This is a genomic window from Belnapia mucosa, from assembly GCF_016775475.1.
Classification (GTDB): domain Bacteria; phylum Pseudomonadota; class Alphaproteobacteria; order Acetobacterales; family Acetobacteraceae; genus Belnapia; species Belnapia mucosa.
This window is the reverse complement of the sequence record NZ_JAEUXJ010000001.1, coordinates 822896-877456: the sequence shown is the minus strand read 5'-3', so window position 1 is coordinate 877456 and position 54561 is coordinate 822896. Positions and strand designations below refer to the sequence as shown.

Here is a 54561-nt window from a genome sequence, read left to right as displayed (position 1 = left end):
CGTTCCGTCCGGCCCCTCCTCCGCCCACTCAATCTCAATATCGCGGAAGTGAGTTTCACCCGTCTCGTCGGCGTAGATGTTGTGGACGCGCATTACGCTTCCTTCCCCGGTGTTTTGATTTCCGCCGCGACTGCACCTGGGCGCAGTGACCTGCGCTCAGCCACTTTCAGGGTCTTTCCGGGGTTAAAGCCGAGCCTCAAGGATCATGTTAAATGGTGTCTCGGTGGCGCGGCGCACGCTGCCAAACCCGCCAGCGGTGATTGCCTCCCGCAGCTTGGCCTCGCCCGCCTGGGCGCCGAACGCGGCACCAACCTCCTGCGCAAGCGAGGTCGGCACGCAGAGCATGGTCGAGGCCGCGTAAAAAAGACGGCCAACCGGGTTCAGGTTGTCCTCAAGCCGGTCGCCTGCCATGGGCTCGACGACCATCCACGTACCGCCCGGCTTGAGCGAGCGGCGAACCTGTGACGCTACCCCCGCCGGGTCGCCCATGTCGTGCAAACAATCAAAGAAGGCCACGAGGTCAAAAGCCGCGTCTGGAATCTCCTTGGCGGTGGCAACCTCGAACCGGGTATTGCCCGCCACGCCATGTGCCTCGGCATGCTTCCGAGCATCTGCGATGGAACCTTCGTGGTAGTCGTAACCAACGAAGCGGGAGTTCGGGAACGCCTTGGCCATCAGGACGGTGGACCAACCGTGACCGCATCCCACGTCGGCCACATCAGCACCCGCTTCCAGCTTGGCGACCACCCCGTCGAGGGCGGGAAGCCACTGGGACAGTAGGTTGTTCTGATAGCCGGGACGGAAGAACCTCGCGGTGGCGCAGAACAGGCATGACGCCTGATCGCCCCACGCGAAGCCGCCACCCTTCTTGAATCTCTCCTGCACCTTCGGCTGTATCTCGGTCTGTGCCGCCATAAGGTCGAAGGCTCCCATCATGTAAACAGGGCTGTCCTCGACGGCGAACACCATGGCCTGCTCGGGTGGCAGACTGAACCGGCCGGTTCCGGGATCATAGGCGAGGTAGTCGGACGCGGCTTGGTGAGAGAGCCATTCGAGCAGGTAGCGCTCGTGGACCTTTGCTTGCTGGGCGAGTTCGGCGCAGGTCATGGGACCGCGTGTGTGCAAAATCCGATATAGACCTAAGGCGTCGCCCATCCGGACCAGCGGCACACTTGCTGCGCCCCCAAGGTCGCCAAGCATTTTGCCGATGAACTGCTGTAGCTTCGCGTTGTCGATCGCGCGTGGTGTTGGCGCCTGCGTTCCTTCCGACATAGCTGTCTCCACGGTACGTCACGAGAAACCATGTGGAGTTGCGCGACGTGCAGATCGCCCTGGCGAGGCGTCGGCCTCTTGACGCTGTTCCTCCGTAGCGAAACATTAGCGATGCATTCGCCACTGATGCACGCGGGAACTGCATCCGAAATGGCACACGCGAACGTTGTGGGCAGGGCGTTCAACGACTTCCGTTTAACACGGCGCTGTGTGCCCGCAGGCAGCCGCCCGAACTCCTCTGCTACACTCATGATCGTTGACCCGCGCGGCAAGCGGGGAGCAGCATTCCTTGCTCCTCGTGAGGACAGGTAGGGGCAACAATGCACATCATGATCAGCCGCTACGCTGGCGCTGCGGGAATGACAGCGGAAGCGGCGCCGAAGGCACAGCAGGGACTCGTCCCACTGCTGAGAGCCCAGCATGGCTTCCTGGGCTATGCTGTCTTGGGCAGTGAACAGGGTGATATTGTCTCGGTCTCCTTCTGGGAGAGTGCCACCGCGGCCGCGAACAGCCGCGAGAAACTCCGCGAATGGGTGATGGCCAACCTCTCCGGGCTCAGCGAACCGACCGAACGATTCATCGGCGATGTTGGGCCGCATGCGATGGTCGCGCCGCAGAGCGACAGACCGGATCAATCTCTCTACTGCATAGTGAGGAAGGCCGAGGGGCTGTCGGATAAAGCGTTACAAGACGAGGCCCGCAATGCCATGCTGGCAGCCGCCCAAAAGGCGCCGGGCTTCCTCGGCATTTACTACGTGCGCTCTGCCGAAAATCCCAGCCAGGGGGTCTCTGTCCTGCTCTGCGACACGCGCGAGCATGCCGCTGCCATCCACGAGGAGACGATGGAGATTTCGAAGCGGCAGCAGCCGCATGTCAACGTCAGGGTGGCAGCCTCGGGACAGACCGCCGTCTTGGCGATGGCCTAACCATCCCAACCGGAGGGTCAATAGCAATCCTAACGGGCTCAGACGACAGGGAAACGGAGATCATGGACACGCTCGGCTGGCGCATGAAGTTCGGCGTCCTCGTCCCCTCGACGAACACCTCCGTGCAACCCGAGTACGATGCCATGCGTCCACCCGGTGTCACCAACCACATGCGCGGCTTCCGCATCCCAAACGCGCCGACCCGGACCGATGCGGAGTTTGCGCAGCAGTTGGAGAACATGCGCGCCACCATGGTGGATGCCATGGACGAGGTGCTGACCCTCGATCCTGGCCATGTCATCCTCGCCACCGCAGCCGAGTCCGCAGGGGGAGTGGCCGGTGCCAAAATCCTTCGGGAGAGGCTTGAGGCCAAAAGCGCTGGGCGGGTCCGGGTGACGCTCGGAGCCGATGCCATTCTCGCCGCACTCGCCCACTACGGCGGCGTCAGCCGTATCGGGCTAGTCACTCCCTACATGCCGGTCGGCGACGAGCAGGCGCGGCGCTTCTTCGAGGACAGTGGCTTCAAGGTCGCGCGGGTCAAGGGGTTGCGGTGCGGCGGCCCAGTGCTGATCGCGCACACTTCGGAAGCCACACTGCGGGACGCTATCATCGAGGTGGACGGTCCCAACGTAGACGCGATCGTGCAGGTTGGCACCAACCTGCCAATGGCGCGGGTGGCGGCCATTGCGGAGTTCTGGCTGGGCAAGCCAGTCATTGCCCTCAACACGGCCACCTACTGGCATGCACTGCGCCAGTGCGGCATCGACGACAAGGTGCAGGGTTTCGGGCGGCTCCTGGCCAAGTTCTAAGCCCGTATGGGAACGGCGGTTTGCGTCATTGAGGGCATGTCAGTTCGACCGAGTTCTCTGCACCAAACGATTGAGGCCCGTTGCAAAGCGGGTTTCAGCGCGGCGCAGGCGAGGCCGAGACGTGGAGTTCCGCGAAGCGCCATTCTTCCCCATCGCGTAGAGCGGCGCCACTCACGCGCACTGCGGAGGTCCGATCCGGCCGAACGAGGCGGCAGACGGTTGCGAACAGGGCCACGTCCGGTGCAGGATGCTGGATGATGGCTGGGTCGCACGTCATCGTGCCACGCGCCGCGTTGGCCCACGCCTGTTCGAAGTACGTCCGAACCCCGCCCTGACCGCGTAGCAGGCCAGGAACAGTTGATCCGAAGAAGGCAGCATCCGGCCGGAACAGCGCCACCATGGCGCCCACGTCCAGGGTGGAGAAGTTAGCGGCAAACCTGTCGAGCGGTGCCTGTGGGCTCTCCGGCATCCGCACCCCTCCTCCAACCACCTGACTGTAGGAACTCTCCACCGTGGTGGGTCTCCGCCGTCTGGCGCGCTCCACTAGCTAGACGCCTGCGGCTACTCAGGCCGTCCGTGAGTGCCCACTCGCCAGCCGCCCGAACGCCTCCGTCACGGCCCGGAATGCGTCCGCGCTGCCTCCCGCATCCGAATGCGCTGTCTTGGCCGCGCGGCGATAACCCCTGCGGAGTTCGTCCCGTGTTGAAGGTATACGGTCGAGGCCGAGCACCAACAGGTCCGCCCTCCGAGGCGCAGAGGGCCAAGAGGTCCACACCGCTCCGGCGGCTAACAGCGGCCAACCCAAATCCACCGACCGTGCCGCCAGGGCTAGCAGGTCGGCGTTCAGGCGCGTGAGGATATCCAGCCCATCGATCATGCGACAGTAGCCCGTGCTCGAATGCGCCCCCTTGTCCAAGGAGGAGCAAGTTGTGCCCCGTCCAAGGAGCAGCTTACCGCGGTGAGCGACCCATCAACTCCCGCACGGCGGACACCAGCCGGGCGTTCCCGAAAGGCTTGGTCAGGAACCTCTCCTGCTCGCCAAAGGTGTGAGCCTGCACGCCCGCGGGGTTGCCGGTCATGATCACAACGCCAGCCTCGGGCCAGCGACGATGGACCTCCTCAGCCAGCGCAAGGCCGCTCATGCCTGTGCCGAGGTTCACATCCGTCACGACCACATCGGGTGCACCGGCCGTTTCGGTCATGGCGAGAGCTTGTTCCGCAGACGCGGCCTCTACCACCGCAAGCCCGTCGTCGTAGAGACCCTCTGCGACGATCTCCCGAACAAGAGCTTCGTCCTCGACGAGCAATACATCCATGTCTGGATATCCCCTGTGCTTTGTTCGTTTGGGTGAATTGTCAAGGCACCGGTTACAAGACGACATACATACGCGAAGTTCATAGCGGTTGCGTATGGAGGAGCAACTTCCGCTTAAAAGTTGGGAACGCAACGTTATTCCCTGCCTCCGGCTCGCCTGTAGGCTCGGTCCTACGGAGCTAGACCGGGCTTTCGTGCCGTCGCTCGACTGCGACCTGATCCGGTCCAGGGTTCTGGGTCTCAGCAGTAACTCGGCGTAGATGCGGCACTCTGAGTCGCTGCGCTGCGAGGCAGCGCCATTCCCACTACGTTTCGCGCATGAGGTATTGAGCCGAGACGCACTGGCAGACGCGTGCAGCCGAGTTTCGGACAGCCCACAGGCGATGAGAGGCTGGGCAGCCTACTGCACGCCTCTCTCAGTACTACAAGCGGTCGTAGCCGATCGCGGGCATGGGCGCGTCACCGGATGGCCGACGGCAGGTCACTCCGAGGTAGGATCGTAGCCGGGGACTGAGTCCCGCTGAACCTTGGCCTAGCCGCCGATAACTCGTTTCGCGTAACGGTTGAGCATCGCACGACCGACGGCCCAGGCGTCCTCCGCGGACCGATAATGGCGCGTCGAGCACCGGAAGGGCTCCGCCCCGCCCTCCTCGTAGATGGCCCATGTCCAGGGCGTTGGCGGGTTGGCCACGCGCTGGGCCTTGACTACCAGCCTCGGCACTGTCCCGCCTCCAAGCGGCGGGTCCACTTGCAGCTTGTTCATAACAACCTTGGTGCCACGTGCTTGGTCCTGCTGCGGTAGCGCCCGGCGGATCAAGAGGTTCTTGGACTACGGGCGGAACGGAAGGCGCTCAAGGTTGAGGTTCCGACCGGGTGGTAGTGTGCCGGAGTAGTGCATGGCCTCGACCGGCCAGATGTTCTACTTTTACCCCCACCATGGACCCGAGCTTCAACTTCACAGTCGGCGACCTTGCCTCGGACGAGGCTGTGCGACTCCGCTGCGACTGCCGGGTGCGGACCTATGGCCGGGCGGAACTCGCTGTTTTGGTCGGGCGAGATGCCCGGCTACACCTGATCGGATTGAGCCGGGACCTCTGGTGTCAGGAGTGCGGTGAGCCGCCGTTCATCGGGTGGGTCGTGTCGGCGGCTCGGAGCCGCTAGTGCACTGACGCGTTCAGAAGGTGCAGCCAGGGGGCCATCGCCTCGACTACCTTGGGTAAAACCTCGTAATCCTTGGACAGGCGTCGCTTGGAAGGCCAGCATCAAACCAGCCCTGTCGCCCCTTCGCAAAAAGGCATTTAGACCCCGCCCTTCCCCCCAAGAGGGTCGAACTTACCATCCCCTTTTTTCAGGGCGCGCCACGCTGCAACAAAGTCAGCCGACATTAGGCCCCGATTAGCCCGCAACTCAAATAACTCGACCACAGTCGCGGCACTCGCCATGTACCGCGCCTGCGCCTCAAAAGCAGGCCATCGGTAATCAGAGACAAGCCCTTGCTTCCGAAGGTGCCACGTCGCATGAATAAGGTTGAAATACTCTGTGAGCAAGAGCATGTGGCGAGCCCCCATCTTTTCGTAGAGTGGGCGCAAAGCAGGGTTGGTTGAAAGAAGCTCCTCAAGTAGGAGGGGGCTTTCCATTAATTCTCGCCAAAGTTCATTCAGTCGAGAGGCACTGGCTCCACCCTGCCAGTTGAGAGCCGCGAGAGCACCCTGCGCTTGCGTCAACGTCGCCCTTGCCTGTGCCCTCGCGTAGATCACTGAGCCAATGCTCAGGGCCACGCTGACAACGGCAATCAGAATAGAGGTATCGATCTGCACCGTCTCGTTCCTCTCTCTGCGCTGAGCCGAGGTCCACAGCATCGCATAACCACGTATTACAGCCTGCACCTTTCGTCTGTGTCGCTGCACTAGGTTCCGATGGAGGATGGTACAGGTAGGGCGCATGACGGCGGCCAAATGGCGCGAAGCCGATCCCGCAACCGTTCTTGCACCCCTTCACCGCGAAGTTCTAACCGGGCCTGCACGACAGGTTCGACTACAGCAGTGAAGGTGCCGCAGCGGACGAGGTGCTGTGTCTCCGCGAGACAACCCAGAGGTAGAAGATAGAACGGATCGTCATCCGGTTTCAGCCACTCGCCATCCATCGCCAGCGTCGGTAGAACGTTGAGGAAGCGGGCCTCGTCAGCCGCGGTCGGCAGATCGACGCCCAGCTTCGGTGCCATCGTGCAGATAACGTCCTCTGCGGCAAAACCCTGCCGCAGCACGTCATCGAACGCCTCAACATCCCTGGGCAGCATGACGAGCGCACATTCGATCCAGCCCCGGGTCATAGCTTCATCTCCGGGGCACCGTCGATCTTACCCTCGGCTCTGAGCAACCGCGCGAACGCGGCGGCTTGAAGGTCTACCTGCCCGAGTTCACCAAGCCTCTTGTAAAGGTTCAGCAGCACCGCAGCGCTGCATCCGCTGAATGCCCTGTCAGCAAGGTAGTTTGGCGCCCTGCCAAGAATGGCTCTGGAAAAGTGGCGCTTGGAGTGGGTGAGCCCACGCGTCCGCGCGGCTTCGTAGATGTCAGCAATGTTCATGGTCGGAGTCTCCACAGTGTTGTCCGACCTATTTATCCAGCGTGGTCGCTGCACCGACCACGAGCCAGTCTCCTCCCAGGCTCAACCCTACGCGGTCCTGCGGCCGAGCCTCAGTGCCCTTCCCGTCGGCCGGTCAGAGTACGATTGGCATGGGCTCCAAGCTCGATGCTGCGGAGGCGCTTGCAATGTGTTCGACAAACGAAGCTCGTTAAGGAAGCACAACGGTCCGTAGGGGCTCGACGCCGCGCTTCGCGTGAGCAATTTCCACCGCGTCCTCGATTGTCAGGTTCCATGTCAGCGAGATTGACCCGACAGCGCTAAGGGTCATGTCGGGCCAACGTCTTTCGAAAACGTCGAAAACTTCGGCTCGATCAATCTCCGCATGACGAACCAACAGCAGCAACTCGCTGTCGCCCGTCGCCATGCCCGCCAGCGCCATGCTGCGCCATGGCATCTTCTTCCTTGCAGTCCTGTCTCGCACATCTCGAACAGCACGGCGTAGACATATGACGGAAGCGCGTAGGCCACCAGGATGACGATCCAGCGGTAGGACGGCGAGGCTCACTAGACCACCATCTTGAACGATCCAACGTTGGAGACCCGACAGCCAACGTCGCCCAAGCGTAACCCGACACCATGTGCAGCCTGCTGAACGGCAGGTCCATGGCCGACCGTCATCGGAGCGCCGACCCACCCTCGCCGTCATGCAGCGGGCGAGCCGGTCGGCAATGCGTGCGTAGCCGCTGTTCCGCAATACTTCGATGACCTGCTGCTGCATAGCGGCCATTCCCGCCATTTGGCGTTGCGTCGTCATTTCCGTTGGGTCGGAGTGCGCCCGCGCTCTGCCTGCTTGCCGGTCATGCCAGCCAGCTTTTCTGAGACTTGCTCTATCTGCTGCTTTTGGTTTTGCTGAACCTGCTCCTTCCTCAACCCTGTGTTGGTTGACGTATCGCCTATTCCGACCGGGACGGACCGCCCGAAAATGAACTCCCTTGCGCGCATCGTCTCTCTCCTGCTGACCCGCGTATTTATATGTGGCGAGGAGTTCTGAGCCGGTGCGGCTGCAATCGCAGTGAGTTGCACCACTCACATGACGCGCGTGTTGCGGCTGAACGCCTGGGCGGTTGCCTCGCCCAGCGCCTAGGTCAATGCTGGCCATCGCATCGGTGGCAAACCGGAAGCAGGAGGAGAACGAGATGCCAATTTTTGGCCAGAAGCAACCTGATAGTTCCGCCGAAGCACCCGGCTCGCCGGACAGCCCGAAGCCACATGGCGACAAGTTGGCCGGGGCGGTGCAGGGCGCGAGCGGGGACGGGCGTCCCAACCAAGAAACCGGAGCTTCCGACAGTGCGCCGGGCGCGCCGGACAGCCCCAAGCCACACGGCGACAAGCTGGCTAGTACGGTGCAGTCGGCAGCGAAGGGAGGCTAGCCGCACCGCTGATCCGCATTCGGGGTTAGGAGGCGGCTCCCACGGGTAGCGCTCGCCTGCCCCGTCCCACGCATCTCTATCTTAAAGTGGCTTCTGCGGAGGAGCCGATGGGCAGCAAGCGGTATGGCAGCAAGGCCGAGTACGACCGGCTGCGCAAGGCAGCCAAGGCGTCGGACTGGATCGGCGCCAACCTGCGGAAGCGCGCCTGGGAGGCACTGGCCGTCGAGGTGTTCGGCCGCGAGCAGATCGAGCAGGCCAGGACCGCGCTGCGCGGTGAGGCGGACTTTGAGGATGCCGTAGACTTCGAAGGGGCGGAGTTCCGCTACAGAGTCGTGACCCAGCCCGGCGTCCGGCTCGCGGGCGACCCAACCGTCTACGACCCACCTCTCGCACCCGGCGAGATCGTGGAGGTTGAACTGGATTTCGACGGACCTGACGGGGCGCGGGTGGTGAACCGGCGCGTCCGCCTGTCCCGGCCGAACTTCCCGCCCGTCGCCCGCTGCACCCTGCTGGACGCACGTCGGCTCGATGACCCGCTGGGCCGCCTTGTCGCCGATCTCGTCTACAGCCCTGAGGAGTTGGAGGAGGCCCGGCGCGAGGCGGACGGACGGGAACCGGAGTATATCGAGTTCTCGGTCATCGTAGTGCCCGGCCAGCCGAACAACATCGATCTCGACCCGCCGCTGGCCGTCGGGGAGGTGATCGACGCCTTCCTGCTCGTGCCCTTCGCCGATGCGCAGCCAGCGGAAGCGCAGGACGAGATCGAGGCATATCTTGCACTCGGTGAGGTCGAATGCGAGCGCGTCGCCTACCGCCAGTTCCCCAGGAAGGCGCTGCCCGAGGGAGGGGTCGAGCGCTTCCAGGGTGCCGAGACCGAGGAGGTCTCCTCGGAGCGCGACGCCGCCATGGCGGGCTACACCATCATTTATGAGAAGGTGGTCGGCTCCGAGTGAGCCCAGTGGGCGGCAGGCGGGGATCGGCGGCTGGGTCATGGCCTCCCCCTACCCCACTGACCCGTGCCAACATGCCGGGATGAGCAGGAACACAGAATTGGACGGCGCGCGGACGGTGCGCATCCGCGCCTACCTGGGCGAGGTCCGAGATGTCGGACGCACGTTTCGCGTGACTGCCGACGCGGACCTCGCGGCCACTATGAAGCGTGCTGCACTTGCGGCCTTGCCCAAGACCGAAGGCTGGCACCTCGCTGTGTTCTCCGTCGAGCGAACCAGCGAGAGCGAGCGGATTGCGCCTTTTCTCGACCGACTGGCGCGCCGCCACATGGGCGAGCGCGACTTCGCTGCCGTGCTGGTGGCGACGCTCGACGGAGCGCGGGCGGTGCTCGCCGTTGCGGTGAAAGATACCGCGCTGATCAGGCGGCTACGAGCGGCACTCGTTGACCGAAGGCATTGACCCGGCGCGAGCGGCTGAGGAGGCCACCCCAGCGGCGAGTTATCCCGAAAGCCCGAGCCTGGGCTCAGACGCCGCCGTCCAGCCAGGGCTCGGCCTGTGACGACCTGCTGCGATCCACTTTCTCCTCGAAGGCCGCCGCATCGACGAGCATCGGCCCCATCAGCACCTCTGGCGGGTCGGGGATGATGTCGCGCATGTTGGCGGCCACCCACGCCTGCGCCCTCTCATTCGCCCGCAGGGCTGCGTCGCGGCTGTCGCAAACGCTAACGGCGATCGGTTGCCCGTCCTCGCTGACGAAGGCGTAGTAGGCCCGGAAGCCGGGCTGCTCCCTGAGCACCCGAATTAGGCCCTTGCCCACCCTGTGCGCGATCTCCTCAGGCTGCCCGCCCGAGGCGTATTTCCGGATCACAACGTACATGGCGCCCTCCGTGTCGCCGGAACCCGCCCGACATCGGCTGGCCCGACGCCCCTAGTCCGGACCTGCCGCGGCGTCTATGTCAAAGGAAACCGTGCCCAGCGCTCGGCAGCAGCGAAGTCCGGTCGGGCATCGCCCGTCCAGCGGATGCGGGTTTAGGTGGAGGCGCATGGCATACCTCTAAATGGCGCCCGGGGGCTCGGTGGCGACCATCTTGCCCCCGAACGAAGCCATCTATGCGTGCAGAGCGGCGGCGTCGCAGGATATCGCGTCGTGCCGCCCTGTGTCCCGCTGTGAGTGATGACTCTCGTCGAATGGAGGAAATCTGTCCGCTGCGTGTCAAGCGAAGCCATCGCTCGGCCCGCGACAGCAATTCTCGAACCCGCTTGCGTCCAGCGACCTGTTCGACGTGGCATGCATCACTGCACTACTGACTGCTCGACGAGAACACGGATGCGGAGCAAGCGACACGATGGGAACGGCGGACAAGGCGGAGCCCGCGACGCCTTGTTCGACGAGGGCCTTGGCCCGCTTCCTGTCGAGTCTGCTTGCGTCGGGCGGGAGCGCGCCTCGCGCGATCTCGCCCCGGTGCGGCCACTGAGTTCATGACTGAGTAATACGTCATCGCGGCTTGGTCCTACGCCGGATGTGCTGCCAGTCCGTTGGCTCATGGCGCCTCATCTGCCGTGTATTCCGCGCTGCTGATGCGCCAGCCGGTGGCATGCGTCGATGTCACATGGCGAGCGACACACGAACTACGAGGTCAGACCGAGTGCCGCCCGCATGGGGCTACGCCCCGCAGGCGTCACACGGCCTGCGCCTGACCTCGCGGCCAGCGGACGCCTTCGGCGCCCTCGCTCCTCCACGCGCCTACGCGCTTCGCGCGCAGTCGCGCATCGTCGCGTGCCCGGTCGGTCATGCGGTGTGGGTTCGTAGTGATTGAATGGTCGATTTTGCACATGTCGAGCAGGTATGATGCACCTGCGGCCGCGTAGCGGGCGCGCTCATGCACGGGCCTTCGGGATAAATACGTCACGAGCAATTCCTCTATAGACACGCGCCGGACGCATTATCCGGCGCCTATCCATTTGAGCCATTCACGACTCGCCGCCTTCGTGCGGCAACCACATTGGAGATGATACTTGATTCGAGTAGATGTGCTGGTCGGACCGCCGGGATGCGGCAAGACCAAAGAGTTGCTGGTCGAGATGACGAGCGTTCCGGGCCGTTACGTGTTCGCCTTGCCGACCACGGAGTTGATCGATGAGAAGCTGGGGGACCTTCACAACAAGGCGGCCAAGTCAGGCACTCGGCCGGTGATCCTTGCGATCCACAGCCGGGTGGCACGACGCCGCTCAGCGAGCATCAACCGCGAGATTGCCGAAGCTATCGAAGCATACTCTTTGCTGCCACATGTCATCCTCGTCGTCACCCACGAGGGCATGATGGCCACAGATTTCGCATGCGCGAGCAGCAGGCCGTGGCACGTTCGGATTGATGAGGTGCCGTCGGCGACGGTCGCTGGCGAATTCCGCATTCCATCGTCGTCGCGCTTCTTCGAAGCGTCCTACGATCTTTCGCCGGTTGAGGGGACGGAGTGGCATCTCGTCTCGCTGAGCGGCAATGCACCGTCGATGTCCGACATGATGGCCGACGATCTGGTCAAGGGAGTCTTGGCTTTCCACAAGCGGGCCAAATCCCCTCAGGGTATCTTCGTTGACGTGCCAGATTGGCGCGATGCCCGAGACCGCGACCGGACCGTGCGGTGGTGGTCGGCTTGGACGCCCGCTGAGTTGGCGCCCTTTGCCACGTCGATGATCGCGGGCGCGGGCTTCTTCCACAGCCTGACCCATCTAACGACCCGGAAGTGGTCCGGCGAGGAGGTGGAGTTCGTACGGAGGGAGGTTGAGGCCAACAACCGCGCAGGGAAGCCCAAGGTCCGCATCCGCTACTTCACGCATGGACATCGAGCCTCGACCGAGTGGTGGTTCCCCAAGGACCCGAAGAAGTCCCGAGAGGGCAAGCGCTGCCTTGCCGCCGTCTGCCGCCACCTCGAAGGCGTGCATGACCTTGGCTATTGGAGTGGAAACAACGAGGTGGTGAGCTACTTCGAACGACGCCTGGATGGCGAGCAGGTCCGCCCCAAGGTTGCGGGCTCCAATCTATACCGGCGCCACACCTCATGCGCGTTCATCTACAGCAGCAAGGTGCGGCCGGAGGACTCCATCCTGCTAAACGTGTTTGGACTGACGCGCGAGGAGGTAGAACGCGCCCGCGAGCAGGAGGACATCTGGCAGTTTGTCATGCGCGGTGCGATCCGCATGGCGGAGTTCGACAGCATCTACACCGTTTACCTCTATGACCGCGGACAGGCCGAGACGTTGGCTGAGATGCTTCGCAGCGAGGGCATCTCTGAGGATGTAACTTTGGAGCCCGTGCATGAGGCTGGCATCCTCGACGTGGAGCGGCCCAAGCCCGGGCCTCGGCCGGGCGCCAAGGCGGCTCAATCGGAGAAGTCGTTCGAGGAACGTGAGACGGAGCGCCGGGCAGCAGACCGGGAAAGGAAGCAGCGGCAGCGCGAGAAGGAGCGCGCAGCGAGGGAAGCTGCCGGGACGGTCAGGGGTCGCGGTCGCCCGACGAAGGACAGCGGCGCGGAGGCAAGCACGTGACGGCGGCGCGCCGCGCGACGTCGAGGAGGCCCAGCGCGTGTTGGCCGACTTCGCCGGACTGGCCCGAAAGGTGAACCCCATTCTGCTGCGGGCGGATTTGACCAACGTCAATCGCGTCCGCCGTGCTAGGAGCGTTCTCGCCTCCGCTCGGGACGCAAGCGACGGCCTTGGTGCCCTGATCGCTGGTATCCCGGCGGAGGGTGAAGCGTCCGGAGGTGCACAGTAAACCGATCGGCCTCGAACGTCGGCTCAGCCGCAGTAGCGCAGATGTTCGGAAGTCTCGGCTCTGGCTTCGGCGCTACATCGCCATCGTGTGGGTCCGCTTGCTCGGGCGGCTTGGGTCCTCCAACACCATGACAATGCAGAGGTCGGAAACCGCTGATGGACGATCTTCATCGGTCCCCGGTCATCATAGCGCAAATAGCCCTCGGTTGGGTGCCGCCAAGCGGCTGGGGGTGACGCACACCCTCCCGAGCGGCCTAGCACATCCGCTGTCTCGTCTACGAGGATTCGCAGGGGCGGTTTGGCCTCGGCCGCCCAGCACTCGACCGGCCTGCCGGGGCAGTGGAATACCGGGCCGAGCGCTGCGTCGAGGTAGAGGATGCCGTTCAGGCGCTCCGGAACCGTGGGACCTTCGTGACACTGACCTTGTACAAGATCAAAGTGGAGAACACGTAGGACTAGGACGCCGTGAATGACGACCGAACGGACGTGCACCACCCTACAAAAAACCGCCTGAAACAGAGGCTTAGCAGGCGTCCCTGCCACGAGACTGCACTCACAACAATCCCAGAAACCGTTATTCTTCTTGCACTTAGCAGGGCTGAGTTGAGATTGTGCCGCCCCAGCTACAACACGCAGCCTCCCTCGGCGGTCAGTGTTCCAGCAGCAGCAAGCGAGAGCAGCGATGATCATCAATGCGCTGCGATTTCAATCGACTAGAAGCCTATCGGAGCCCTCTCTCCTGTCGCAGTTCCGTGGGCGGCCGCCTTTGCCGGTCCGCTTTACGTCGAGCCAAGCCCGATCGTAGTCATGGTTCGCAAGCGCGTGTTGCAAACCGGCTGCTTGCGACGTCGAGAGGAGGCGAGAGCATGAGTCATCAACGGGACTTCGAAGTGGTGTTCGGGTATGTGCGGGGCGATCGCAAGAATAAGGTGATCATCTCCGGCTAGGAGTTGCTGGCGGCCGTCATCGAAACCGGAAAGGCCGTGCCCGTGAAATTCGTCTGGCGGCCGTTCGACAGCAAGGCTGAGTTGGAGCGCGCCGCGAAGGGCTCCGTCCATAACGCCGGAGACACCTGTGACGACCTGCCAGAAGTGAAATCTTAGAACGGTTCCGCAGCCCCGCCCGAAACCGCAACGGCATTGAGCAACCAAATCGATAGTGACCCGGCGCAGACGTGGCGCCGGAACGGGAGAGTATTTCCTTGCCGAATACAACACCGCCCGGCGCCGCCACTCGGCGGCTGCACCACTACACCTCCTATTCTCGCCTTGGCTCGATCGCCGCCCGCGGTCTTGCATTCGGCGAGGTTTCCTTAACGTTTCAGAGGGTGATGCAAGGGGTCTGGCTGACGGACGACACCGATCCCGCGGGGCACGGCTTGATCGAGGCGAAAAGAGAGGTACGCATCACGGTCGAACTCGATGCCGCCGACGGCAGCTTGCACCATTGGCCCGATTGGGGCCAGCGGCACCTCGACAGTCGTTTGTACCAGGCACTCGACCGTACGGGGAGCGGCAAGTCCGCTCGCTGGTGGGTCTACTTCGGCATCATCGCGCCAGAGCGCGTCGTCGGAGTCGTGGACCTGCGCCGTGCTAGGCGGCCTATTATCGTTTGGCGCACCACTCCCGCCGACCTGCTCGTCGAGCGATTGGTGATGATGAAGCAGGTCGTCGGGGCACTGCCCGGCTCGATTCCTATCCTCAATGTGTTGGCCGAAGGCAACGTTCTAGCGCGGTGGCTCGGCCCTTCGGAGGAATTTCAACTCTGGACCACCCGCATGTCGGGCGGCTCGCCTCGTTGCGACAGGCTGTCGCCGCGCTGCCCGGTCCGCGGCCAGAATTGGAGTTGCTGGACAATGGCGACGTACTAGCACGGTGGCGCGGATGAACGCCCCGAGCCGGGCGTGTGCCGTACGGAGAACCATTAAAGTTCGCATTGCGAAGCGCTTTTTGCGTCGGCCGCAGTCGGCGTTGCATCTCGCCTTGTGAGCCTCGACGACATCGAGCACGCCTCGATCCTGTTTTCCGCCAAGCTGTCGCCGCAGGAGGAGAAGGCCCTCATCGATAAGGAGGCGGTGCGCCGGTCGCGTGAGTTCGAAGCCATCCTGCAATTCTGCTACCGCTGCATTATCCGCAGTCCGGACTTCGGCGTCACGTGCTTCTGGAACGTCTATGACGGCGAGTAAGCCCGGTTCCTCAAAAGGTTCGTGGAGGAGCACGGGCTGGCCGAAGTGGAGTTGCAGTACGTTGACGTGGGTATCGGCCACATCGTTCGCCCGCAGAAGCACCAGAAGCTCGACGGCGAGGCCGCCGCTGTACGGGACGCAAAGTGGCGCAAATCCAACCCCGAGCGCATGCGGGCTCATCGAGAGCGCGAGAGGCCGAGAAGATAGCGAGCGGCACGTACCGTGGGCGCGGTCGCCCCAAGGAGGACAGCGGCGCGGAGGCGAGCCCATGACGGTGTAGCGGCGCGCGCGGGACCGGCACGATGACGGCCAGTACATCTCCCTCCCGATCTCGCGGCGCGACCTCGACAAGGTACAGGCACCTCCCGGGTCTCAGATTGCTGGCTCGCGGTCGCCGTCGGCCGCGCAGTCGTCCCTCGTCCGGAACACAAAGCGGAACCGGCGACAGAATGAGTTGACCGGCCGAAGGCTGGCGCCCGATAATCGAAGTGTATCGGTCGTCAGGGGCGCGGATGGGCGGAACTTCGTCGGGACTGGATCGGTGTCAGGCTACCGATGACCCGACGATCCCGGCACTAGCCGATGCCTTCGACGCAGCACGGACGGCATCGCCGGAGGCGTTGATCGCCTGGGCTCGGGCCGAGGATTACGCCCGGGCCTCGCGCGCCACCGCCACCCGCCGCGCCTACCGCTCCGATTGGGTGCACTTCGAAGCGTGGTGCCGGACAGACGGTCTCGCCTCCCTCCCGGCCACGCCACAGATCGTCGGCGCCTACCTCGCCGCCCACGCCGCTGCGCTCGCCCCGACGACGCTCAGCCGTCGCATGTCGTCGATCGCCGTCGCGCATCGTCTGGCCGGGCACCAACTCGATACCCGACACCCCACAGTGCGCGACGTGATGGCGGGCATTCGCCGCGAGCGCGGGACGGCGCCGTTCCGCGCCGCCCCCGCGACGACGGACATCATCCGTCGCATGACCGCCGCCTGTGACGTAGAGACGCTAATCGGGTTGCGCGACCGCGCCCTCCTTCTCGTTGGCTTTGCGGGCGCGTTCCGCCGCTCCGAACTCGTCGGCCTCGACCGCCGCGACCTCGCCTTCGGCCCTGAGGGCGTGCGGATCACGTTGCATCGCTCGAAGGAGGATCAGGAGGGTGCGGGCGAGGTGGTAGGGGTTGCGCGGGTTGACGGCTCGCCGACGTGCCCGGTGGCGGCACTGGAAGCGTGGCTGATCGCCGGGAGCGTCCCTGAGGGAGCAGTGTTCCGATCTGTCGATCGGCACGGCCGGGTCGCTCCGACCGCGCTGGATGACCGCGCGGTCGCTCGGGTCGTGCAGAAGCTCGCCGCAGCGGTTGGGCTCAACCCAACGATCTACAGCGGCCACAGCCTCAGGGCCGGGTTCGCTACGAGCGCCGCCGCGCACGGTATTGAGGAGCGCCGCATCGCCAAGCAGACGCGCCACAAGTCGGTGGTCGTGCGCACGTACATCCGGGACGGCGAGGTGTTCGTGCACAACGCTTCGTCCGAAGTCGGCCTATGAACGCGGCCGAAAAAACCGAGAACACCAGAGGCAGGTCCGGTGGAGAACTCCATTTCACCACGATTGGGGCCGTGCTCAGGAATCCAGTACACATGCTCTAGGGATTTGAGGGCGGTGCTGGGCAAGGAAAGCCCAAGGGTCGGCACTTTGGGGTCTGGACAGCCCTGCGTGGGAAGCGCGGTCAGGTATAGCGGCGGGTGAAAGTGGCCCGGCGGTCAGGGAACCGCCGTCCTAGGGCGAGGGAGTAGCGTTCGAGCAGCGGGTCGGCGGAGTGCTGTGTTAGGCGGCCATCAGCGTGCTGCCAGAGCCATTTGCCGCACAGGTCTGCGTAACCCGAGAACGTCCCGTCCTCGGCCGAGATCACCGTGACCTTCGTACCGCCGCCGATCCAGATCATCGTCTCGCCCGGCGCCAGGGCGATGCTGTCGATGATGGCCCGCAGGGCTCCGTTGATGTCGGCCCTTGCCTCGGCGCGCTCCTGCCCCTCGCCAAGGCTGGTCGCCATTGTGCAAAGGCGCCGCACCGCCAGGATATGCTCCCCCGCCCCGGTAACGTTGGCCTCGGCGCGCTGGCGCTCCTGGGCAGCGAGGAGATCACGGTTCAGCGTGGCCTTCTCCGTGCGCCACTCGGCCAATTTGAAAGCGATGTCCTCCTCCGTAACATCGTCGCGGTCCATCAGCGCCGAGGACCGCTTGGAGATGAATTTAAGCCGGGCGGTGATCCGCTCAATTTCGTCCGCAATGGTCGGTTGGCTCGATTTGGGGGCGAGACTGCCGGGCTCGAACAGCACACCTGTGCAGGCGTCGAGCACCTGACGCTCGATCTCCAAGTAGCGGATCGCCGCCTTCTGGACGCACCCGGTGCCGTTATGGGCGGACCGGCACCGGAGCCATTGATAAACAGTCTCCCGGCCGGTCGGCCGGTACCGCCGGAACACCATCGGACCGCCACAGGCGGCACAATGGACGAGAGACGAGAGCATGTTCGGGAACCCGTCGCCCCGCCGCCCGCCATGACCGGCTCGCCGCCCGCCGCCGAACTGCCCGCGCCGTGTTGCGATGGCCTGCTGGGCGGCCTGGAAGCGCTTCTCAGTCATGCCGGGGACGACGGGGTAGACGACATGTGTCTCGCCCTGCCGCTCCACCAAGGCGCCGGTTTCGCCATCGACCTCTGTCCATGTCAATTCGCCGAGCAGCCGCCGGTCGTGCAGCAGCGATGCCACGGTGGCGACGGACCATCCGCTGGACCCCCGCTCAGTCCTGAGGCCCCAGGGCGCGCACCGCTCGTCACCCGTGAGCCAGTCGCGGTTCAAACCATTCACGATTGACCAGACGCCCTGCCGGTGAATTTCCCGAAACACCCGCTCGATCACGTATAAAGGGCCAGGGAGGAAGTCGTAGGTGCGCTTCGGATCGCGCTTGTCGCCGACCGTTACAAGCCAGCCCGGCGTGTTGGCCGTCGCGGGCCTGCCAGTCTCAATCGCGAGCTTCTGTTTCTCGCGTTTGGCGAACCGGACGTTGCGCGACTTGGTGGCCGACTCCTCATGACCGATGCCCAACTGGATCAGAGCGAAGGCCAGGATGATCGACCCGCCCGGTCCGTCGATGACGGCGGCATTGATAAGCTGGTTCGACTTCTTGATAAAGAAGCCGATCCCCGCGTGGATCAGGTCGCTGAACAGCCGCTCGGCCCTGGAATTCTTCATACGGGTCAGACGGGTCCATTCGTCGAGGATGATGACCACGCCGCGCGGCACTTGATCGAGGGCGATCCGCCTGAGCAGCTTGCCCATCTCGCCTCGAAAGACATTCTCGCCACTGTAGCCGGACAGGCCGTGGTCCACCAAGGGATGGGGATGCAGGGGCAGACCGACCTGCTGGGCGATGTCGGCATCCGACCGGGAACGCTCCTGCCGGTCGAGGCCAGTACCCTCGATCTGGGTGACGGTGCTGACTCGGCGGTAAGGCTGAGCGTAGGGACGGCTAGGATCGAATGTCACAGCATCAGCAGGCATACGGCACGTCATAACGATCGCCGCTGGCTTTCACAATCGTCGCTGGCTTGTTGAAACAGCCGAAGGTGACCGCCCCGGCCGCGAGCGCCGGCAGCGGCCCGACCGGCGGGGCATAGGGCGGCGCCAAGGCGCAGACATAACCATCCGGCAGGCGCAGCAGCCGCTCGGTGTAGAAGACCTCATGCCCCGGCGGCGTCTCCCGGTCATCGGTCAGCATCCCGTTGCATTCGGCCAGGCCGAGCGTGCCGAATTGTGCGCCCACCCATTTCACCTGCACCGGCGCCGGCCGGTGCCGCAGGACGAAGGGCCGGCCGCCCTCGCCATAGCCGCCCATCTCGATCAAGATATCGACGCCATCCGCTGCGATCTGCGCCGCGATCGCCGCATCCTCCAGCGCGCCGACTTCCCGCCATAGGGCACAACGGGCGCGGAAGCGGGCTGCGAGCGGGTCGCTACGCGGCTTGAGGGAGTAGGCAGCGAGTTCGAATTCCGTCTCCGGCAGCGCCTCCAGCCCCGCCAGGGTCAGCCACCCGACCGGATGCTGGCCGAGTCCGCCCGAGAGCAGCCCGACCCGCAGCCTGCCGCCCTCCGGCCGGCGCCGCGTGACCAGGGCCGGGACCGGCGGCAGTGCCGCCTCGATCGCCTTGGCCGCCGCGCGCAGCCCGGCGGCCGTGCCGGCGACGGGGTGGTAGGGCAGCACCGCGATGCGGTTGACCAGGGCTGCGACCCCTCCCCCCGGCAACGCCGCCTCGGCCGCGGCCAGCGCCGCCTCCTGCTCGCCGAGGGCGTTGAGCGCCAGGGCGCGGTTCTGCAGCAGCGTCGGATGCGGACCGAAATCCGCGATGGCGGCGGCCAGCACCGCCTCCATGGCCGCCGGCCGGTTGGCTCGCCAGAGCACCGTTGCCAACCGGTTCCTCAGATCGAGGTCGCTCGGCCGGCCCGCGATGGCGGCACGCAGCACCGCTTCCGCCTCGGCGGTGCGCTCGGCCCCGGCAAGCGCATGGCCGAGCGCGGCCTGCACCTCCGGCTGTTCCGGCGCCAGCATGGCAGCGACGCGCAGTTCCGCCAGCGCCGCCTCCGGCTGCAGCGCCAGCTCATGCAGCCGGGCCGTGGCCAGAGGCCAGCCGGCGGCGAAGGGATCCGCCGCCGCCCGTGCCGCGAGTTCGGCCAACGCTGCCTCCGGCCCGCGCGCCGCCAGCGCTGCCTCGGCGAAGAGACGCGCCGCCGCAGCATGGGCTGGTCGCAGAGTGAGCACTCGCGCCGCCCCCTCCAGTGCCGCCTCGGCCGCCCCTTCAGTCAGATCGAGCCGCGCCAGGGCCAGTTCCAACTCCGGCTCGGCCGGGTCGTGCTGCCGCGCCGCCACCAGCAGCCGGCGTGCCTCCATCCGGTCGCCTGCTTCCTCCTCCAGCGCCGCCAGCGCGGCGAGCGCCGGCACATGGCCCGGATCACAAGCCAGGGCACGCCGGAGCAGCTGAGCGGCCCCCGCCGCATCACCCCGCAGCCCGGCGATGCTGCCAAGGCGAAAGGCTGGCTCGGCAAGATCCGGCAAAGCCTCCATCGCCGCCTCCAGATGCGGCACCGCCTCGGCAAGGCGGCCGAGCGCTTGAAGCGCCAGGCCGAGATTGAGCCGGGCGAGGCTTCCCCGGTCGGGATCCTCCAGCGCTTCGGTGAGCAGCGGCAGCGCGGCCTCCGGGCTGCCGTCCCGGAGCGCCTCGATGCCCGCCTGATAGGGGCCGGCCAGCATCAGTGCGGCGCCGGCCGGGCCAGCACCAGCAGCCCCGGCACCGGCCCATCCTGTTCCAAGCGGAGATCCTCCTCCCGCTGCTCGAGGACGGAGAGGCCAGCCGCGGCGAGGCAGCGGGCGAGATAGCCCGGCGCATGGGCATAGCGGCCGGCGGGACCAAGCCGCCAGTCGGGACCTCCCCCCGGCAGGCGCTCGACGCTGAAGGCCAGCAGTCCGTCCGGCGCCAGGGCCTGGCGGCAGAGGCACAGCACCTCCTCCAGCCGGCCGAGATAGATGAAGACATCGGCGGCAATGATCACCGCCTGGGGCGGCAGGCCCGCGCGCAGCGCCTCGCTGATCTCGGCATGATGCAGCGCGGCATAGAGATGCTTGACCGCCGCCTGTTCCAGCATGCCGGGCGAGATATCGATGCCGGTCAGCGGCCCACCCAGAAGGTCCGCAAGCGCCACCCCGACCAGACCCGTGCCGCAGCCAAGATCGAGCACCGGGCCGAGCTTCGCCTCGCCGCTGGCGACGTCGGGCAGGTGCCGCTCCAGCAGGCGCCGCATCAGGCCAGGCACCCGATATCCGAGGGCCAGCAGCGATTGCTCGAAGCGGGGCGCATAGCCGTCGAAGACGGCGGTGAGGTAGGCATCGGTGGCACGCTCCGGCTCCATCCCCTCTGCCGCTGCGGCCAGATGGGCGAGATAGCCATTGCCCGGCGCCAGCCGCGCCGCGGCGGCGAAATGCGGCGCCGCCTCCGTCATGCGGCCCATGGCCACCAGCGCATGGGCCAGCACGCTGTGCAGCGAGGGATCGGCGCCGCAGGCCGCTAGCGCCTCCCGCGCCAGCGCCGCCGCCGCCGCCGCATCGCCGGTGAGCAGGGTGTTCTGCGCCCGGAGCGCGGCATGACCGGGATGGGCCGGCTCGGCGGCACAGCAAGCGGCCAGCAATTCGGCCGCAGCCTCGTGCCGTCCGGCCCGCATGAAGGCTTGGCCGAGTCGCGCGCGGATGCCGGGATTGCCGGGATCGCTCGCCATCGCCTCGCCGAGGAACCAGATCGCCTCGTCGAAGCTGCGGCGTTCCAGCAGGGCGGTGCCGAGCAGGGCCTTGGCCGCCGGGTCCCAGGGCGCGGCCATCACCGCTGCCGCCGCATCCTCGACCGCACCATCGCCCTGGCCCCCGGCCAGGCGGATACGGGCGCGGAGCTGCCGGGCCATCGGGCATTCGGGATCCTGGGCCAGCGCCAGATCGGCGGCGGCCTCGGCCTCCTCCAGGCGGCCGAGCGCGGCCAGCGCCTCGCCGCGCAGCAACGTCGCCGGGCGCTCCAGCCCTGGCAGCCGGGCCAAGCGGTCGAGCATCGGCAGCGCCTCACCGGGCCGCCGGTCGCGGAGGAGCTGTCGGGCGCCGGCATGCAGCCGGACCGCCAGGGCGGAATTGGCTTGCTGGGTCATGGCCATCTCCTCAGCGCCAGAGGGCGGCGGCGAAGTGGTCGTTCATCTCGGCGATGAAGCCGAGATCGGGCTGCTCGGCCGCGCATTCGCGGACAACCGCCATCGCCACACCGGCGATGCTGGCGCGCAGCTCAGTGGGCAGGCCGTTGCCGGGATCCAGCACGGCGGCCTGGACGGCATCCCAGAGGCGGCGGTTGTCGGCGATGGCGCGGGCATGGGCGAGCGGCCCGCCCGTGGCGCTTTCACGGATGGAGCGGTTGGCGCGGGCGAAGACCTCGGCCTCCATCTGCTTCTGCGAGAGGCGGCGGCGATAGGCGGCGGCACCCTGGCTGGGCGGAGGGGTGTATTGGGGTTCGGGATGCATGCGCAGCAATCCTTGCTGGAGGGGTGCGCGGGGCGAGGTGCCCGCCGGCCTCCTGCCGGCTTCACCGCGGCGCGCCCGCGGGCGGGCGGCGGGACGGCACGGTCAGGGAATCAGCGGAAGAGGCTGAGGAGCGTCTGCGGCGCCTGGTTGGCGATGGAGAGCGCCTGGGTGCCGAGCTGCTGGCGGATCTGCAGCGATTGCAGCTTGGCGGATTCCTTCGCCAGATCGGCATCGACCAGGGCGCCAATGCCGCTCTGCTGCGCGTCGATCTTTGACTTGTTGTAGTTGATCTGGCTGTCGATGAAGTTCGAGTAGCTACCGAAGTTGTTGAGCTGGCTGAGCGTGTTGGTGATCGCCTTCGAGATCGCGCCGGTCTTGGTCAGCGCCGAGGAGGCGTCGCCGCGCGTCCAGGTATTCGCCTGGGACACGGTGTTGAAGATGTTGGTGATCGCCTTGTAGCCGCTGAAGGTATAGGTCTCCCCGCCGCCGTTGCGCACCACCTGGTTGGCAAGGTTGGCCGGATCCTTCAGCACGTTGGTGCCGTTATAGCTGGCGTCGTTGATGAAGGACTGGATGTTGTTCGTCAGCTCCTTCGCCTGGGACTGGTACTGCGTCCGCTGCTCGGTGGAGATCGTGCCGTCGGCCAGCTTCACCGCCACCGTCTGCAGTTTTTGCAAGGTGTTGGAGACGTTCTGCAGGCTGGCCGAGGTGACGTCGATCAGCCCCTTGGCGCCACCGAGCTGTTCATTGGCCGAGGTATTGGCTGCCACTTCACCGCGCACCCTCTCGGCGACGGCATAGGCCGCGCCGTCATCCTTGGCATCGGCGACGCGATAGCCGGTGGAGATGCGCTTCTGGGTGGCGGTCAGCTCCTCGGCGGTGCGGTTGAAGGAGGCGAGCGCCACCTGGGCGCCAGCATTGGTGATGACGGAGTTCAGCGGCATGCGGGTTTTCCCTCTGGTCGCAGGCCCGGGTCGTCCGGACCATGCGAGCACTCTCCAGGGGCGAGGTGAAAACCCGGTTAAGGCGCCGGCGGGTGCCTAGGCCGGGTCGAAGCCATGCGCCGCGAGATCGGCGGCCAGCATCGCGGCATCGAGCGGCCGGCGCGGCGCCAGCAGCGCCAGCGTGCCGGCACTGCCCGCGAGGTCATAGTGCCGCAGCAGCGGCGCGTGATAGGCGACGCGGGGCCAGAAGTCGTGCACCAGCAGCGCCGCGCCGGGGGCAAGGCGCGGCGCGCCGGCCAGCGCCGCGGCGACTCGGAACCGGCCATCGACCAGCACCAGATCGACCTCCCCCGCCGCATCCCATGGGTCGCGCCAATAGGCCGGCCAGCGTGGCAGGTGGGAGGCATCGGCCGGCCAACCCCAGGCGCCGGTCGGGCCGATATCCACATGCAGCAGGCGCAGCCGGCCGGCGGTCAGCGCCTCGGCGCAGGCAGCGTCCTGCCCCAGCCGTTCCAGCCAGGCGCGGTCGCTATCCACCGAGAGCAGCCGCGGCAGCCCGGCCCTGAGCAGCAGGCCTGTGCTGCCGCCGCAGCCGAATTCGAGGCCCGCGCGGCGGTCAGCAGCGGCGGCGGCGAGCAAGGCCTGCTCGGCCGGGGTCATGGCGGGCGGGAGGGGATCCATCCGCCCAGCCTGCCCGCGCCCGGGTTAGCGAAGCCTCAAGGGTGGAGCGCGATCCGGTAGTTTTCGGACAAATGTGCCTGCGGCGCCTCCCCGGGCGCCGCGAGCAGTTCCGCAAGGCCCCAGGACAGGGCAAGCGCGAGGAAGCCGGCCAAACAGGCCTCCTGAACCGGGCCGAGCCCGGCGATGGTGATGCGCAGGCCGCCGGGCACCGGACGCGGCGCCGGGCGCGGCGGGATGTGGTTCGGGTCGAGGGAGGCGATCATCGGCATGGGCCGATGAGAACAAAGACCGAACTCCGAATCAAGGGTTAATGTTCATGCCATGTTCTGTATCTCATCCCTCCCCGGGCAGGGCAATCCCGGTCAGCGCCTGATAGGCCCGGATGACGAAGGCATCGTCCTTGCCGCCATGCCCCTGGGCGCTGGCCGAGACGAAGAGCTGCAACGCCTGGGCCGCCAGCGGCGCCGGGAAGGCGACCGAGCGTGCCAGGTCGCCGACCAGGCCGAGATCCTTGACGAAGATGTCCACCGCCGAGCGCGGCGCCTCATCGGCCTCGAGCACATGCGGCATCCGGTTCTCGAACATCCAGGAATTGCCGGCGGCGCCGATGACGATCTCGAACAGGGTGCGCGGGTCGAGACCGGATTTGATGCCGAGCGCCATCGCCTCGGCCGCCGTCGCGATATGCACCCCGGCGAGGAGCTGGTGGACCACCTTCATGGTGCTGCCGAGGCCGGGCGCGTCGCCCAGCGTCCAGACCTTCTTCGAGACCGCGGCGAGGATCGGCCCCGCCTTCGCCATGGCCTCCGGGCTGCCCGAGGCCATGACCGTCATCGCCCCGGCCCGCGCCCCAACGGCGCCGCCCGAGACCGGCGCATCGACATAGAGGAAGCCCCGCGCCTCGGCGATTCCGGCCAGGCGCCGCGCATCCTCGGGCGCCATGGTGGAGGAGACGATGACGACCGCGCCGGGGGCGAGGCGCGGCGCCGCGCCCTCCGGCCCGAACAGCGCCGCCTCGGCCTGGGCAGCGTTCACCACCAAGACCAGCACGCCCTCGGTGCCCTCCGGCAGCGCCGAGGCGCTGGCCGCGGGGGTGCCGCCGGCCGCGGCGAATTCGGCCCGCGCCGTCTCCCGCGGATCGACCCCCGCGACCTCCATCCCGCCCGCCTTCAGCAGGTTGAGGGCGGCGCCCATCCCCATATTGCCGAGCCCGATCACCGCGACGCGCATGCGCTGCCCCTCCCTGATGAGGTCGAGGCTCCGGCGGTGGCGTGGTGGCGTCAAGCAGTGGCCGCGGTCGCAACGCTGCTCTAGCCTTTCCCGCCAGAGAGGGAAGGAATGGCCATGAACCTGCACGCCATGCTGCGCCGCCGCGCGGCCGAGGGCCGTCCCGTCACCGTCGGGATGATCGGCGCCGGCAAATTCGGCTCCATGTTCCTCGCCATGGCGGCGCGCAGCCCGGGGCTCCAGGTGGCCGGCATCGCCGATCTCTCCATCCCCCGCGCGCGGGACGCGCTGGCGCGGGTCGGCTGGGAGGCGGAGCGCTATGCCGCCGCCTCGCTGGATGCGGCGCTGGCCTCCGGCGGCACGCATCTGACCGAGGATGCGATGGCGCTGATGGCGGAGCCGCGCGTCGAGGTCATCGTCGAATGCACCGGCAACCCGGCCGCCGGCATCCGCCATGCGCTGGCGGCGATCGAGGCCGGTAAGCATATCGTCATGGTCAATGTGGAGGCCGATGTGCTGGCTGGGCCGCTGCTGGCGGCGCGGGCCCGGGCCGCGGGGGTGGTCTACTCGCTCGCCTATGGGGACCAGCCGGCCCTGGTCTGCGAGCTGGTCGATACCATCCGCGCCATGGGCCTGCCGGTGACCGCCGCTGGCAAGGGCACCAAATACCTCCCCGCCTATCACGAGAGCACGCCGGAGACGGTCTGGGGCCATTACGGGCTGACCGAGGACCAGGCACGCCTGGGTGGCATGAACCCGCAGATGTTCAACTCATTTCTCGATGGGACCAAGTCGGGGATCGAAATGGCGGCGATCGCCAATGCCACCGGCCTCGCCCCGCCGCGCGACGGGCTGCTCTTCCCGCCCTGCGGCACCCAGGACCTGCCGCGCGTCTTCGCCGGCGCTGGTGGGGTGGTGGAGGTGATCTCCTCGCTGGAGCGGGACGGACGCCAGGTGGTCGGCGACCTGCGCTGGGGCGTCTATGCCGTCTTCGAGGGGGAGACCGATTATATCCGCCGCTGCTTCTCGGAATACGGCGTGCATACCGACGCCTCCGGCCACTATGCAGCGCTGTGGCGGCCCTATCACCTGATCGGGCTGGAACTCGCCGTCTCGGTCGCCTCGGTCGCGCTGCGGCGGGAGCCGACCGGGGCGCCGGAGGCCTGGCGCGGCGATGTGGCGGCGACGGCGAAGCGCGACCTCGCGGCGGGCGAGGTGCTGGATGGCGAGGGTGGCGCCATGGTCTGGGGCAAGTGCATCCCCGCGGAGCGGTCGCTGGCGCTCGGCGCCCTGCCGATCGGCCTCGCCCATGGGGTGCGGCTGACCCGGGCGGTGCCACGCGGGGCCACGGTCGGCTGGGCCGATGTGGCGGTGGACGAGACGAGCGAGGCCGTGCGCATCCGCCGAGCCATGGAGGCCGAGGCGGCGCCGGCGCGGGCGGCGGAATAGGCCGGGCTCAGACGAGGCGCAGCGCCATGAGGAATTCGTCGTGGTCGTGGCCCGCGACGCGGAGCGCCCGTGGCTCCCGCCCATAGGCGCGGAAGCCGAGCCGTTCATAGAGGCGGAGCGCCGCCGCATTCCCGGCGGTGACCGAGAGCCGGACCTCCTCCGCCCCCGCCTCGCGCGCTTCCGTCAAGGCCGCCCCCAGCAACGCGGTGCCGAGGCCGGCGCTGCGTGCATCCGCACGCACATAGAAGCCCCAGATGATCGCCTTGTGGTGCAGCTTCGCCATGCCCGGCCGCATCAGCCCCACCATGCCGGCGAGCGCCGCATCCTCTCCCGCGCCCCAGACCGCATTCGTCGCCAGCCGCTCGGTGAACCAGTCGAGCGGGCGGGCTGCCTCCTCCGCCCAATCGGCGGCGAAGGCCTCCGGATGCAGGCGGAGCGCCTCCAGCCGCAGCGCGCGATAGGCGGCGGCATCGGCGGGGCCAAGCCGGCTCGGCGCAGTCATGGGCGGAAGGCGTCGAAGAGCTCCGCGGTGGAAGCGAGGCGGTCCGGGTGGCGCGCCATGTCCCACATCCGCTCCCAGCGGTCGCCATGAGTCGGCTCCACGCTGCGGCGGAATTTGTCGCGCAGCGCCGATTCGGGTAGCGGCCGGTCGGGGTCGCCGGGGGTGCCGCAGACCACCCGTTGCCGCAGGCCGCCATCGGCCAGGCGCAGCGTGAGCCGGCATAGCCGCTCCGCCGGCTGCCGCGCCGTATAGGCCGGGTCCTCGACCACGGCAATCTTGGCAGCCAGCGCCCGCGTCGCCGGATCGGCGATCGCGGCCTCGGAGAAGGCCTCGATCCAGGCATGGCCGCAGATGATGCGCGTCGCCACGGTGAAGGGGATGGAAAAGCGGCCGGCGATGGGCGCCACGGGCGCGCGTTCGGAGAGGGTGGCAGCGGAGGCGAAGGTGGCGACCTCAATGGCCTCGACCTGGTCGGGAGCGATGGGGGAGTCGGCCAGCAACAGCTCGATCGCCTCCAGCGCGCCCTGGGTCTCGCGGCAGCAGCTCGCCTGCTTGAGGAAGCTCTCCAGGATGAACCAGCGGCTCGCGCCAGCCTCATAGGCGGCTGCGTCGAAACCCGAGCCGATGACGCCGCCGAAGACCACCGGGATGCCGCCCGGCTCGCCCGTTACCCCCGCTTCCAGCAGATCGACGGCCAGCAGCCCATTCTGCGCCGCCGCCCCGGCATAGACATTGCGGACGGAGCCGCCGCGCAGCGAGGCGGTGGCGCTGGTGGCGAGGCCGAGGCTGGCGGCGAGATCCAGCGCCGCCCCGGTCCGCGCCGCATCATGGCCGCGCAGGCTGGCGACCGCGGCCGCGGCGCCGATCACGCCCCAGGTGCCGTGCGGATGCGCCGCCGGCCGGAGGCGCATGGCATGGCCGACGCGCGAGCCAGCCTCATAGCCGGCGATGACGGCGGTCAGCAGCGCCTCGCCCGTGATCGGGCGCCCCGCCGCCTCGGTCAAAGCGGGGGCGACGGCATGGATCGCGGGATGGCCACCCGCGGGATAATTCCCCTCATCCAGCTCCACCGCCGTGCCGGCGAGGCCGGTGAGGAAGGCGGCCATCGGCGGCGGCGCGGCCCCGGCGGCGCCGAGCAGCGGCACGCCGCCCGTCGCATGGCGCGCGGCAATGGCCCGGACCTCCGGCTGCGCATGGCCGGCGACGATGGCGCCGAGCGTATCGGCGAGGATCAGCCCGGCATGGGCGCGGACATGGTCAGGGATCGGCATCGGCAGACCTATTCGAGGCGCGCCAGCTTGCCCTGCTGGACCAGGCCGTGCCAGCGCTCGACATCGGCGGCGAACCAGCGGCCGAATTCCGCCCCGCTCGGTGGCAGCGGCACGGTGGAAGATTGCCGCAGCTTCTCCTGCACCGCGGGCAGCGAAAGGGCGTGCAGCACCGCCGCCTCCAGCCGGGCCCGCACCGGCTCCGGCGTGCCGGAGCGGGTGAAGAAGCCGAGCCAGATGAGAAACTCGAAGCCGGGCACGCCCGATTCCGCCAGGGTCGGGACATCGGGGAATTGCGCCGAGCGCTCGCGCGCGGTGATGCCGAGGGCGCGGACGGCACCGGCCGTCACCTGTCCGGCCGAGCTGCCCATGCCATCCAGCAGAAAGGCGATACGCTGGGCGATCAGGTCGGGATAGACGGCGCCGGAGCCGCGATAGGGAACATGCGTCATCTCGACACCGGCCTGGGCCGCCAGCAGCGCGCCGGCCAGGTGGCTGCCGGTGCCGGGGCCGGAGGAGCCGAAGGTCACCTCCCCCGGCCGCGCTCGCGCCGCGGCGATCACGTCGTGCACGCTGCGGAAGGGGCTCTCGGGCGAGACCACCATCAGGCTCGGCACGGCGCCGAGGCTGGCGACGGCGGTGAGGTCGCGCAGTGGATCGAAGGGGATGACCTGCAACGCGGGCGCGGTGGCCAGCGAGATGGAGCCGAGCAGGATGGTATAGCCATCGGCCCTGGTGCCGTTCGCCACATGGGCCGCGCCGATATTCCCGCCGGCGCCGGGGCGGAGTTCCACCACCACGGACTGGCCAAGGAATTCGCCCATTGGCCCGGCTATCACCCGCCCCAGCACATCGGCCGAGCCGCCGGGTGCATAGGGCACGACCATGGTGATCGGGCGGTCGGGAAACGTCTGGGCGCGCGCGATGGCGGGCGCGGCAGCGGCGAGCGCGAGCAAGCTGCGTCGGTACATGGTCGTCATCCTCCCGGCTGGAGCGACGGCCGTTTCCTACCCTGTCCGGAGCGCGATCGCCGGTGGTGGAACCGCAGCGTCGATCACGCAATTGGACGACAATCTAGGGCGGCTTATGCAGAGGTCAATTCACGCGGTAAAACGACAGAACACAATACCTTATAGCACGATTCCAAACCGGATTTTACGCCGATCCCTCCCTCGCCCAGGCAGCGAGTTGGGCCTTGTCGATCTTGTTGGTTCCCATCAGCGGCAGCGCATCCACGAACCAGATCCGGCGCGGATGCATATAGGCGGGGGCATGGGCCAGGGCATGGGCCTTCAGCTCCGCCTCCTCCACCGCGGCGCCGGTGCGGCGGACGACGAAGGCGACCGGCTTGGTACCCTTGATATCGTCCGGCACCGGGATGACCGCCGATTGCTCCACCCCCGGATGGGTCTCGAGCACCTTCTCCACCTCGCTCGGGAAGATGTTCTCGCCGCCGGAGATGAACATGTCGTCCACCCGGCCGACCACGGTGAAGAACCCATTCTCATCCACCGCAAAGACGTCGCCGGTGACGTAGAATCCGTCCGGCGTGATCGGCGGCTTGAGGTCCGGCCGGTTCCAGTAGCCGTTCATCATGCCGGGGCATTTCTGCTCCAGCACGTTCTGGGCGTTGAGCCGGAGCTCGACCGCCGGATGCGGGGTGCCGACCGAGAGCGGCGGCGTTGGCAACCCCTTCGGATGCGGCCCGAAGACGACCGGCCCGCATTCGGTGGTGCCATAGCCGTTGACAAACTTTGCCTGCGGAAATGCCGCCTTGATCGCGGCGAGCAGCGCCGGCGAGGTCGGGGCGGAGCCGCAGCGAACATGGCGGACCGAGGAGGTGTCGGTCGTCGCCATCAGCTCCCGCTCCTGCAGCAGCATCGCCATCATCGGCGGCACGCCGGTAATCCAGGTGGCGCGGTGCTCGCCGATCGCGCGGATATAGGCGCGGGCCTCAAATTGCGGCAGCAGCACCACGGTGATGTGGGCAGCGCTGGCAAGCTGGGCCAAGGCGAGGCCGTTCATGTGATAGAGCGGCGCCGCGATCAGCGCCCTCTCCTGCCGCATATCGGCACCCTGAAGGCGCTGATCCACCACCCAGAGATGCGACTGGTGCGAGAGGACGACACCCTTCGGCCGCCCGGTCGAGCCGGAGGTATAGAGGAAAAGCGCCGGCTCGGCGGGCTCGGGCGTCACCGCCTCGAAGGGGCCGGGATCGAGCAGCGCATCCCACTCCGCGCTGCCCATGGCGATGGCCGGAATGCCTTCCGGCACGGCGCCGAGGCGGGCGGCATCGGTGAAGACCAGGCTGGCGCCGCTGTTGCGCAGCACATAGTCGACCGTCGCCGGCGGGAAGCGCCAGTTCACCGGCACCGCCACCAGCCCGGCGCGCATGGCGCCGTTCAGCGCCGCCAGGAACTCGACTGAATTGGCGGCGAGGATGCCGATGCGGTCGCCGCGCTTCAGCCCCCGCCGCAGCAACCCGCGCGCCACGGCATTGCTCAGCGCATCCAGCGCGCCGTAGGAGACGTGGCGCGCCTCGCCGGTCGAGAGGTCGATGAACGCCGTCTTCTCCGCATCCGCGGCGGGATCGATCAGAGCGCCGAGATTGCGGAAGGGAATCACTTCGGCGACGCGGTGAGATAGACGCCGCGGCCGGAGGCGCAGAGCTTGCCGTCGAGGTCGAAGATCGAGGCCTCGGCGACCGAGAACATGCCGCCCTGGCGCACGATCTTGCCCTTGCAGATCAGGTCGCCCGGCATGGCCGGCCGATGGTAGTCGACGCGCATATCGACGGTCGGGATGCCGCGCCCAAGCGCCGCACCCAGCGCCCAATCGGCGGCGAGGTCGACCAGCGCGGCGAGGATTCCGCCATGGGTGTAGCGACGGTCCGGGTTCACCACCCATTCCTCGCGCCAGGTGGCGCGGATCTCGATCTCGCCCTCGCCGAAAGAGACCACCTTCAGCCCGAGCCACTGGTGATAGGGCGCGCGGGTGACCAGCGCCTGGAGTTCCTCGAGCGTCATGGCGTCACCACCACCTTGCCCATGACCTTGCGGTCGCGGATCAGCGCCAGCCCCTCCGCCGCCTGTTCCAGCGGCAGGACCTTGTCGATGACCGGCTTCATCTGCCCCTTCTGGATCATGTCCATCAGCGAGGAGAAATCCTCGTTGTAGAAGCTGTTGCTGCCGATGACCTGCAGTTCGAAGGTCCAGATGAAGCGCAGATCCTCCTTCGGGTCGAAACCCGCCGTCGCGCCGCAGACAAGGATCTTGCCGCCGCGCTTCACGCAGCGGAGGCCAGGGCCCCAGGTCTCGCCGCCGGTGTAATTGATGAGGACATCGACGCCGCCCTCATAGCTCCGGCGCTGCGGCTTGCCGAAGCGCTCCACCGCCCATTTGGAGAAATCGACCTTCTGGTAGTCGATCGCCTCATCGGCGCCGATCTCCAGCATGCGCTGGCACTTCTCCGGCCCGCCGGCCGCGGCCACCACATGGGCGCCGAGATGCTTGGCCAGCAGCACGCAGCCCGTGCCGACGCCGCCCGAGGCACCGAGGATCAGCACATTGTCGCCGGCCTTGATCGTCTTGTGGGTGACGATCATCCGATGCGCGGTGCCATAGGCGACCGGCAGCGCCGCGGCCTGTTCGAAGCTGACGCCTTCCGGCAGGCGGATGAGCTGGTCGGCGGAGACAAGGCAGTATTCCGCCATGCCGCCATCCAGCATCTCACCCATCAACCCCTTCTTCTTGTTGATCGGGTTGACGAGGACGCGGTCGCCCGGCGCCCAGCCCGCGACATCGGCGCCGACCTCGGTGACCTCGCCGGCCATGTCGAGGCCGATGACGACCGGCATCGGCACCTTGATGCCCGGCATGCCCTTCACGGTGAAGACGTCGTGGTAGTTGAAAGAGGAGGCGCGGACGCGGATCACCACATGCCCCGGCACCGCCTGCGGCGTCGGGTAATCGGTTTCCAGCGCCAGCACGTCGAGATCGCCATGCTGGCGGAGTACGAGGGCTCGCATCGTCCCGGGCCATCCTTTCTTCCAATTGGCCGTAGCCTGCGACGGCTCCGGCCTGGAATCAAGGCGGGGGGTCAGAAGGCGAGTTGCACCTTCATCGCCCGGCTGCGGTCGGCGGCCAGGTCGAAGGCCGCCACTGCCTCCGCCATGGGCAGCGTCGCGGTCAGCAGCGGAGTCGGGTCGATATCGCCACGGCCCAGCACCTCGACCGCCAGGGCGAATTCCTCATGGAAGCGGAAGGTGCCGCGCAGAGAGACCTCCTTCGCCACCAGCGCCGAGAGCGGCAGCCCCACATCGCCGCCGAGGCCGAGCTGGACGATCACCGCTCCCGGCCGCGCCACATGGATCGCCGAGGCCAGCGCTGCGCCGCTGCCCGAGGCCTCGAAGACCAGGTCGAAATGGCCCTTGTCGAGGGCATAGGGCAGCAGCCCGTCCGGATCCTCGCTCATCGACAGGGTCCGGTCGGCGCCCATGCGGCGGGCGGTCATCAGCGGCGTCGAATGCAGATCCGTCACCACCACCTCCCGCGCGCCCGCATGGCGGGCGACCGCGATGGCGAGGTTGCCGATCGGCCCGGCCCCCGTCACCAGCACCCGCGCGCCCAGCATCGGCCCGGCCTGGCGGCCGGCATGCAGGCAGACCGCCAGCGGCTCGGCGAAGGCGGCGAGCTCGGGCGCCATCCCCTCCGGCAGCGGCACGGCGCGTTCCGCCTCGCAGACCAGCAGTTCGGAGAAGCCGCCCTGGACATGCGGCATGCGCATCGCGCTGCCGTAGAAGCGCATCTCCAGGCAGTGGTTCGGCCGCCCGGCGAGGCAGTGCCGGCAGGCGCCGCAGGGCAGGCTGGGATTGACCGCGACCGCTTGGCCGGGCGCGAGGCCGGTGACCCCTTGCCCCAGCGCCTCGATCGTGCCGGCGATCTCATGGCCGAGCACCATCGGCTCCCGCAACCGGACGGCGCCGAAGCCGCCATGCAGGTAGTAATGCAGGTCGGAGCCGCAGATGCCGCCCGCGCGGATGCGGATGGCGACCTGGCCTGGTCCGGGCGCCTCGGCCGGACGCTCCTCGACGCGGAGATCGCGCGGCGCGTGGATGACGACGGATTTCATGGCTTGATCTCCGTCGGCAGGGGCTGGCCGGCGAAATGCGCGGCCAGGTTTTCCTGCATCAGCGCGCCCATGGCGCGGCGCGTCTCCACCGTGCCGCTCGCGGCATGCGGGGCGAGCACGACATGCGGAAAGCTGGCGAATTCCGGGTCGATATCGGGCTCGTTCCAGAATACGTCGAGCCCGGCCGCGGCGATGCGGCGGCTGCGCAGCGCTTCCAGCAGCGCCGCCTCATCCACCACCGAGCCGCGGCTGACATTGACGAAGATGGCGCCCGGCCGCAGCGCCTCGATCGCGGCGCGGTCGATCAGCCCCTGGGTGGTCGGTCCGCCCATGGCGCAGCAGACCATGATGTCCACCTCCGGCGCCAGCGCCGCCGGACTAGGGTAGAAGGGATAGGGGCAGCCCTGCTTCGGCGCGCGGCCGCTATAGCTGACCACCATCCCGAAGCCCTCGGCCCGCCGTGCCACGGCCGAGCCGATGCGCCCAAGGCCGACGATGCCCATCCGCTTGCCCCAGACCCGCGTCGTCAGCGGCATCGAGCCTTCGCGCACCCAGCTCCCATCCCGCACCCAGGCATCGGCGGCCGGGATGCGGCGGGCGGCGGCGAGCAGCAGGGCGATGCCGAGATCGGCCACATCCTCGGTCAGCACATCCGGCGTGTTGGTGACGGGGAGGCCGCGCTTCGCGCAATAGGCCCGGTCGATGGCATCCACCCCGACGCCATAGCAGGCGACGATCTCGAGCCGCGGTAACTGGTCCATCAGCGCCGCCGAGGCGCCGATCTCCCCCTTGGTGACGATGGCGCGGATCGCCGGCCCATGCTCGGCGATGAAGGCCGCCTCGTCCGGCGCCTCATAGAGCAGGCGGAGGGTGTAGCGCTCCGCCATGGGCTCCAGGTCCCAGTCCGGCAGCACGCCCATCACCAGAACCTCCGGCTTGTCCACGGCCGCCTCCCCTGCTTGTCTCCGGGCGGGAGTTAAGGGAAGCCGCCATGTCGCTCAAGCTCTTCGACCTCACCGGCCGCAGGGCCCTCGTCACCGGCTCCAGCCAGGGGATCGGCCTGGCCCTGGCCCGGGGTGTGGCGGAAGCCGGCGCCGCGGTGGTGCTGAACGGCCGCGATGCCGCCAAGCTGGACCGCGCCGCCGCCAGCCTGCGCGAGGCCGGGCTGCAGGCCGAGATCGCCGGCTTCGACGTGACCGACCCGGCGGCGGTCGAGGCGGGCGTCGCCCGGATCGAGGCCGAGCTCGGCCCGATCGACATCCTCTTCAACAATGCCGGGGTCAATCTGCGCGGGCCGCTGGACGAGATGCCGGACGAGACCTGGCGGGCGGTGATGTCCACCAATCTTGACAGCGCATTCTATTGCGCCCGTTCGGTGGCGCGGCGGATGATCCCGCGTGGCCGGGGCAAGATCATCAATACCTGCTCGGTGATGAGCATGCTCGGGCGGCCGGGAACGGGCCCCTATACCGCGACCAAGGGGGCGCTCGGGATGCTGACCAAGGCCATGTGCGCCGATTGGGCAAAGCACGGGATCCAGGCCAATGGCATCGCGCCTGGCTATTTCAGCACCGAGCTGACGGCCCCGCTGCGGGCGAACCGTGAATTCGACGAATGGCTCTGCAAGCGCACCCCGGCCGGGCGCTGGGGGGAGCTGCCGGAGCTGGTGGGGGCGGCGATCTTCCTCGCTTCCGACGCCTCGGCCTATGTGAACGGCCATCTTCTCTATGTGGATGGTGGCCTCACCAGCGTGGTGTGACCGGGCCCGCCCCCGCTTGACGCGGCGGCCGCTTCGGAGAACGGTAAGCCAGCTATCGATCGACACAGGGAGGGCGCCGCGCCCATGAGCATCAACGGCAAGGCCTATATCGTCGGGGCCTTCGAGCACCCGACCCGCAAGGCGGACAACCAGTCCGTCGCGCAGCTCCATGCCGAGGTCGCCTATGGCGCCCTGCAGGATGCCGGCCTGACCAAGGACGACATCGACGGCTTCTTCTGCACCGGTGCCGCGCCCGGCCTCGGCCCGCTGAACATGGCCGACTATCTCGGCCTGACCAAGCTGCGCCACTTCGACAGCACGGATGTCGGCGGCAGCTCCTATGTCATGCATGTCGGCCATGCGGCCGAGGCCATCTCCATGGGCCTCTGTGACATCGCGCTCGTCACCCTGGCTGGCCGTCCGCGTGCCGAGGCGATGGCGACCGGCACCGCGCCGCGCACCTGGGGCGCCAATGTGCCCGACGACCCCTTCGAGATGGTCTATGGCCGCACCGTCGCCAACGTCTACGCGATGTGCGCCATGCGCCACATGCACGAGTTCGGCACGACCTCGGAGCAGCTCGCCTGGATCAAGGTGGCGGCCAGCCACCATGCCCAGTGGAACGAGCATGCGATGCTGCGGAAGGTCGTCACCGTTGAGGACGTCGTCAACTCCCCGATGGTCGCCGACCCGCTGCACCGGCTCGACTGCTGCGTCATCTCCGACGGCGGCGGCGCGCTGATCCTGGCCAAGCCGGAGATCGCCAGGTCGCTCAAGCGGCCGCTGGTCAAGGTGAAGGGCCATGGCGAGGCGACCAAGAACCAGAATGCCGGCTACACCGACGTCACCTTCTCCGGCGCCCGCTGGTCCGGCCCGCGCGCCTTCGAGGAGGCGGGCGTCACGCCGAAGGACATCCAATACGCCTCGATCTATGACAGCTTCACCATCACCGTGCTGATGCAGCTGGAAGACCTCGGCTTTTGCGAGAAGGGCCAGGGCGGGAAGTTCGTCGCCGATGGCAACCTCATCTCCGGCGTCGGCAAACTGCCCTTCAACACCGATGGCGGCGGGCTCTGCAACAACCACCCGGCCAATCGCGGCGGCATGACCAAGGTGATCGAGGCGGTGCGCCAGCTCCGCGGCGAGGCGCATCCGAAAGTCCAGGTCCCCGGCTGCACCCTGGCGCTCGCGCATGGCACGGGCGGCCTGCTCGGCACCCGCCATGGCAGCGCCACCGTCATCCTCGAGCGGGAGTAATCAAGATGGCAACGCCTGCTTCCAACCGCGCCCTCCCCGCCATCGCGGTGGACCCGACCAACAAGCCCTATTTCGACGCCGCCCGCGAGGGCCGCATGTTGATCGGGCTGTGCAAGGATACCGGCAAGCATTTCTGGTATCCGCGCGGCTGCTCGCCCTTCACCCTCTCGAACAATGTCGAGCTGGTGGAGGCCAAGGGCACTGGCACCGTCTACACCTTCTCCGTCATGCGGACGAAGGAGCCGTACTGCGTCGCCTATGTCGAGCTGGATGAGGGCATCCGCGTCTTCACCAATATCGTCGATTGCGACCTGGACCAGGTGAAGATCGGCCAGAAGGTGAAGGTGGTCTTCAAGCCGACCACGGGCGACAGCCCGCCGGCGACCATGTTCACCCCGGTCTGACCCAGATCTAGCCCGGGCTTGCCGGCCCGGCCTTCCCTGGCAATATGTTGCGTATTGTCCAGGGAGGCAGAGGGCGATGACAGGCGAGAATACGCCCCCGGTGACGCGCCGGGACGAGGGCGCGGTCGCGGTCCTCACCCTGGACCGGCCGGCCGCGCGCAACAGCCTCTCCCGCGCCATGCTGGCCGCCCTGCAGGCGGCGCTGGACGGGGTGGCGGCCGATCCCGGCATTCGCGCCGTGGTCCTGGCCGCCGAGGGCCCCGCCTTCTGCGCCGGGCATGACCTGAAGGAGATCACCGCCCGCCGGGCCGATCTGGATGGCGGCGCGGCTTTCTTCACCGAGACCATGGCGGCCTGCTCCACGGTGATGCAGGCGGTCGTCGCCCTGCCCCAGCCCGTCATCGCCGCCGTCCAGGGCATCGCCACCGCCGCCGGCTGCCAGCTCGCCGCCAGCTGCGACCTGGTGGTGGCGGCCGAGAGCGCGAAATTCTGCACCCCCGGCGTCGATATCGGCCTGTTCTGCACCACGCCTGGCGTCGCCCTGGCCCGCGCCGTGCCGCGCAAATCCGCCATGGAGATGCTGCTGCTGGGTGAGATGGTCCCGGCCGAGGAGGCGCGGCGCATGGGCCTCGTCAACCGCGTGGTCCCGGCCGACGCCGTGTTGCCGACCGCGCTCGATCTGGCGGGGCGCATCGCCTCACGGTCGGCGGTCGCGGTGCAGATGGGCAAGCGCGGCTTCAACCGGCAGGCGGCGCTGCCGCTGGCCGAGGCCTATGACGCCGCCGGCCGGGTGATGGTCGAGAACCTGCTCGCCGAGGATGCGGCCGAGGGCATCGGCGCCTTCGTCGCCAAGCGCCGGCCGGAATGGCGGCATCGCTGAGGAGGCACCCATGGCCGCACAGGATTACCAGGCGAGGCTGGAGCGGAACGCCGCCAACCACCAGCCTCTCACGCCGCTGCTCTTCCTCGAACGCGCGGCGGCGGTCTTCCCGGACCATGTTGCGGTGGTGCATGGCACGCTGCGCCGGCCTTATCGCGCGCTGCGCGACCGCTGCGTGCGCCTCGCCTCGGCGCTGGCGCGGCGGGGGATCGGCCGGGGCGATACGGTGGCGGCGCTGCTGCCGAACATCCCGGCGATGCTGGAGTGCCATTACGGCGTGCCGATGGCGGGCGCCGTGCTGAACACCATCAACACCCGGCTGGATGCCGATACCATCGGCTATATCCTGAACCATGGCGAGGCGAAGGCGGTGATCGTGGACCGGGAATTCATCCCCGTCCTGCGCGCCGCCCTCGCCATCAGCGGCGCCACGCCGCTGGTGGTCGAGGTGGATGACCCGGAGGCGCCGGACTCGGCGCGGGCCCAGACCATGGGCGGCCTCGACTACGAGGCGCTGCTGGAGGAAGGCGATCCTGCCTTCGCCTGGGCAATGCCTGGCGACGAGTGGGACGCGATCACGCTCAACTACACGTCCGGCACCACGGGGCGGCCGAAGGGGGTGGTTTATCATCACCGCGGGGCACAGCTGCTGGCGACGGGCAATGTGCTCTCGGCCAGCATGGCGCGGCATCCGGTCTATCTCTGGACCTTGCCGATGTTCCATTGCAATGGCTGGTGCTTCCCCTGGACGGTCTGCGCCGTCGCCGGCACCCATGTCTGCCTACGCGCGGTGCGCGGACCGACGATGTGGCAGCTCATGGCCGAACATGGCGTGACCCATATGTGCGGCGCGCCGGTCGTCATGGCGACGCTGCTCGACACGCCGGAGGCGGAGACGCGGCCCCTGCCCCATCAGGTGCAATTCGTCACCGCCGGCGCGCCGCCGCCCGAAGCGGTGCTCGGCCGCATGCGGGAGGCGGGCTTCGCCGTTCTGCATGTCTATGGCCTGACCGAATGCTACGGCCCCTCGGTGGTGAATGAGTGGAACCGCGCCTGGGACGCGCTGCCGGCGCCCGACCAGGCGCGGCTGATGGCGCGGCAGGGCGTGCGCTACCTGGCGCTGGAAGCGCTGGATGTCATGGACCCGGCGACGATGCAGCCCGTCCCAGCCGATGGCACGACCATGGGCGAGGTGATGATGCGCGGCAACGTCGTCATGAAGGGCTATTTTAAGGACCGCGCCGCGACCGAGGCGGCCTTCGCCGGCGGCTGGTTCCATACCGGCGACCTCGCGGTGCGCTACCCGGACGGGTATATCCAGCTCCGCGACCGCTCGAAGGACATCATCATCTCGGGCGGGGAGAACATCTCCTCGATCGAGGTGGAGGATGCGCTCTACAAGCACCCGGCCGTGGCGCTGGCGGCGGTGGTGGCAAAGCCCGACGACAAGTGGGGCGAGGTGCCCTGCGCCTTCGTCGAGCTGAAGCCCGGTGCCGAAGCGACCGAGGCGGCGCTGATTGCCCATTGCCGCGAGCGGATGGCTGGCTTCAAGGCGCCGAAGCAGGTGATCTTCACCGAGCTGCCGCGCACCAGCACCGGGAAGATCCAGAAGCATATCCTGCGCGGCCAGGCGCGAGGCGGCTGAACCGCCCCGTCAGCGCACCAGCAGCAACCGGCTGGCCAGGCCGGCGATGCCGGAGACGGCAATGACCGCCGCCATCGGCAGCGCCGTGCCGTCGTAGAAAGCGCCGACCAGCGCGCCGCTGATAGCCCCGCCACCGAATTGCAGCGTGCCGATCAGCGCCGAGGCGCTGCCCGCCGCCCGCCCCTGGGAGGACATCGCCAGCGCCGCGGCGATCGGCATCACCATCCCGATGCTGGCGACGAAGACGAAGAGCGGCAGCGCGACCAGCCAGACATGATCGCTGCGCGAGAACAGCGCCAGCAGCACCCCCGCCGTCGCCATCGACAGCAGGCCCCAGAGCAGCACCCGCTCCGGCGGATGCCGCTGCGACAGCATCGCATTCAACTGCGAAACGGCCATGATGCCGACCGCATTCGCCCCGAACAGCAATCCGTACCAGCCCGGCGCGACGCCATGCAGCTCCATGAAGACGAAGGGCGAACCGGCGATATAGGCGAACATCCCCGCCATCGGCAGCACGCCCGAGAGCACCAGCCCCATGAAGCGCCGCGTCCCGAGCATCCGTCCGTAAACCATGAGCACGCCGGCCAAGCCCTCGCGCCGCCGCCGCTCGGGCGGCAGCGTCTCGGGCAGGACCAGCCCCACCACCAGGGCCAGCCCGGCGCCATAGATGACCAGTGCCCAGAAGATCGCCCGCCAGCCACCCCAACCCAGCAGCAGCCCGCCGATCGAAGGCGCGAGGATCGGCGCCAGCGTCACCACCAGCATCAGCCGCGACATCAACCGGATCGTCGCCGTGCCTTCGGAGACGTCGCGGACGATGGCGCGGGCCGTCACCATGCCGGCACAGCCGCCGAGGCCCTGTACGAAGCGCCAGAGGCTCAGCCAGCCGATCTCCTCGGTCAGGCCGCAACCGACCGAGCCGAGGACGAAGATGGCAAGCCCGGCCAGCAGCGGCGGCCGGCGGCCAAAGCGGTCGGTCAGCGGCCCGAAGACGAGTTGTGCCAGGGACATGCCGGCGAAGAAGGTGGCGAGCGTCGCCTGCACCCGGGCCGCATCGGTGCCGAGCCCGGCGGCGATGGCCGGAAAGGCCGGCAGATACATATCCGTCGCCAGCGGCCCGAAGGCCGACATCGCGGCGAGGACGGGGAGCAGGTAGAAGGGAAGGCCCGGCATGGTTCAGGGTTAGCACCCCATATTGCACCGCACCATGCCCCTGCCCGCCTGCCATATTTCTGGGCGCCCGCACCCGGTCTGCCTGCCGCTGCAGCCAAACCCGCCCCGATGCGCCGTTTTCCGCGCCAAGCCCCACCTCCCCGCCCCTGTCCCGGTGGGTAGGATGCCGGCTCGCGGAACCGGAGCGGGCCCATGGATGTCGGCGTCTTTCTTCCCATCGGCAATAATGGCTGGCTGATCTCCAGCACCTCGCCGCAATACATGCCGAGCTTCGACCTGAACCGGGAGGTGACGGAGAAGGCGGAGCGCTACGGCTTCGACTTTGCCCTCTCGATGATCAAGCTGCGCGGCTTTGGCGGGCCGAGCCAATATTGGGACCACAATCTCGAAAGCTTCAGCCTGATGGCCGGGCTGGCGGCGGTGACGACGCGGATCAGGCTCTTCGCCTCGGTCGCGGTGCTGACCATCCCGCCCGCGGTGCTGGCGCGCATGGCGGTCACGATCGACAGCATCAGCCATGGCCGCTTCGGGGTGAACATCGTCTCAGGCTGGCAGAAGGCGGAGTATGAGCAGATGGGAATCTGGCCCGGCGAGGCGCATTTCGCCCGGCGTTACGAATACTGCTCGGAGTATGTGACGGTGATGCGGGAGCTCTGGGCGACCGGCCGCTCCGACTTCAAGAGCGAGTTCTTCCGGATGGAGGATTGCCGGGTCAGCCCGTTGCCGACCCGCCCCATCGGGATCATCTCGGCCGGCCAGTCGAATCGCGGCATGCAATTCGCCGCCGAACATGCGGACTATAATTTCATCAGCGCCGGCGGCATCAACGACGTCTCCCAGGTACGGCCGCATACCGAAAGGCTCCTGGCCGCCAACGCCGCCGCCGGCCGCCGGTGCGGCGCCATGCTGCTGATGATGGTCATCGCCGATGAGACGGATGAGGCCGCGATGGCGAAGTGGCACCACTATGTTGCCGGCACCGACCTGGAAGCTCTGGCCTGGCGCGACGCCCAGGCGGCGGCCGATGTGAAGGCCGAGGCGCATAGCACGGTCGGCCGCATGGTCCGCTCCGACCGGGTGCCGACCAATATGCTGCGCCTGATCGGCTCCTATGAGACGGTGGCACGGCAGCTCGACGCACTGGCGGAGACACCGGGTCTGCAGGGCGTGATGCTGACCTTCGACGACTTCCTCATCGGCATGGAGCAATTCGGCACCCGCATCCAGCCCTTGATGCGCTGCCGCCGCCACGTTGCGCAGGCCGCGTGACGGCTCCCGCCACCCACGCTAAGACAAGGCAACGAAGGAGACCCCCCGATGCCCGACCAGGCCGCCATCGACACGCTGTTCCTCAACGCCCGGACCCAGAACAAGTGGACCGAGGAGCCGGTCACCGAGGCGCAGCTGCGCCAGATCTACGACATCCTGAAATTCGGCTCGACCTCGGCCAATTCCTCCCCGGCGCGCTTCGTCTTCGTCACGACGCAGGCGGGGAAGGAGCGGCTGGCGCCGGCGCTCTCCTCCGGCAACCTGGCCAAGACCATGAGCGCACCGGTCTGCGCCATCGTCGCGCAGGACATGGAATTCTACGAGAAGCTGCCGCACCTCTTCCCGCATGCGGATGCGCGGTCCTGGTTCACCTCCAGCCCCGAGCTGGCGGCGGAGACGGCCTTCCGCAATGCGACCCTGCAGGGCGCCTATCTGATGATGGCGGCGAAGCTGGTCGGGCTCGATGTCGGCGCCATGTCCGGCTTCGACAAGGCGAAGGTCGATGAGGTCTTCTTCGCCGGCACCAAGGTGAAGTCGAATTTCCTGGTAAATATCGGCCATGGCGACCCGAGCGGCGTCTTCGACCGCTTGCCGCGGTTGAGCTTCGAGGAAGCCTGCACCATCGCCTGACCGGCAGACGGGGCCCCTGGCGGGGCCTCGTCACCCCGCGTCGATCACCGGCGCCACCAGGGCCGCCACATCCAGCAGCGCCGCATCGCCGAAGCGCGGCCCGACGATCTGCACCCCGACCGGCATGTTATGCGGCCCCCGCATGCAGGGGATGCCGATGCAGGGCACGTGCAGCAGCGTCCACATGCTGTTGAAGACCGGGTTGCCGGTATCCTGCCGGCCGAGCGGCGCCTCGCCCACCGCCGCCGGCGTCAGCACCGCATCGAGGCGCGGGAAGAGCGCATCGAACAGCTTCCGGCACTCCGCCGCCAGGTTATAGGCACCGGCCAGCTGCGGCCCGCTGATATCGGCGGCATTCTCGACGCGGTCGCGGAAATCGGCATGCAGCTTGGCATGGGCGGCGACATATTCCTGCAGGAAGGCGCCGCGCCCCTCGCCCAGCAGGACCACGCGCTGCGCCTCGGTGATGCCCTCGAAGGGCTGGGGCAGCGCCAGCACCTCCACCATCGCCCCGGCCGCTTCCAGCCGCCGCCCGGCCAGGTCCAAGGCCTGGCGGGTCTCCGCCGAGGCCAGATGCCAATTGGGCCCGCCGCAGAGGCCGATGCGCAGCTCGCGCAGTCCTTTCCCCAGCGGCCGGTCGAGATCGAACAGGCGGAAGGCCTCCGCCACCAGCCGCAGATCGGCCGGCTCCCGCCCATACCAGCCGATGGTGTCGAGGCTATGGGCGTAGCGCTTGGCGCCTTCGCTATTCACCACCCCATGCGTCGGCTTCATCGCATAGACGCCGCAGAAGGAAGCGGGGCGGATGGTGCTGCCACCGGTCTGGGTGCCGAAGGCCAGCGGCACCATCCCATCGGCCACGGCCGCGGCCGAGCCGGAGGAGGATCCGCCCGGCGTCCGCGCCGGGTCATGCGGGTTGCGCGTCAGGGCACGGCGGCCGGCGGCGGCGAATTCCACAGTATCGGTTTTGCCGAGGATGACCGCCCCCTCGCCCCGCGCCACGCCGACGCAGGCGGCATCCCGCCCCTGCCGCAGGCCCTGATAGATCGGGGAATTGTAGGTGGTCGGCATGTCGGCGGTGTCGATCATGTCCTTCACGCCGATCGGCAGGCCATGAAGCACGCCCATCTCGCTGGCCTTGTCCACCTCCCGCGCGCTCGCGATGGCAAGCTGCGGGTCGAGGAAGCTCCAGGCCTTCACCACCGGCTCGCGCTCGGCGATGCGCTCAAGGCAGGACCGGGTCAGCGCCTCGGCGGTCAGGCTGCCCTCGCGCAGTCGGAGGGAGGCGGCACTCGCGGTGAGCTGCCAGGGTTCCATGGGGTCGACTCCTCTGCACAATCCAAAAGCCCTGCCGGGCCCGGTACGGTCAATCCCCTGCGGTCGAAGGGCGGCGGCCAGGCGGCGGCGATGCAGCAGGCAGAAGAGAAGCCGAGAATACGCGCCGGCCGTGCCGCCTCGGCTGGCAAGCCCGCCAGCCGCAGCCCGGCGACCGCCAGCAGCGAGCCGATCAGCCAGGGCAAGGGCAGGTGAAGGGCGGCCAACAGCCCGCCCCCCAGCCCGCCCGCCATGGCCCCGAGCAGCAGCCGCCCAGCGCGCGCCGCCGTCATCGGTCCAGTCCGGCCTCGCCCGTGCCTGCCATGCATCCCCGCTCCATCGGACGCGGGGATGCATGCACCGGGCGTGCCGGCAAGTCGTCAGCCGCCCGTTCAACCCGCCTGGAGCGGCAGGGCGAGGAAGGCGCGGCCGCCTTCGCGCTCGATCTGCAGCGCGATGGCCGGGCGCTTCGCCCGCCGGGCCGCCTCCACCGCTTCCGCCACGTCGCGCGGGCCGGCAACGGCACGGTCGCCGGCGCGGAGGATCACGTCGCCCGGCTGCAAGCCCTGGCTCGCGGCGACGCTGTCCGGCCGCACCTCGGCCACCACGGCACCGCGGCCATGGTCCCGCGGGGCGAGCGCGATGCCCAGATTGGCCTGGGCCGGCGCCCCGTTGCCGCCGCCGCGCGCCTCGCGGCTGTCCGGGGTATTGGCGAGGGTCGCCTGCTGCTCCAGCCGCTTGCCGTCGCGCATCACCTCGACCGCCACCGTGGCGCCGGGCTTCTGGGTGCCGACCGCCTCGGCCAGGTCGCGCGGCGCAGCGACGGGGCGGCCGTTGAAGCCGGTGACGATGTCGCCCGGCTGCAGCCCGGCCTTGGCCGCCGGCCCATCCGGCTCCACCCCGCCGATCAGCGCGCCCTTGCTATCTGCCGCGCCGAGCGCGCTGGCCAGGGTCGGGTCGATCGACTGCATCGAGACGCCGAGCCAGCCGCGATCCACCCGCCCGGTCTCCTTCAGCTGGGCGATCACCGATTGCGCCAGGGAGGAGGGCACGGCGAAGCCGATGCCGATATTGCCGCCGGAAGGGGAGAAGATCGCGGCATTCACGCCGACTACCTCGCCAGCCGCATTGAAGAGCGGGCCGCCGGAATTGCCAGGATTGATCGAGGCATCGGTCTGGATGAAGTCGTCATAAGGCCCGGCGCCGATCTGCCGCCCACGGGCGGAGACGATGCCGGCCGTCGCCGTGCCGCCCAGGCCGAAGGGGTTGCCCATGGCCAGCACCCATTCGCCGACGCGCAGGCTGTCGCTATTGCCGAAAGCGACGGTCGGCAGGTTGCTGCCGGCATCGATCTTCAGCAGGGCGAGGTCGGTCTTCGGATCAGTGCCGACGACCTTGGCGGGAAGCTGGCGACCATCGGCCAGCTCGACCTTCACCGAGTCGGCCTGGCCGACCACATGGTTGTTGGTCACGACATAGCCGGCCGGGTCGATGATGAAGCCGCTGCCCTGGCCCATGACGCGGCGTTCTCCGCCACCGCCGCCCCCGCGCTGCTGGAAGAAGCGCTCGAAGGGCGTGCCGCGCAGCTCGGGCGGGAGCTGCACCGGGGTCGCCTCGGTATGGCCGGTGATGCTGATGCGGACCACGGCGGGGGCGACGCGAGCGGCGAGGTCGGCGAAATCGGGGCCGACCGGGCGCGGCAGGGCGACGGCGGTGGCCGGGGCGGGCTGCGCCGTCGCCTGCGGCGCGAAGGGGGTCAGCGCGGTGGTGCCGAGGGCGAGCGCCAGGGCACCGGCGGCGATGATCTTGGCGGGTTTGGAGATGCGGGGCATCGGATACGGGCTCCTCAGGAAGGCCCGGCCGCTTGGCGCGACCGGCATGCCCCTATGAAAGCCCCGCGCGGCTGCGGGCTTCCTGCCCTGAACCATACTCTTTGGTATGGTTGGCCCGGTTCAGCGCACCAGCACGCGGTCCACGATATGGACGACGCCGTTGCTGCACGGGATATCGGCCTGCACCACATGCGCCGGATCCACCTGGCGGATGCCGCCGGCGCCGAAGCCACCGCGCTCGGGCGTCAGGGTATATTGCCCATCCGACTCCCGCTGGATCAGCAACTGGTTGCCGTTGCGGGTCCTGACGGTCACCCGGTCGCGCCCCTGCACCTCGCGGGCGAGGTGGCGGCCATCGATCATCTGCGCATTCACCACCGCCGGGCCGCGCACCGGATCGACATCGGCGCCCGGCTGGGAGCCCATCAGGTCATTGCGGATATTCACCGGCACCCGGTCGATCGCGCCATTATCGGGGGCGAGGATGGTGAAGGGCCCGGCGCCATGCAGCAGCTCGGCCTGGCCGGTGCGGTTCAGCGCCTCGACGAAGCTGCCGAGGCGGGGGTCACTGGCCATGACCGCCAGGCAGTCCTGGGCGCGGGCGGCACCGGCGCCGAGCAGGAGGCCGGTGGCGGCCAGAATAGGGAGGGAGGGGAAACGCGGCATGGGAATGCTCCTCGGCGGCATGCCGGGCCAAAAGCCGCCCCGGTGGCGGAGTTCGCATTCGATCCGCCTCCTGCCTATTCTCCGCACCGGACCGGGGGCGGAGGCGGCGTGAAGATCCTGCTGGTGGAGGACGATGCCGAGACCGCCGGCTTCATCCGCCGCGGCCTGACCGAGGCCGGCCATGTGGTCGATCATGCCTCGGATGGGCCGGACGGGCTGCACCTCGCCATGGGCGGCGGTTATGACGTGCTGGTGGTGGACCGGATGCTGCCGCGGCTCGACGGGCTCGGCTTGGTGCGGGCGCTGCGGGCGGCGGGGCAGCGCGTGCCGGTGCTGTTCCTGACCGCCCGCACCGGCGTCGGCGACCGGGTCGAGGGGCTGGAGGCCGGGGCGGACGACTATCTCGGCAAGCCCTTCGCATTTGCCGAGCTGATGGCGCGGCTGAATGCCCTCGCCCGCCGCCCGCCCATGGCGCAGGAACCGACGGTGCTGCGGGTCGGCGACCTGGAGATGGACCTACTGCGGCGGCAGGTCACACGCGGCGGGCGGCGAATCGAGCTGCAGCCACGGGAATTCCGCCTGCTGGAATATCTGATGCGCCGGGCCGGGGAGGTGGTGACGCGGACCATGCTGCTGGAGGGCGTCTGGGACTTCCACTTCGACCCCAAGACCAGCGTGGTCGAAACCCATGTCAGTCGGCTCCGCGCCAAATTGGGGGGCGAGGACCAGCCGCCCCTGATCCACACCATGCGCGGTGCCGGCTATGTCATCCGCGCGCCCGAATAGGGCCTCCTGGTGGCGGACCACCGCCTTCCGGATGACGCTGCTGCATCTCCTGCTGACCCTGCTCGGGACGGTGGCGCTCTCGGGCATTGCCTGGTGGGCGACCACCGGCTTCGCGCTGGGCCAGCTCACCGGGGAGGTGGAGCGGGATGCGGGCGTGCTGGTGCAGGCGGCGCGGCTGGGCGGCGCCGGCTCGGTCGCGCTCTCGCTGGAGGCGCGGCTCGCCGCCGATCGCAGCGGCACACAGTATTTCCTGCTGGCCGGGCCGGATGGGACGCGGCTGGCCGGCAATCTCGCCACCGCGCCGCAGCAGCCCGGCTGGGCGCGGCTGCGGCTGGAGGGACCGGAGACGGCCGAACTTCTGGCACTTGGCGCGGCCCTGCCGGGGGGTGGGTTCCTCGTCGTCGCGCGCGACCTGGCGCCGGTGCGGCAGCTCGAATCCTTCCTGCTCGGCGCGGCTGGCTGGGTGGGCGGAGCGGCTCTGCTGCTCGGCCTGGCCGGAGGCGTGCTGATCGGGCGGGGTGTCACGCGGCGGGCGGCACGGATGGATGCGGCGCTGGCCCGGGTCGAGGCGGGGGAGATCGGCCACCGCCTGCCCATCCGCGATGGCGGCGATGAATTCGACCGGCTGGCGGGCCGGATCAATGCCGTGCTCGACCGGTTGCAGGGGCTGATGCAGGCGCTGCGGCAGGTGACGGACGACATCGCCCATGACCTCCGCACGCCCCTCACCCGGCTGCGCCAGCGGCTGGAAGCGGCGTTGCGCGACGAGGCCGGCTGGCGCGGTGCGACCGAGGCCGCCATCCGCGATTGCGAGCACCTGCTGGAGATCTTCGCCGCCCTGCTCCGCATCGCCCAGGTGGAAAGCGGTGCCCGCCGTGCCGGCTTTTCGAGCTTCGACCTCTCCTCCCTGGCTGCGACCGTCGCCGAGGTCTATGGCCCCGCCGCCGAGGAGCGCGGCCAAATGCTGGAGACGGCGATCGCCCCCGGCGTTACCGCCTTCGGTGACCGGGAGCTGCTGACCCAGGCGCTGGCCAACCTGCTGGACAACGCGGTGAAGCATGGGCGGGAAGGTGGGCGCCTCCGCCTCGCCCTCTCGCCCGAGGCCGTGGTCACGGTCGAGGATGACGGTGAGGGTATCCCGGAGGGCGAGCGCGCCGCGGTGCTCCGCCGCTTCCACCGGCTGGATGCGGCGCGCAGCCGGCCAGGGGCGGGGCTCGGCCTGGCGCTGGTGGCGGCGGTGGCGGAGCTGCATGGGGCGACGCTGACCCTCGCCGATGCCGGCCCAGGGCTGCGCGTGACGCTGGCCCTCGGCCCTTCGCGGCCGGGGCGGGGCGCCCCATAGTACGGGGGATGACGGATCGGCAGCATATGGCGGCGGCGCTCGCGGTGGCGCGGCGGGGCCTCGGCAATACCTGGCCCAACCCCGCGGTCGGCTGCGTGCTGGTGCGGGATGGGGCGGTGGTGGGACGCGGCTGGACCCAGCCCGGCGGCCGCCCCCATGCCGAAACCCAGGCCTTGGAGCGGGCCGGCGAGGCAGCGCGCGGCGCCACCGCCTATGTCACGCTGGAACCCTGTTCCCATTGGGGCCGCACGCCGCCCTGCTGCGACGCGCTGATCCGGGCCGGCGTCTCCCGCGTGGTGGTCGCCACCGGCGATCCCGATCCGCGGGTCGATGGAAGGGGCCTGCAAAGGCTGCGCGAGGCCGGGGTCATCGTCGAGCTCGGCCTGATGGGCGAGGAGGCGCGGGCGCTGAATGCCGGCTTCGCCCGCCGCATCACCCGGGGCCTGCCGCTGGTGACGCTGAAGCTGGCGACCACCCTCGATGGCCGCATCGCGACGGGAGCGGGCGAGAGCCAGTGGATCACCGGGCCCGAGGCCCGGCGCGAGGCGCATGCCATGCGCGCCCGGCACGACGCCATCCTGGTCGGCAGCGGCACGGTGCTCGCCGATGATCCGGAACTCACCGCCCGCATCCCCGGCATGGCCCGGGTGAAGCTGGCCCGGGTGGTGGCCGATAGCCGGCTGCGCACCCCCCTCGCCTCCCGCCTCGTCCGGACGGCGGGCGAGGTGCCGACTTGGATCGCGACGCGGACCAACCAGCGGCCGGGGGTGCTGGCGCCCTATCAGGAGGCCGGGGTGCAGATCCTGTCGGTACCGCGGGCCAAGCCGGGGCTCGATCTCGGGGCCCTGCTCGGCGCGCTGGCGCAGCGTGGGGTGACGCGGGTGCTGGCCGAGGGCGGGGCGGGGCTCGCGGCCGGGCTGCTGCGCGGCGGCTTCGTCAACCGCCTCGCCTGGTTCCATGCCCCGGGCATCATGGGCGGCGACGGCCTGCCCGCCGTCCAGCCCTTGCCGGTTGTCCTGCTTTCCGCCATGCCCAGATTTTACAGGATTGCCAGCCGTCCCCTGGGCCAGGATTGGCTGACCGAATTCGAGGAGTGCGGCGCGCCATGTTCACCGGGATCGTGACCGACCTAGGGACGGTGCGGGAAATCCAGCCGCTCGGCGAGGGCAGCGACATGCGTCTCGTCATCGGCACCTCCCCCGCCTTCCTGTCCGAGCCGGCGCCGGCCGTGACCGGCGCCTCCATCGCCTGCTCGGGCTGCTGCCTCACGGCGGTGCAGCTCGGCGGCGACTTCTTCGCCGTCGACGCTTCGGCCGAGAGCCTGTCGAAGACCACCCTCGGCCGCCTCGTCCCCGGCAGCCGCATCAACCTCGAGCGCTCGCTCCGCATGGGCGACGAGCTCGGCGGCCACCTCGTCTCCGGCCATGTCGACGGCGTGGCTGAGGTGCTTTCGGCGGTGCCCGAGAACGGCTCCGTCCGCTACCGCTTCCGCCTGCCGGAGCATCTCGCCCCCTTCGTCGCCGCCAAGGGCTCGATCGCCATCGACGGCATCTCGCTCACCGTCAACGAGGTCGATGGCGCCGTCTTCGGCGTCAACGTCATCCCCCACACCGCGGCCGTGACCACCTTCGGCACGCTGCAGCCGGGCGGCTTCGTCAATATCGAGATCGACACGCTGGCGCGCTACGTCGCCCGGCTCGTCTCCTTCAAGGGGCTCCAGGCATGACCGGCGCGGTGGCGACCAAGACCGTCAATTTCGCCGACTTCATCTCCCCGACCGAGGAGCTGATCGAGGAGGCCCGGCGAGGCCGCATGTTCATCCTCGTCGATGACGAGGACCGGGAGAATGAGGGCGACCTCGTCATCCCAGCCCAATTCGCCACCCCCGATGCGATCAATTTCATGGCCCGCTTCGCCCGCGGCCTGATCTGCCTGGCGATGGACCGGCGCCGGGTCGAGCAGCTCGGTCTGCCGCTGATGGCCCAGGCCAACGGCACCCGCCATGCGACGGCCTTCACCGTCTCGATCGAGGCGAAGGACGGCGTGACCACCGGCATCTCCGCCGCCGACCGGGCCCATACGGTTGCCGTCGCGATCAACCCGGAGATGGGGCGGGAGCATATCGTCACCCCCGGCCATGTCTTCCCGCTGGTGGCGCGGGATGGCGGCACGCTGGTTCGCGCCGGGCATACCGAGGCCTCGGTCGATCTCGCCCGACTCGCCGGGCTGAACCCCTCGGGCGTGATCTGCGAGATCATGAACGACGACGGGACCATGGCGCGGATGCCGGATCTCGTCGCCTTCGCGCAGCATCACGGGCTGAAGCTCGGCACCATCGCCGACCTGATCGCGCATCGGCGCCGGACGGAACGGCTGGTCCGCCGCCTGTCCGAGGGGCATATCGACCATCCGATCGGCGGCGACTGGCGCCTCGTCGTCTATGCCAACACGCTGGCACCAGGCGAGCATCTGGCGCTGATCCGCGGCGATGTCAGTGCCCCCGGCCCGGTGCATGTGCGGATGCATGCGGCCAACCTGCTGCACGACATCGTCCTCGGCACCGGCACCTCGGACCTGCACGACTCCATGCGGATGATCGATGCGGCCGGCCGCGGCGTGGTCGTCATCATCCGCGATTGGCGCCCGGACAATATGAGCGAGCAGGTGAGGAACAACCGCGACCGCCGGGTGGCGCCGCCCGAGATCCGGGATTATGGGATCGGCGCGCAGATCCTGGCCGATCTCGGGGTCCGGGACATGGTGCGGCTGTCGAACAACCCTCGTCCTATTGTCGGGCTGGAGGGTTATGGCCTGCGCGTGGTGGAAACCCGCCCGCTGGTCGGGAAGGAAGATTGACCCAATGAGTACGATCGATGCCCCGGAACGCCAGGCGCGGCGTCTGGACGGTCCGGCGCCGCATCTGCTGGTAATCCAGGCGCCCTATTACGCCGATGTGGTGGGCGGCATGCTGCGCGGCGCACAGCGCGTCTTCGCCGAATCCGAGGCAAGCCATGAGGTGGTCGAGGTGGCCGGCGCCTTCGAACTGCCGGCGGCGCTGCGCATGGCGCTCAGCCAGCCCACCAAGGGCGCCAAGGCGGTGCGCTATGACGGCTTCCTGCTGCTCGGCTGCGTGGTGAAGGGCGAGACCGACCATTACGACTTCATCTGCGCCGCGGTCTGCCAGGGGGTGATGGACGTCTCCACCGAGCGCGGCGCGGCGATCGGCTTCGGCCTCCTCACCGTCGACACCCTCGCCCAGGCCGAGGCCCGTTCGGCCGATGACCGGCACAACAAGGGGGCCGAGGCGGCGCATGCGCTGCTCGGCCAGGTGGCGCTGCGGCGGCGCTGGGGCCTGGCGTGAGCGGGTCCTGGAAGACCTCCAATCTCGGCACCAGCGAGCTCGACAAGCTCCGCGCCGAGATGGAGGCGGAGGGCCGCGCGGCCGATCCCGCCGCCCCTGCCACCAACCCGGGCCCGGCCCAGCCCGCCCGTGGCGGCGGCCAAAAGGCGAAGGGCAAGCCCGGCAAGCAGCCGCAGCGCGGCCGTCCCCGCACCGGCGCCCGCGTCGCCGCGGTCCAGGCCCTCTATCAGAGCGAGCAGACCGGCGAATCGCCCGAGGCGGTGATCCAGCAATTCCTCGTCCACCGCATCGGCGGCGGCTTCGAGGAAGGCGGGGTGCCGGAGGCGGACCGGCCGCTCTTCGGCACCATCGTCCGCACCGCGGCTAAGAACGGGGAGAAGCTGGACGAGATTCTCACCCGCCATCTCGACCCCGACTGGCCCCTGCCCCGGCTCGACCCGGTGCTGCGCGCCCTGCTGCGCGCCGCCTGCGCCGAATTCTCCGAGGGGACGGAACCGCCGGCGCGGGTCGTGATCAACGAGTATCTCGACATCGCCCATGGCTTCTTCAGCGGGGACGAGCCGCGCTTCGCCAATGGCGTGCTGGATGCTCTGGCGCGCAACCTGCGGCCGGGGGAATTCACGGCCGGCCGCAGGTAATGGCCGGGCTGCCGGCCGAATTCGGGCTGATCGCCCGGCATTTCCTCCCCCTGGCGGGGCCAAGCGCTCTCGGCCTCGCGGATGACGCGGCGCTGCTCGACCCACCCGCCGGCCGGCAGCTCGTGCTGGCGGCCGATGCCATGGTTGCCGGCGTCCATTTCCTGCCCGAGGATCCGCCGGAGACGGTCGGGCGCAAGCTGCTGCGGGTGAACCTGTCAGACCTCGCCGCGATGGGGGCGGCGCCGCTGGCCTATCTGATGACAACCGCCCTGCCCCGCGACCTGCCGCCCCTCTGGCTGGAGGGATTCGTCGCCGGCCTCGCTGAGGACCAGGTGCGCTTCGGCCTGCAGGTGCTGGGGGGCGACACGGTCTCCATCCCCGGGCCCATCACCCTCTCGCTCACCATCCTCGGCACGGTCGCGCCGGGGGGGGCGCTGCGCCGCTCGGGGGCGCGGCCGGGGGACGGGATCTGGGTTTCGGGCACGATTGGCGATGGGGCGCTCGGGCTGCGCGTCCTCCAAGGGCGGCTGCCGGCCGATGCGGAGGGGCATCTGGCCCGCCGCTACCGCCTGCCGGATCCGCGCCTCGCCCTCGGCGCCGCCCTCTCCGGCCTCGCCCATGCGGCGATGGATGTCTCGGATGGGCTGGTCCAGGACCTCGGCCATCTTTGCCGTGCCGGCGGGCTCGGCGCGGTGTTGCGGGCCGATGCGGTGCCGCTCTCGCCCGCCGCCCGCGCCCTGGTCATGGCGGATCCGGCGCTGCTGCCGGTGGTGCTCTCGGGCGGGGACGATTACGAATTGCTCTTCGCGGCGCCGCCCGGCGCCGCGGTGGAGGCCCGGGCGGCGGCCACCGGCACGGCGGTCGCGCGGATCGGGCAATTCGTCGAGGGACCCGCAGAGGTCCTGGTGCAAGGACCGGACGGCGCCCCGCTGGCGCTGCCGGCGGGGGGATGGAGCCATTTCTAGCGACGATTCGCGCATGAAGCGCCAGGTCTGGCTGCTCTTCTGCTGCCAGGCGCTGATGCAGGCGGCCACCGTCGGCCAGGCGGTGATGGCGGCGCTGATCGGCCATAGCCTGGCCGAGGACAAATCCCTCTCCACCCTGCCGGTCGCCATCCAGATGACGGCGACCATGGCTGCCTCCATCCCGGCCGGCATCGTCTTCGCCCGGCTCGGGCGGAAGCCGGGCTTCGTGCTGGGCGCGCTCGGCGCCATGGCTGGCTCGCTCACCTTCGCCGCCGGGGTCTGGACGGGGAATTTCGTCCTGTACTGCGCAGGGGCGGTTCCGGCCGGGCTCGGCTTCGGCATTGCCCAGCACTACCGCTTCGCCGCGGCCGAGATCGCCTCCCCTGGCTATCGGCCGCGGGCGATCAGCCTGGTGATGACCGGCGGCGTCCTGGCCGCGGCGCTGGGGCCGGAGCTGGTGAAGGCAACGCGGGAGGCGATGCCGCCCTATCTCTTCCTCGGCACCTATCTGGTGCTGGCCTGCCTGCCGGTGGTCTGCATGGGGCTGCTGGCCCTGGTGCGGCTGCCCCCGGCGCCGCCCCGCCATGCCGGCGGCGCCCCGCTCTGGGAGATCATCGCCCGCCCCGCCTTCGTCACTGCCGCGGTCGCCGGGATGGTGGCCTATGGCACCATGAACCTGCTGATGACCTCGACCCCGGTCGAGATGATGCTCTGCGGCTTCGGGGTCGGCGCCTCGGCGACCGTCATCCAGATCCATGCCGTCGCCATGTTCGGCCCGGGCTTCTTCACCGGCAGGCTGATCACCCGCTTCGGGGTTCGGCCGGTGATCGCGGCCGGAGCGGCGCTGACCGCCCTCTGCGTCCTGATCGGGTTGATGGGCGAGAGCTTCGCCCATTTCGGGATCGCCCTCGGCCTGCTCGGGCTCGGGTGGAATTTCATGTTCGTCGGCGCCACCAACCTGCTGGCGACGGCGCATGCGCCGGAGGAGCGGGTGCGCGCCCAGGCGGCGAACGACACCATCGTCTTCGGCACCGTGGCCTGCACCGCCTTCCTCTCCGGCGCGGTGCATGCGCAGGCAGGCTGGGCGGTGCTGAATCTCGCCGT

The 54561-nt window shown here is 68.7% G+C and carries 56 protein-coding genes (2 of these 56 only partly in view); 27 read left to right on the top strand and 29 right to left on the bottom strand.

Features of this window, described 5'->3' with window-relative positions:
• Window positions 1-93, bottom strand: partial view of a cupin domain-containing protein gene (locus JMJ55_RS04340; protein WP_202824234.1) — the beginning only. It extends 318 nt beyond the left edge of the window; the window shows 93 of its 411 coding nt (coding positions 1-93); it begins with the start codon at window positions 91-93; the stop codon falls past the left edge of the window.
• Window positions 94-183: 90 nt separating this feature from the next.
• Complete coding sequence (locus JMJ55_RS04335) at window positions 184-1272, bottom strand: class I SAM-dependent methyltransferase (RefSeq protein WP_236033348.1); 1089 nt, start codon at window positions 1270-1272, stop codon at window positions 184-186.
• Window positions 1273-1592: 320 nt separating this feature from the next.
• Between JMJ55_RS04335 and JMJ55_RS04330 the strand changes: the two genes are divergently transcribed.
• Both JMJ55_RS04330 and JMJ55_RS04325 read left to right on the top strand, forming a co-directional pair.
• A complete protein-coding gene (locus JMJ55_RS04330) occupies window positions 1593-2198 on the top strand; it encodes an antibiotic biosynthesis monooxygenase (RefSeq protein WP_202824233.1) in 606 nt (201 codons plus the stop codon).
• A 62-nt stretch (window positions 2199-2260) separates the two neighbouring features.
• Window positions 2261-3007: a maleate cis-trans isomerase family protein gene (locus tag JMJ55_RS04325; protein WP_236033347.1), complete on the top strand. Its 747-nt coding sequence runs from the start codon at window positions 2261-2263 to the stop codon at window positions 3005-3007.
• Between the two features lie 94 nt (window positions 3008-3101).
• Here the strand turns inward: JMJ55_RS04325 and JMJ55_RS04320 are convergent, their stop codons facing one another.
• The 6 genes from JMJ55_RS04320 to JMJ55_RS04295 form a co-directional block, all read right to left on the bottom strand.
• Window positions 3102-3476 (bottom strand): nuclear transport factor 2 family protein, encoded by a 375-nt coding sequence (locus JMJ55_RS04320; RefSeq protein ID WP_202824232.1) that lies wholly within the window; start codon window positions 3474-3476, stop codon window positions 3102-3104.
• A gap of 481 nt (window positions 3477-3957) precedes the next feature.
• Complete coding sequence (locus JMJ55_RS04315) at window positions 3958-4323, bottom strand: response regulator (protein ID WP_202824231.1); 366 nt, start codon at window positions 4321-4323, stop codon at window positions 3958-3960.
• Window positions 4324-5620: 1297 nt separating this feature from the next.
• Window positions 5621-6139 carry a hypothetical protein gene (locus tag JMJ55_RS04310; RefSeq protein ID WP_202824230.1) on the bottom strand — a complete coding sequence of 173 codons (519 nt, stop codon included), beginning with the start codon at window positions 6137-6139 and terminating at the stop codon, window positions 5621-5623.
• An 89-nt stretch (window positions 6140-6228) separates the two neighbouring features.
• Window positions 6229-6651: a hypothetical protein gene (locus JMJ55_RS04305; protein WP_202824229.1), complete on the bottom strand. Its 423-nt coding sequence runs from the start codon at window positions 6649-6651 to the stop codon at window positions 6229-6231.
• Window positions 6648-6905 carry a hypothetical protein gene (locus JMJ55_RS04300; protein WP_202824228.1) on the bottom strand — a complete coding sequence of 86 codons (258 nt, stop codon included), beginning with the start codon at window positions 6903-6905 and terminating at the stop codon, window positions 6648-6650. The genes JMJ55_RS04305 and JMJ55_RS04300 overlap by 4 nt, the downstream gene beginning before the upstream one ends.
• A 208-nt stretch (window positions 6906-7113) precedes the next feature.
• Window positions 7114-7359: a hypothetical protein gene (locus JMJ55_RS04295; protein ID WP_202824227.1), complete on the bottom strand. Its 246-nt coding sequence runs from the start codon at window positions 7357-7359 to the stop codon at window positions 7114-7116.
• Between the two features lie 1083 nt (window positions 7360-8442).
• Between JMJ55_RS04295 and JMJ55_RS04290 the strand changes: the two genes are divergently transcribed.
• Both JMJ55_RS04290 and JMJ55_RS04285 read left to right on the top strand, forming a co-directional pair.
• Window positions 8443-9288 carry a hypothetical protein gene (locus JMJ55_RS04290; protein ID WP_202824226.1) on the top strand — a complete coding sequence of 282 codons (846 nt, stop codon included), beginning with the start codon at window positions 8443-8445 and terminating at the stop codon, window positions 9286-9288.
• Between the two features lie 97 nt (window positions 9289-9385).
• Window positions 9386-9745: a hypothetical protein gene (locus tag JMJ55_RS04285; protein ID WP_202824225.1), complete on the top strand. Its 360-nt coding sequence runs from the start codon at window positions 9386-9388 to the stop codon at window positions 9743-9745.
• A gap of 64 nt (window positions 9746-9809) precedes the next feature.
• On the opposite strand, the gene JMJ55_RS04280 is transcribed toward JMJ55_RS04285, so the two are convergent.
• Window positions 9810-10163 carry a hypothetical protein gene (locus tag JMJ55_RS04280; RefSeq protein WP_202824224.1) on the bottom strand — a complete coding sequence of 118 codons (354 nt, stop codon included), beginning with the start codon at window positions 10161-10163 and terminating at the stop codon, window positions 9810-9812.
• Between the two features lie 1154 nt (window positions 10164-11317).
• Here JMJ55_RS04280 and JMJ55_RS04275 point away from each other — a divergent pair.
• The 5 genes from JMJ55_RS04275 (at window position 11318) to JMJ55_RS04255 (ending at window position 16777) form a co-directional block, all read left to right on the top strand.
• Window positions 11318-12829, top strand: a complete 1512-nt coding sequence (locus tag JMJ55_RS04275) for a hypothetical protein (RefSeq protein WP_202824223.1) — start codon at window positions 11318-11320, stop codon at window positions 12827-12829.
• A gap of 1175 nt (window positions 12830-14004) precedes the next feature.
• A complete protein-coding gene (locus JMJ55_RS04270) occupies window positions 14005-14157 on the top strand; it encodes a hypothetical protein (RefSeq protein WP_202824222.1) in 153 nt (50 codons plus the stop codon).
• A 98-nt stretch (window positions 14158-14255) separates the two neighbouring features.
• Window positions 14256-14924 (top strand): hypothetical protein, encoded by a 669-nt coding sequence (locus JMJ55_RS04265; protein ID WP_202824221.1) that lies wholly within the window; start codon window positions 14256-14258, stop codon window positions 14922-14924.
• A gap of 114 nt (window positions 14925-15038) precedes the next feature.
• Window positions 15039-15239, top strand: a complete 201-nt coding sequence (locus tag JMJ55_RS04260) for a hypothetical protein (protein ID WP_202824220.1) — start codon at window positions 15039-15041, stop codon at window positions 15237-15239.
• 620 nt (window positions 15240-15859) lie between these two features.
• Window positions 15860-16777 (top strand): site-specific integrase, encoded by a 918-nt coding sequence (locus JMJ55_RS04255; protein ID WP_202824219.1) that lies wholly within the window; start codon window positions 15860-15862, stop codon window positions 16775-16777.
• A gap of 181 nt (window positions 16778-16958) precedes the next feature.
• On the opposite strand, the gene JMJ55_RS04250 is transcribed toward JMJ55_RS04255, so the two are convergent.
• The 8 genes from JMJ55_RS04250 to ltnD all read right to left on the bottom strand — a co-directional run bounded on the left by JMJ55_RS04250 (window position 16959) and on the right by ltnD (window position 25187).
• A complete protein-coding gene (locus JMJ55_RS04250) occupies window positions 16959-18791 on the bottom strand; it encodes a recombinase zinc beta ribbon domain-containing protein (protein WP_202824218.1) in 1833 nt (610 codons plus the stop codon).
• Window positions 18781-20535, bottom strand: coding sequence for a tetratricopeptide repeat protein (locus tag JMJ55_RS04245; protein WP_202824217.1), 1755 nt, complete (start codon window positions 20533-20535; stop codon window positions 18781-18783). Before JMJ55_RS04245 ends, JMJ55_RS04250 begins: the two co-directional genes overlap by 11 nt.
• Complete coding sequence (locus JMJ55_RS04240) at window positions 20535-21968, bottom strand: tetratricopeptide repeat protein (RefSeq protein ID WP_202824216.1); 1434 nt, start codon at window positions 21966-21968, stop codon at window positions 20535-20537. Before JMJ55_RS04240 ends, JMJ55_RS04245 begins: the two co-directional genes overlap by 1 nt.
• 10 nt (window positions 21969-21978) lie before the next feature.
• Complete coding sequence (locus tag JMJ55_RS04235; protein WP_202824215.1) at window positions 21979-22332, bottom strand: flagellar biosynthesis regulator FlaF; 354 nt, start codon at window positions 22330-22332, stop codon at window positions 21979-21981.
• Between the two features lie 110 nt (window positions 22333-22442).
• Window positions 22443-23276: a flagellin gene (locus JMJ55_RS04230; RefSeq protein ID WP_202824214.1), complete on the bottom strand. Its 834-nt coding sequence runs from the start codon at window positions 23274-23276 to the stop codon at window positions 22443-22445.
• Between the two features lie 96 nt (window positions 23277-23372).
• Window positions 23373-23957 carry a class I SAM-dependent methyltransferase gene (locus tag JMJ55_RS04225; protein ID WP_202824213.1) on the bottom strand — a complete coding sequence of 195 codons (585 nt, stop codon included), beginning with the start codon at window positions 23955-23957 and terminating at the stop codon, window positions 23373-23375.
• 35 nt (window positions 23958-23992) lie between these two features.
• Window positions 23993-24226, bottom strand: a complete 234-nt coding sequence (locus JMJ55_RS04220) for a hypothetical protein (RefSeq protein WP_202824212.1) — start codon at window positions 24224-24226, stop codon at window positions 23993-23995.
• A 64-nt stretch (window positions 24227-24290) separates the two neighbouring features.
• Window positions 24291-25187 (bottom strand): L-threonate dehydrogenase, encoded by an 897-nt coding sequence (gene ltnD, locus JMJ55_RS04215; protein WP_202824211.1) that lies wholly within the window; start codon window positions 25185-25187, stop codon window positions 24291-24293.
• 114 nt (window positions 25188-25301) lie between these two features.
• Here ltnD and JMJ55_RS04210 point away from each other — a divergent pair, with 114 nt between their 5' ends.
• Entirely contained in the window at window positions 25302-26633 is a 1332-nt protein-coding gene (locus tag JMJ55_RS04210) for an NAD(P)H-dependent oxidoreductase (protein ID WP_202824210.1), read from the top strand.
• A 7-nt stretch (window positions 26634-26640) separates the two neighbouring features.
• Here JMJ55_RS04210 and JMJ55_RS04205 read toward each other — a convergent pair whose 3' ends face one another.
• The 8 genes from JMJ55_RS04205 to JMJ55_RS04170 all read right to left on the bottom strand — a co-directional run bounded on the left by JMJ55_RS04205 (window position 26641) and on the right by JMJ55_RS04170 (window position 34477).
• Complete coding sequence (locus tag JMJ55_RS04205) at window positions 26641-27135, bottom strand: GNAT family N-acetyltransferase (protein ID WP_202824209.1); 495 nt, start codon at window positions 27133-27135, stop codon at window positions 26641-26643.
• Window positions 27132-28406, bottom strand: coding sequence for an MmgE/PrpD family protein (locus JMJ55_RS04200; RefSeq protein WP_202824208.1), 1275 nt, complete (start codon window positions 28404-28406; stop codon window positions 27132-27134). Before JMJ55_RS04200 ends, JMJ55_RS04205 begins: the two co-directional genes overlap by 4 nt.
• 8 nt (window positions 28407-28414) lie before the next feature.
• On the bottom strand, window positions 28415-29374 hold the full coding sequence (locus JMJ55_RS04195) for a Bug family tripartite tricarboxylate transporter substrate binding protein (protein ID WP_202824207.1): 960 nt from the start codon (window positions 29372-29374) through the stop codon (window positions 28415-28417).
• A 184-nt stretch (window positions 29375-29558) separates the two neighbouring features.
• Window positions 29559-31028, bottom strand: a complete 1470-nt coding sequence (locus JMJ55_RS04190) for a class I adenylate-forming enzyme family protein (protein ID WP_202824206.1) — start codon at window positions 31026-31028, stop codon at window positions 29559-29561.
• Window positions 31025-31429, bottom strand: a complete 405-nt coding sequence (locus JMJ55_RS04185) for a PaaI family thioesterase (RefSeq protein ID WP_202824205.1) — start codon at window positions 31427-31429, stop codon at window positions 31025-31027. Before JMJ55_RS04185 ends, JMJ55_RS04190 begins: the two co-directional genes overlap by 4 nt.
• Entirely contained in the window at window positions 31426-32430 is a 1005-nt protein-coding gene (locus JMJ55_RS04180; protein WP_202824204.1) for a zinc-binding dehydrogenase, read from the bottom strand. Before JMJ55_RS04180 ends, JMJ55_RS04185 begins: the two co-directional genes overlap by 4 nt.
• A gap of 71 nt (window positions 32431-32501) precedes the next feature.
• Window positions 32502-33533, bottom strand: a complete 1032-nt coding sequence (locus JMJ55_RS04175) for an L-idonate 5-dehydrogenase (protein WP_202824203.1) — start codon at window positions 33531-33533, stop codon at window positions 32502-32504.
• The gene (locus JMJ55_RS04170; protein ID WP_328702564.1) at window positions 33530-34477 is read right to left on the bottom strand and encodes a 2-hydroxyacid dehydrogenase; all 948 of its coding nucleotides are present in this window, start codon (window positions 34475-34477) and stop codon (window positions 33530-33532) included. Before JMJ55_RS04170 ends, JMJ55_RS04175 begins: the two co-directional genes overlap by 4 nt.
• A gap of 47 nt (window positions 34478-34524) precedes the next feature.
• Between JMJ55_RS04170 and JMJ55_RS04165 the strand changes: the two genes are divergently transcribed.
• From JMJ55_RS04165 to JMJ55_RS04145, 5 genes are all read left to right on the top strand, one after another.
• Window positions 34525-35292: an SDR family oxidoreductase gene (locus tag JMJ55_RS04165; RefSeq protein WP_202824202.1), complete on the top strand. Its 768-nt coding sequence runs from the start codon at window positions 34525-34527 to the stop codon at window positions 35290-35292.
• Window positions 35293-35376: 84 nt separating this feature from the next.
• On the top strand, window positions 35377-36549 hold the full coding sequence (locus JMJ55_RS04160) for a thiolase domain-containing protein (RefSeq protein WP_202824201.1): 1173 nt from the start codon (window positions 35377-35379) through the stop codon (window positions 36547-36549).
• A 5-nt stretch (window positions 36550-36554) separates the two neighbouring features.
• Window positions 36555-36953 (top strand): Zn-ribbon domain-containing OB-fold protein, encoded by a 399-nt coding sequence (locus JMJ55_RS04155; RefSeq protein ID WP_202824200.1) that lies wholly within the window; start codon window positions 36555-36557, stop codon window positions 36951-36953.
• Window positions 36954-37029: 76 nt separating this feature from the next.
• Window positions 37030-37833 (top strand): enoyl-CoA hydratase, encoded by an 804-nt coding sequence (locus JMJ55_RS04150; RefSeq protein WP_202824199.1) that lies wholly within the window; start codon window positions 37030-37032, stop codon window positions 37831-37833.
• 10 nt (window positions 37834-37843) lie between these two features.
• Complete coding sequence (locus JMJ55_RS04145; RefSeq protein ID WP_202824198.1) at window positions 37844-39478, top strand: acyl-CoA synthetase; 1635 nt, start codon at window positions 37844-37846, stop codon at window positions 39476-39478.
• Between the two features lie 9 nt (window positions 39479-39487).
• Here the strand turns inward: JMJ55_RS04145 and JMJ55_RS04140 are convergent, their stop codons facing one another.
• Window positions 39488-40654 carry a multidrug effflux MFS transporter gene (locus JMJ55_RS04140; protein WP_202824197.1) on the bottom strand — a complete coding sequence of 389 codons (1167 nt, stop codon included), beginning with the start codon at window positions 40652-40654 and terminating at the stop codon, window positions 39488-39490.
• Window positions 40655-40846: 192 nt separating this feature from the next.
• Here JMJ55_RS04140 and rutA point away from each other — a divergent pair, with 192 nt between their 5' ends.
• Together rutA and JMJ55_RS04130 are read left to right on the top strand one after the other, a co-directional pair.
• On the top strand, window positions 40847-41923 hold the full coding sequence (gene rutA / locus JMJ55_RS04135; RefSeq protein WP_202824196.1) for a pyrimidine utilization protein A: 1077 nt from the start codon (window positions 40847-40849) through the stop codon (window positions 41921-41923).
• Between the two features lie 48 nt (window positions 41924-41971).
• Window positions 41972-42553 (top strand): malonic semialdehyde reductase, encoded by a 582-nt coding sequence (locus JMJ55_RS04130; RefSeq protein ID WP_202824195.1) that lies wholly within the window; start codon window positions 41972-41974, stop codon window positions 42551-42553.
• 30 nt (window positions 42554-42583) lie between these two features.
• Here the strand turns inward: JMJ55_RS04130 and JMJ55_RS04125 are convergent, their stop codons facing one another.
• Complete coding sequence (locus JMJ55_RS04125; protein ID WP_202824194.1) at window positions 42584-43870, bottom strand: amidase; 1287 nt, start codon at window positions 43868-43870, stop codon at window positions 42584-42586.
• Between the two features lie 90 nt (window positions 43871-43960).
• Here JMJ55_RS04125 and JMJ55_RS31510 point away from each other — a divergent pair, with 90 nt between their 5' ends.
• On the top strand, window positions 43961-44083 hold the full coding sequence (locus tag JMJ55_RS31510) for a hypothetical protein (protein WP_268885231.1): 123 nt from the start codon (window positions 43961-43963) through the stop codon (window positions 44081-44083).
• 176 nt (window positions 44084-44259) lie between these two features.
• Here JMJ55_RS31510 and JMJ55_RS04120 read toward each other — a convergent pair whose 3' ends face one another.
• Together JMJ55_RS04120 and JMJ55_RS04115 are read right to left on the bottom strand one after the other, a co-directional pair.
• Window positions 44260-45699 carry a Do family serine endopeptidase gene (locus JMJ55_RS04120; RefSeq protein WP_202824193.1) on the bottom strand — a complete coding sequence of 480 codons (1440 nt, stop codon included), beginning with the start codon at window positions 45697-45699 and terminating at the stop codon, window positions 44260-44262.
• Between the two features lie 120 nt (window positions 45700-45819).
• Window positions 45820-46365: a fasciclin domain-containing protein gene (locus tag JMJ55_RS04115; RefSeq protein ID WP_202824192.1), complete on the bottom strand. Its 546-nt coding sequence runs from the start codon at window positions 46363-46365 to the stop codon at window positions 45820-45822.
• A 108-nt stretch (window positions 46366-46473) separates the two neighbouring features.
• Between JMJ55_RS04115 and JMJ55_RS04110 the strand changes: the two genes are divergently transcribed.
• The 9 genes in view from JMJ55_RS04110 to JMJ55_RS04070 are tightly spaced (at most 31 nt apart) and all read left to right on the top strand, a layout consistent with a single transcriptional unit that may run on beyond the window.
• Window positions 46474-47151, top strand: coding sequence for a winged helix-turn-helix domain-containing protein (locus JMJ55_RS04110; RefSeq protein ID WP_202824191.1), 678 nt, complete (start codon window positions 46474-46476; stop codon window positions 47149-47151).
• Between the two features lie 31 nt (window positions 47152-47182).
• Window positions 47183-48493 carry a sensor histidine kinase gene (locus JMJ55_RS04105; RefSeq protein ID WP_202824190.1) on the top strand — a complete coding sequence of 437 codons (1311 nt, stop codon included), beginning with the start codon at window positions 47183-47185 and terminating at the stop codon, window positions 48491-48493.
• Between the two features lie 26 nt (window positions 48494-48519).
• The gene (gene ribD, locus JMJ55_RS04100) at window positions 48520-49617 is read left to right on the top strand and encodes a bifunctional diaminohydroxyphosphoribosylaminopyrimidine deaminase/5-amino-6-(5-phosphoribosylamino)uracil reductase RibD (RefSeq protein ID WP_202824189.1); all 1098 of its coding nucleotides are present in this window, start codon (window positions 48520-48522) and stop codon (window positions 49615-49617) included.
• Entirely contained in the window at window positions 49599-50219 is a 621-nt protein-coding gene (locus tag JMJ55_RS04095; protein WP_202824188.1) for a riboflavin synthase, read from the top strand. Before ribD ends, JMJ55_RS04095 begins: the two co-directional genes overlap by 19 nt.
• Window positions 50216-51349, top strand: coding sequence for a 3,4-dihydroxy-2-butanone-4-phosphate synthase (gene ribB, locus JMJ55_RS04090; RefSeq protein WP_202824187.1), 1134 nt, complete (start codon window positions 50216-50218; stop codon window positions 51347-51349). Before JMJ55_RS04095 ends, ribB begins: the two co-directional genes overlap by 4 nt.
• Window positions 51350-51353: 4 nt before the next feature.
• Window positions 51354-51854 carry a 6,7-dimethyl-8-ribityllumazine synthase gene (gene ribH / locus JMJ55_RS04085; protein WP_202824186.1) on the top strand — a complete coding sequence of 167 codons (501 nt, stop codon included), beginning with the start codon at window positions 51354-51356 and terminating at the stop codon, window positions 51852-51854.
• Entirely contained in the window at window positions 51851-52492 is a 642-nt protein-coding gene (gene nusB / locus JMJ55_RS04080) for a transcription antitermination factor NusB (protein ID WP_407927520.1), read from the top strand. The genes ribH and nusB overlap by 4 nt, the downstream gene beginning before the upstream one ends.
• The gene (thiL, locus tag JMJ55_RS04075) at window positions 52492-53457 is read left to right on the top strand and encodes a thiamine-phosphate kinase (RefSeq protein ID WP_202824185.1); all 966 of its coding nucleotides are present in this window, start codon (window positions 52492-52494) and stop codon (window positions 53455-53457) included. Before nusB ends, thiL begins: the two co-directional genes overlap by 1 nt.
• 13 nt (window positions 53458-53470) lie before the next feature.
• Window positions 53471-54561: the 5' portion of an MFS transporter gene (locus tag JMJ55_RS04070; RefSeq protein WP_202824184.1), read on the top strand. It continues 76 nt past the right edge of the window; only the first 1091 of its 1167 coding nucleotides appear in the window; it begins with the start codon at window positions 53471-53473; its stop codon lies beyond the right edge, outside the window.

Excerpts from the sequence above, each read along its gene's own strand:
- JMJ55_RS04335 (WP_236033348.1), bottom strand. The coding sequence starts at position 1,272 with ATGTCGGAAGGAACGCAGGCGCCAACACCACGCGCGATCGACAACGCG.
- JMJ55_RS04330 (WP_202824233.1), top strand. The coding sequence starts at position 1,593 with ATGCACATCATGATCAGCCGCTACGCTGGCGCTGCGGGAATGACAGCG.
- JMJ55_RS04325 (WP_236033347.1), top strand. The coding sequence starts at position 2,261 with ATGGACACGCTCGGCTGGCGCATGAAGTTCGGCGTCCTCGTCCCCTCG.
- JMJ55_RS04320 (WP_202824232.1), bottom strand. The coding sequence starts at position 3,476 with ATGCCGGAGAGCCCACAGGCACCGCTCGACAGGTTTGCCGCTAACTTC.
- JMJ55_RS04315 (WP_202824231.1), bottom strand. The coding sequence starts at position 4,323 with ATGGATGTATTGCTCGTCGAGGACGAAGCTCTTGTTCGGGAGATCGTC.
- JMJ55_RS04305 (WP_202824229.1), bottom strand. The coding sequence starts at position 6,651 with ATGACCCGGGGCTGGATCGAATGTGCGCTCGTCATGCTGCCCAGGGAT.
- JMJ55_RS04300 (WP_202824228.1), bottom strand. The coding sequence starts at position 6,905 with ATGAACATTGCTGACATCTACGAAGCCGCGCGGACGCGTGGGCTCACC.
- JMJ55_RS04295 (WP_202824227.1), bottom strand. The coding sequence starts at position 7,359 with ATGCCATGGCGCAGCATGGCGCTGGCGGGCATGGCGACGGGCGACAGC.
- JMJ55_RS04290 (WP_202824226.1), top strand. The coding sequence starts at position 8,443 with ATGGGCAGCAAGCGGTATGGCAGCAAGGCCGAGTACGACCGGCTGCGC.
- JMJ55_RS04280 (WP_202824224.1), bottom strand. The coding sequence starts at position 10,163 with ATGTACGTTGTGATCCGGAAATACGCCTCGGGCGGGCAGCCTGAGGAG.
- JMJ55_RS04250 (WP_202824218.1), bottom strand. The coding sequence starts at position 18,791 with ATGCCTGCTGATGCTGTGACATTCGATCCTAGCCGTCCCTACGCTCAG.
- JMJ55_RS04245 (WP_202824217.1), bottom strand. The coding sequence starts at position 20,535 with ATGCTGGCCGGCCCCTATCAGGCGGGCATCGAGGCGCTCCGGGACGGC.
- JMJ55_RS04240 (WP_202824216.1), bottom strand. The coding sequence starts at position 21,968 with ATGACCCAGCAAGCCAATTCCGCCCTGGCGGTCCGGCTGCATGCCGGC.
- JMJ55_RS04235 (WP_202824215.1), bottom strand. The coding sequence starts at position 22,332 with ATGCATCCCGAACCCCAATACACCCCTCCGCCCAGCCAGGGTGCCGCC.
- JMJ55_RS04230 (WP_202824214.1), bottom strand. The coding sequence starts at position 23,276 with ATGCCGCTGAACTCCGTCATCACCAATGCTGGCGCCCAGGTGGCGCTC.
- JMJ55_RS04225 (WP_202824213.1), bottom strand. The coding sequence starts at position 23,957 with ATGGATCCCCTCCCGCCCGCCATGACCCCGGCCGAGCAGGCCTTGCTC.
- JMJ55_RS04220 (WP_202824212.1), bottom strand. The coding sequence starts at position 24,226 with ATGCCGATGATCGCCTCCCTCGACCCGAACCACATCCCGCCGCGCCCG.
- ltnD (WP_202824211.1), bottom strand. The coding sequence starts at position 25,187 with ATGCGCGTCGCGGTGATCGGGCTCGGCAATATGGGGATGGGCGCCGCC.
- JMJ55_RS04210 (WP_202824210.1), top strand. The coding sequence starts at position 25,302 with ATGAACCTGCACGCCATGCTGCGCCGCCGCGCGGCCGAGGGCCGTCCC.
- JMJ55_RS04205 (WP_202824209.1), bottom strand. The coding sequence starts at position 27,135 with ATGACTGCGCCGAGCCGGCTTGGCCCCGCCGATGCCGCCGCCTATCGC.
- JMJ55_RS04200 (WP_202824208.1), bottom strand. The coding sequence starts at position 28,406 with ATGCCGATCCCTGACCATGTCCGCGCCCATGCCGGGCTGATCCTCGCC.
- JMJ55_RS04195 (WP_202824207.1), bottom strand. The coding sequence starts at position 29,374 with ATGTACCGACGCAGCTTGCTCGCGCTCGCCGCTGCCGCGCCCGCCATC.
- JMJ55_RS04185 (WP_202824205.1), bottom strand. The coding sequence starts at position 31,429 with ATGACGCTCGAGGAACTCCAGGCGCTGGTCACCCGCGCGCCCTATCAC.
- JMJ55_RS04180 (WP_202824204.1), bottom strand. The coding sequence starts at position 32,430 with ATGCGAGCCCTCGTACTCCGCCAGCATGGCGATCTCGACGTGCTGGCG.
- JMJ55_RS04175 (WP_202824203.1), bottom strand. The coding sequence starts at position 33,533 with ATGAAATCCGTCGTCATCCACGCGCCGCGCGATCTCCGCGTCGAGGAG.
- JMJ55_RS04165 (WP_202824202.1), top strand. The coding sequence starts at position 34,525 with ATGTCGCTCAAGCTCTTCGACCTCACCGGCCGCAGGGCCCTCGTCACC.
- JMJ55_RS04160 (WP_202824201.1), top strand. The coding sequence starts at position 35,377 with ATGAGCATCAACGGCAAGGCCTATATCGTCGGGGCCTTCGAGCACCCG.
- JMJ55_RS04155 (WP_202824200.1), top strand. The coding sequence starts at position 36,555 with ATGGCAACGCCTGCTTCCAACCGCGCCCTCCCCGCCATCGCGGTGGAC.
- JMJ55_RS04150 (WP_202824199.1), top strand. The coding sequence starts at position 37,030 with ATGACAGGCGAGAATACGCCCCCGGTGACGCGCCGGGACGAGGGCGCG.
- JMJ55_RS04145 (WP_202824198.1), top strand. The coding sequence starts at position 37,844 with ATGGCCGCACAGGATTACCAGGCGAGGCTGGAGCGGAACGCCGCCAAC.
- JMJ55_RS04140 (WP_202824197.1), bottom strand. The coding sequence starts at position 40,654 with ATGCCGGGCCTTCCCTTCTACCTGCTCCCCGTCCTCGCCGCGATGTCG.
- rutA (WP_202824196.1), top strand. The coding sequence starts at position 40,847 with ATGGATGTCGGCGTCTTTCTTCCCATCGGCAATAATGGCTGGCTGATC.
- JMJ55_RS04130 (WP_202824195.1), top strand. The coding sequence starts at position 41,972 with ATGCCCGACCAGGCCGCCATCGACACGCTGTTCCTCAACGCCCGGACC.
- JMJ55_RS04125 (WP_202824194.1), bottom strand. The coding sequence starts at position 43,870 with ATGGAACCCTGGCAGCTCACCGCGAGTGCCGCCTCCCTCCGACTGCGC.
- JMJ55_RS31510 (WP_268885231.1), top strand. The coding sequence starts at position 43,961 with ATGCAGCAGGCAGAAGAGAAGCCGAGAATACGCGCCGGCCGTGCCGCC.
- JMJ55_RS04120 (WP_202824193.1), bottom strand. The coding sequence starts at position 45,699 with ATGCCCCGCATCTCCAAACCCGCCAAGATCATCGCCGCCGGTGCCCTG.
- JMJ55_RS04115 (WP_202824192.1), bottom strand. The coding sequence starts at position 46,365 with ATGCCGCGTTTCCCCTCCCTCCCTATTCTGGCCGCCACCGGCCTCCTG.
- JMJ55_RS04105 (WP_202824190.1), top strand. The coding sequence starts at position 47,183 with ATGACGCTGCTGCATCTCCTGCTGACCCTGCTCGGGACGGTGGCGCTC.
- ribD (WP_202824189.1), top strand. The coding sequence starts at position 48,520 with ATGGCGGCGGCGCTCGCGGTGGCGCGGCGGGGCCTCGGCAATACCTGG.
- JMJ55_RS04095 (WP_202824188.1), top strand. The coding sequence starts at position 49,599 with ATGTTCACCGGGATCGTGACCGACCTAGGGACGGTGCGGGAAATCCAG.
- ribB (WP_202824187.1), top strand. The coding sequence starts at position 50,216 with ATGACCGGCGCGGTGGCGACCAAGACCGTCAATTTCGCCGACTTCATC.
- ribH (WP_202824186.1), top strand. The coding sequence starts at position 51,354 with ATGAGTACGATCGATGCCCCGGAACGCCAGGCGCGGCGTCTGGACGGT.
- thiL (WP_202824185.1), top strand. The coding sequence starts at position 52,492 with ATGGCCGGGCTGCCGGCCGAATTCGGGCTGATCGCCCGGCATTTCCTC.